The organism is Mucilaginibacter sp. OK098, from assembly GCF_900142915.1.
GTDB lineage: Bacteria > Bacteroidota > Bacteroidia > Sphingobacteriales > Sphingobacteriaceae > Mucilaginibacter.
This window is the reverse complement of sequence record NZ_FRCM01000004.1, coordinates 346,028-403,698: the sequence shown is the minus strand read 5'-3', so window position 1 is coordinate 403,698 and position 57,671 is coordinate 346,028. Positions and strand designations below refer to the sequence as shown.

Genomic DNA, 57,671 nt, shown 5'->3' with positions numbered 1-57,671 from the left:
TTTTAAAAGTTATAAAGTAGCTGGCTTTCGGGAAAATCTTGCGGAACATCCTCGTAGTTGCATCCTGGTTGCTATAATAGGTATCATCCAAATTGTTGTGGCCAACCGTTGTGCCTAAAAAGCCACGGATGCCATGCTGAAAAGTATTGTCATCGCGGTTATGGAAGATCACTTCCGTTGTTAAGCCAATAGAAAACAAATCAGTCCGGGGATCAACATAATAGCCTCCCTGTGCGTTTATTGATTTCCTGAAATCGGCATACGCTCCAAACTCATGACTGTAAGCAGCTTCCACACCAATAAACCTAAAATCTGTTCTGCCTGTTGTTACAAAAGCATTGGCTGAAAACCTGCCACCTACTGCTCCAAAAAATTTATCGCTAAAGTAATTTGGCTTGGTTTTATCATTTGAGCCATTCTGATAATCGCCAAAAACAGCAAAACCGCCATAGGCAACGTTGAAATTATCAAAAACATGGCCGCGGCTTACATTTAATTGCCCGCTTACCAAAAAATCATTATAATTTGTATTGTTATATGCGCCTAACCCTGCGGAAACATAGGTTAAAGATTTGGCCGTATCAAACGAGGTTGGTTTTGGCTGATAAGCTATATCCTGGTGATAAAGCGCAGGTGTATAAACATGCGAGCATGAAGCAAATAATACACCAATACCGAATAACGTTAGTAGATTTTTAATGTTCATATTATAGGCTAAAACGCACTAATATACAATATATTTGGTCGCTTGATAATTATTTGGCTTGCTAAAGAACAATTAGGCTCTTCACAACTTCATCCTCAAAATCCTTTGCAAAGCATAATGCATTTTGCAGGTAATCAAATTCTTCCGGTTGATGGGTTGTTGTGATAACCACAGCTTTCATACCCGCATTTTCCGCTGATTCAGCACCCTTGGGTACATCTTCAAATACTATACAATCGGTTGGTGTTGTGTTTAATAAGGCTGCCGCTTTTAAATAAGTTTCGGGGTGAGGCTTGCTTAAAAATACGTCGTCCGCACTCACAATAGCTTTAAAATAATGCCTGATGTTAAGGTTATCCAACACGAAATCGATATTAAAAGGAATAGCGGCCGAACCTATTGCCATAGGGATCCCCCGCTGATAAGCGTTTTCTAAAAATTCATTCAAGCCGGGTAAAAGCTTTAGATGCGGTAAAAATTCAACCTGGTATTTTTTTTCTTTTTCTAACGATAGGTGATTCATCTCATCCAAAGTAAAACGGTCGGGACCAAACATCCTTACCAGCACTTCGGGGTTTTTTCCATACATCTGCGGTTTTACTTCATCCCAGGTAAAATTACCACCCAGTTCATCATTTAAAAGAGTTTGCCATGCTTTGGTGTGATAGGTCATATCATCAATCATGGTGCCGTTAAGGTCGAAAATAAAGGCCTTCATTTATACAAATTAGCTGACCCTGTTTATATAACAGGCATCGTTTTCGGGCAAAAATAGTATTTAATAATTAGAGATTAGAGGCTGGAGACCAGAGATTAGTTGGGAAAAGTCTGAAAGTCGATAAAGTCCTGAAGACGGAAGATGAAGCACAGATTTTAGCTGATTGTTAAGATTACGCTGATCCGGATAATTCCAACTCACCAATTATCCACCACGTTTTGGCTCTATCGGCTTCGTTATTTTAATCAATAAAAATCAGCGATTACTTTCGGACTTTACTGACTTTACCGACTTTCGGACTAACAAACACTTGCTTTATGGATAATTATGCCTACCTTGGCGCCTTTAATAAATAAAATAATGCAAAAAGAAGGAACAGTAAAATTTTTCAATGAAACAAAAGGTTTTGGATTTATTACACCAAGTGCTGGTGGCCAGGACGTATTTGTTCATTCAACAGGTCTAATCGATGAAATCCGTGAAAATGATAAAGTGGAGTTTGAAGTAGAGAACGGAAGAAAAGGCTTAAATGCGGTAAATGTAAAGGTTATTTAATTATAATATAATCATTAAACGTACAGGCATCCATTGAAAAATGGATGCCTTTTTTTATGCCTCACCCTGCCCTCTCCAAAGGAGAGGGTTCTAAGAATGAGGAAGGTTCAAGTCCTCTCCTTTGGAGAGGATTTAGGTGAGGCATGGAAGAAGCATTTTAAAAAAATAAAAACAAAACGCTGGCATTGTTATTGTATTAATGTAATTATCAAAATTCAAAACTTATGAAAGATCAGACAAAAGTTATAGCAGCACTATTAATAGGCGCAGCAGCAGGCGCGGCATTAGGATTATTGTTGGCCCCTGAAAAAGGCGAGAAAACGAGAGATGATATTGCCGATTATATTAATGATTTGGTTGAGGCCGCCAAAGATAAAGCACAGGCAGCAGGTACCGGGATAAAAGAATATAGCAGCAGTGCTTATGATAAGGCAAGATCAAGATTTAGCGGGGTAGCAGAAAGAGTGTCTGATTATAAGGACGCTGCGGTTGAAACAGCAAGAGAAAAAGCTAACGACTTAAAAGATAAAGCTCAAAGTAAATTTGAAGAAGCTAAATCAAAAGCCAAAAGCGAAGCAAGTGACCTGAATCATTCAGTTCAAAATTCTTAAAAAAGCATAATTTAAAAAAATATTAACAAGGAAAGCTGCCTCAAAAGGGGCAGCTTTCCTTGTTAATACGTAATTGAAAATTTACTGCTGTGCGCTAACTGAGGGAAATTCTGCACTATGCCCTTTGATATAACCATAATAGGAAATTGGGCTGCCGCTTCCTGTTACTGTTAGTGTAGTATAACCCAATGAAGATATATCCAGTTTTAATTCCCGGACCTCCTTCATCCCCCCGGAATTTTTTCCTTTTGGCAGGATAGTGACCTCCTGATGTCCATTTTTACCAGCACTTACGTTGTAGCCAAAATTGGTGCAGGTGAACTCGATCTTCTTCCCGCCGGAATTCATAGTTGCAGTACGCGCACTTACAGGCAGGTTGGCAATCAAGGTGTCCTTTGAAACATCCAGGTCATATCCTGACGCCAGTGAACTGCTGTTCCCTTTTTGAGAAATTACTTTCGTTGCTTCAAAGGTGTATCTGCCACCACTTATTAAATCTTTTACTTCAGCGGCTTTGTTAGCCTCATCATCTTTTAAGGACCTTTGGGCCCTTGTAGTATTCACTCCTAAAAAAACAAGAGCAAATACCACAAATAATTTACTTAAGTTTTTCATAACCATTGATTTAGTACACTTATAAGTCGCACAAATTCCATACCATATTTGGTCTGTTCTTATCATAACGGCTTCAGTTTCGGGCAGGATGCCGAACGGTTTTAGCCTTGTTTTGAAAAATAAAAAAATGACAAACCAGTCCTCTTTCTGCCTGTTGTAAAAATATGCCGGAATGTTCCGGCTGTTAAAATGAAGGAGGAAACGTTATGACCTTAGTGAAATTTAATGAGGGGAAAAACAGGAGCCTTGCCCGCCCAGGCTTTGACGACATTTTTGAATCTATTTTCAACGACACTTTTTTATCAGACCGGATGGTATCACGGGTGCCGGCGGTAAACATCTCTGAGACGGACGGACACTATCACATCGAACTGGCTGCGCCGGGACTAAGGAAGGAAGATTTTAAGGTTGATCTGGACCGGGATATACTAACAATATCTGCGGAAAAACAAACGGAACAAACTGAAAATGATAAAAAGTATAATAAACGGGAATACAGCTATAGCTCGTTCGTCCGCTCTTTTACCCTGCCTGATTCGGTAGATGATGCGAACATTGAAGCGGAATACACTGATGGTGTGCTAAGGATCAATGTTGCAAAAAAAGAGGAGGTTCGGACAGCCAGCCGCCATATAGAGATAAAATAATTATCTGTTAGTAATTGTAACCGGGCGCTTTTTAGCGGCGCCTAATATTTTTTAGGCCATGTTGATCACAAATGATGAAAACGAAGAAGAAGATGACGGGAAACCAGTTCCAAACCTGATTACCGAAGGGCCGCTTTGTGAAAAAGATGAACAGGCCATAGTAATTGAGCGCAACAAACTGCTCCAAAAAGAAGCACTGGAAAAATGGGCGCGCTTAAAAAGGGATGGTCAGGAACTAAATCTTAATCTGTAAAAAAATTAAGCGGTACAAAGAAGCCGCCCCCATATTGGTTATGAGGCGGCTTCTTCTTTGTTTATCGCAGAAACTACTTACTTAGCAATCCATTTATTGTTGCTTTCATCAGCATCCATAAATATGCCGCCGTCAAGAACAACTGAGGTTACTGTTTTAGCAGTTTTAATATCTACGCTGATCTGTTTTTCATTGTGTTCCCAGACTGCCGGTGTTTGATGAACGATAGCGGTAGTGCCATCGCTGTAAGTTACTTTAACATCAAACGGAACCGCAAAGCCTCCTATATTTTGGATGGATAGCAAGTACCCACCCTTAGCTTTGGTTACTTTTTGCAAGTTTAGATCGATATAGTAGTTGGTAAAGAACCAGTTATTAAAGAACCAGTTAAGGTTTTTGCCGGCTCCGCTGCTCATGGAGTTAAAGTAATCCCATGGAATTGGGTGTTTGCCATTCCAGTTGTCCATATAAGTGTGCAGTGCCTTCTTAAACAGATCATCGCCAAGCAGATCTTTTAAGGCAAAATAACTTAATGATGGTTTACCGTACGAGTTGTTGCCAAAACCACCCCTTAATTCGCTGGTAGGGGTAATTATAGGCAGGTCTTCAGCTGTAGACGGATCATGGATCCATTGATCCACACGGAAACCTTTATATAGTTTTTCGGCTTTTTCTTTGCCTACTTCATCTGTTCCTATCAGCAGTTCAAAAGTAGTGGCCCAGCCTTCATCCATAAACGAATAGCGGCTTTCGTTAATTCCCATGTAAAAAGGGAACCAGGTATGCGCTATTTCGTGATCCTGAACAAATTGCGAAAAGGCAATGTCATCGGTATGGCTGTCATTTACCATCATCGGGTATTCCATATCGGCAAATCCCTGGAATGAAGTCATCTTAGGGAACGGATAAGGCACACCCGGCCAGTTATGCGAAAGCCAGCTTAGTGAATGGCGACCTGCTTGTACTGCATGATGAAAATCGGCGGCATTGTCTAAAAATGCAGATTGCATACTGGCGCGCCTGCCTGTTTTATCATCAACAATAGCGCTTGCAGCATCCCAGTCGTAATGGTCACTTACACCCACGGCCATATCGCTGATGTTGTTGGCGGTCCAAGTCCAGGTGTTTAAATCGTTTTGGGCCGTAATATTCTTCTTTGCTAGGTCTTCTTTGGTAGCAACGTGTATGGTTGAGTCGCTGGTGAAGGATTGCTCCAGCCTTTTAACATATTCAGGCTGTAAAACCTTTTTAGGATTTTGTAAAGTTCCGGTTGACCAAACTATGTAGTTTTTGGGCACGGTTACATTCAGGGTATAATCGTTAAAATCGTTATAAAACTCCTGCGCGTCTAAAAATGGTAAAGTATCCCAGCCATTATAATCATCATAAACAGATACACGCGGATAAAAATAAGCCAGGTAGTAGCTGGTTGAATCTATCATACCTTCACGGCCGCTTTCTTTCGAGATCTCAAAATGCCAGGTAACATCAAGTTTTACAGAATCATGCGGCATCAATGGTTTTGGCAAGCCTATCATTTGATTGGTATTAGCTGCTTGTTTGTTATTCCAATTCTTTTTTGTTCCGTTTATAAATATGGAATCAACCTGGATTCCGGGGGTAAGGTAATCATCACTTGCGTTGCCAAAACGGGCAACCCCCGGGCGGTGAATATTAAGGATCAATTTCATGTTCAGCCTTTTTAAGGTATCGGGGCTGTTGTTGAAATAAACAATTTGCTCTACACCTTTTATATTCCTGTCGGGAGGTAAAGCGCTGATTGAAATGGTGTAACGGCCATGATTTTGCCAGTAGTTTTTGCCGGGCTTGCCATCTAATGAGCGGCTCCCTTTGTTAAATGCGTGTTGGATATCACGTGGCATGTACAGGTTTTGTGCCTTTGCCTGGAATAAAACCAGGCTGCAAATAGCACCTGCAATAATTGATTTAAACATTTGAAGTAAGTTTTGTGAGCAAATAAACAGATTTAAGCCAATATTATATGGCGATAAGTAAATAAAAGCGAATTATACTGGGTTAGACGCACAGTTATTAAAATAATTACATTCGCGTTAAAAAAATTAACACTTTACTATTTGCGAAGCGACAAATATTTTTTTAATTTGCGCCTAGTTATTTTAATAGGGGTATTAAATAACTAATTTCTAACCATCTGCCTTTGGGCGGGTGGTTTTTTTTTGCAATGATTACACCGATAGAGAATGATTACACTGATAATGATCAGCGAAATCCTCCCAATAATCGGTGAAATCAAATCTAATCGGTGAAATCATATTTTATAATCATGGCAAAATATAAATTAGGCGACTTTGTGCGCTTTGTGGACGAGAAAATGGAGGGCTTTGTAACCCGCATTATTGACGACCAAATGATAGGTGTTACCGGCGAGGATGATTTCGAGATCCCGGTGCTGGCCAGTAAGGTTACAACTGTACATGGTTATATAGCCGCCGGTACTAAAAAAGATGATATTACTGATGAACAGCCAGTCCAAGCAGGCGAGTTTAAAACAAAAGGTGTTTATATTGGCGTAGTGAACGACCCGAAAGCTAACTCGGTTGTTCATTTTTATTTGGTTAATGATACTTCGTTTCAGTTGCTGGCATCGTTAACAACAGAAAAGACAAATACTTTTAAAGGAGAATACAGCGGGATAGCCGCACCAAATACAGCAACCAAAATTTATTCGGCGCAACTGGCTGATCTGCAGCTTTGGCCTAAATTTACTTTTCACATCCTTTATCATACCAAACAAAATGCAGAACCGCCTGCACCATTGGTGGTTAATGAAAAATATAAGGCAAAGGATTTCTCCGGCTCAAAGAAGCTGATCCCGGTATTGAAAACCCAGGGATGGCTGATCCAGTTGGATGAAGCTGAATTGGTAATTGACGCCCAAAAGCTAAAGGAAAGCTTCTTCCAGTCGCCCGATGAAAAAGCGATTGTTGAAAAACCGGGGAATGAGGTTGACCTGCATATTGAAAAGCTGCGCAACGATCACCAGTTTTTAAACAGCGGTGAGATCTTAAAGATCCAATTGGATCATTTTCACAAAGCGCTTGATGCCGCCATTGTGCACCAGCTTCCGGAAATTATTTTTATCCATGGCGCCGGTAACGGAACTTTAAGACATGAAATCCATAAGCTGTTAGGCAAGCACCAAAAGATCCAAACGTTTATGGATGCCCGTAAAGAGAAATTTGGGTATGGGGCTACCAAGGTAATGTTGAAATAAATACGCCTTTGCAGGCCGAAGGCCTGCAATAGAAGCCCCCGCTGGCTGTGTCCCCACAGCCAGCCAGCTGCCAGGTTGAAAAAGGTTGGCTGTGGGGACACAGCCAGCTAACTGCCAGGTTGAAAATAGTAAATTTTCAAGCCCTGAAAGGGGTAAATCCGTCAGCGCAGGTCGAAGGCCTGCAATAAAAATGTTAGCGCAAACGATTGCGCAGTATACCCCGGGGCGGTAAAGTATTTTTAATTTAGCAGTAACGTAACTGTTCCTTTATGAAAAAAATATTTTACATAGCCCTGCTAATATTTTCCTGTCAAATTTCTTTCGCGCAGCAAATAAAATACATTTCAAAAAATAACGACTGGGATGCCGATTCACTGGGTAACCACCGTGTGGTTTTAACGCTGCAAAATGCCAATACTCCCATTGCAAAAGCTATAATTAACTGGCGGAGAAATGATTATCATTCCGAAACCAAGCAGCTTTTTGTGGTTGATTCTGCTACCAATAAACGGATAATGAATGTGTCTGTAGCTGCCATTACCCGCGAAAGCGCAGCACTATATTTTGAGCCTTCGCAGGGTAATAAAAAGTATTTTGTTTACTACATGCCTTATAAGGTAGACAGGAAATCAAACTATCCTAATGTAAAATACTTAAAGCAACAACAAACAGCAACTGACGATTGGGTGCAGTCTATCACTAATAGCAAAAATATAGAAGGCGCTAAGGTTGAGTCTATCCAATCAGTAACCGCAATGAATAGCTTTTACCCGATGGAGGTAATAGCAACAAAAACCGAGGTAAATAACCTTGTTCAGCAAAATGCAGGTAAAACGTACCTGGTATTTCCGGAAGACAGGCTGAATATTATAAAAATGAAACACGACCTGCCGCAGCGCTGGATAACAAGCGGCGTGAAAAGTGTTTTTACCGGCGAAGCAAAAAGAGGCGAAAATTATAGCTATCAGTTAGGCATCTATCCAACAGCTAAAGATTTAACGGGCGTAAAAATCACTTTCTCTGATCTGAAAAGTAAATCAGGAGCAGTAATCTCATCAAAAGTAATATCATGCCTTAATAACAGCGGTACCGATTACCGGGGCAATGCCTTTACCAAACAGGTTGATATAAATAAAGGCGATGTACAGGCCATGTGGTGCCTGGTTAATATCCCGGCAACGGTTGTTGCCGGCATTTATGAAGGAATGGTAACCATAAGTGCAAAAAATGCGGAGAATACAAAGATCGGGATCAGGATAAAAGTTGAACCTGCAATAGCTGTTCAACGCGGCATTAATGAACCACAAAAAGAAACACGCTTAACCTGGCTCAACTCAACTCTGGCGCAGCAAAACGATGTGATAAAACCTTATATCCCCTTAGTGGTAAAAGATAACAGCATTGCCCTGCTTGGCCGCAAAGTAATACTGGACAAAACAGGTTTTCCTAAAAACATCCAGGCCTATTTTACGCCCGAAATGACTTCCTTTTCAACAAAAGCAAAAGATATTATCAGCGCGCCAATCAGCCTTGTGGCTGAGAACAATAATGGGACTGAAAAATGGCAATCAAAAGGTGTAAAGTTTACCGAAACCCAGCCCGGCACAGTTAAATGGGAGGCTGTTAACACCTCTGCTAATCTGCAAATGAATGTATCAGGCTCAATTGAGTTTGATGGCTTTGCCTTATACACTGTAAAAGTTACCGCTTTGCAGGATGTGGATTTAAAAGACATCAGGATGGAGATCCCTTTTAATAAGGATGCCTCCAGATACATAATGGGGTTGAATTTGAAAGGTGAAAAACGCCCGGAAAGCTACGAATGGAAATGGGATGTGCCGCATAAAAACCAGGATGGCGCATGGATAGGAGATGTAAACGCCGGTTTACAATATTCGCTGCGCGATGAAAACTATGTGCGCCCGCTTAATACCAATTTCTATCTTCAGAAGCCTTTATTGCTGCCAACCTCATGGGGTAATGATAACAAGGGCGGCATAAACATCAGCGAAAAGGATAACCATGTTTTGGTAAATAACTACAGCGGCGCCCGCACGATGAAAAAGGGCGATGTGCTTTATTATAACTTCACGCTGCTGATCACACCGTTCCATCCTATAAATACCGATTTTCAGTGGGCAACCCGTTTTTACCATAAATACAGTGCGCTCGATAGCATTAAGCAAACCGGGGCAACAGTAGTTAACATCCACCATGGAACACCGATAAATCCTTATATCAATTATCCGTTCATCAGGTGGCGCCAAATGAAAAGTTACATTGATTCAGCACATCAGCTGGGGCTAAAGGTGAAGATTTATAACACGGTGCGCGAATTGTCAAACAGCGCTTATGAAACTTTCCCTATGCGGAGTTTGGGGCACGAGATCTATTCGCCGGGCAAGGGCGGTGGTTATTCCTGGTTGCAGGAGCATGTGGCCGATGGCTATATTGCCGCATGGTATGTTCCCGAATATAAAGACGCCGCATTAATAAACAGCGGGATGAGCCGCTGGCACAATTACTATGTGGAAGGCATGAACTGGCTGGTGCAAAATGTGGGCATTGATGGGATTTACCTTGATGATGTAGCCTTCGACCGCATCACCATGAAACGGATCAAACGCGTGCTTACCAAAGACGGGCACCCCGGTATCATCGACCTGCACTCGGCCAATCAATACAACAAAAGCGATGGCTTTAATAACAGCGGTAACCTGTACCTGGAGCATTTTCCATACCTGAACCGCCTTTGGTTTGGCGAATACTTTGATTACGAAAAAAACACACCTGATTTCTTCTTAACAGAAGTTTCGGGCATCCCATTCGGCTTAATGGGCGAGATGCTGCAGGGTGGCGGCAACCCATGGCGCGGAATGGTCTACGGAATGACCAACCGCATGCCCTGGAGCGATAACGCCGATCCGCGCCCGATCTGGAAAGTTTGGGATAATTTTGGCATGCAGGGGACAAAGATGATTGGCTACTGGGTAGAAAGTAATCCCGTAAAAACCAATAACCCAGATGTGCTGGCAACCATCTATAAAAAACCTGGCAAAGCGCTGGTTTCAATAGCAAGCTGGGCAGCAGCTGATGTCAATATTAAACTTACTATAAACTGGAAAGCATTAGGTATTGATCCCGCAAAAGCAACCATTACCGCACCTGCCGTTAATAATTTTCAGCAGGCCGCAAGCTTTAAAGATGGCGATGAAATAAAGGTTGAAAAAGGTAAAGGGTGGCTGATTATAATTAGCGAAAAAAAATAGCCTGATGAAAATAACTAAATTAACAACCGGTATAGCATTAATTGCAATAACATGCCTGGCAATGGGTTTTACCAAAATAACGCGCCATGCCCTGCTTACTGCTAAAAACAACGATAGCGTAATAACCGTGCCGTTAGGTGGCAATGCCTGGCGTGTAGCTAACGACACTGCAGGCGGCACCATTACCAACGATGGTATTGTTGGCTGGACGGACAATAAAGTAAAATTTACAGCTTATTTCCGGGTAGCTGTTAAGGGAAAATTTAAGCTTTGGCTTAACTTAAAAGTACCGGACGGTAAAAGCGTTATAGCCGTTTCTGCGGCAAGATTCTCCAAAAATATAACTGTATCTGGAGCAACAGCTCAGGACTACTATGTTGGCGAATGGAACGCCGCCGACACCGGGTACATTGCAATCGATATAAAAGGAATCAGTAAAACCGGTAAAACTTTTGCCGATGTTAGCAGTGTAAAACTGGGTGGTACCGCTATTAATGCCAAAACCGCCTATGTCCCAAATAACGAAGGCAACTATTTTCATTGGGGGCGAAGGGGGCCATCCGTGCACCTGGCATACGAACTGCCCAATACCAACATAGAATGGTTTTATAACGAAGTAACAGTACCGGTTAGAAACGATGTGTTAGGCTCGTATTTTATGGCAGATGGGTTTAATGTAGGATACTTTGGCATGCAGGTAAATTCGCCAACCGAAAGGCACATTTTGTTTTCGGTATGGAGCCCATTTAATACGGATAACCCCAAAGCCATACCCGACAGCCAGAAGATTGTGATGTTAAAAAAAGGCCCCAATGTGCGTACCGGCGAGTTTGGTAGCGAAGGGTCCGGTGGGCAAAGTTATCTGTTGTATAACTGGAAAGCCGGTAATACTTACAAGTTTTTGGTGCAGGCCAAACCTACTGGTAACAACCACACTACTTATACAACCTGGTTTTTTGCGCCCGAGGTTGGCAAATGGCAGCTGATAGCAAGCTTTAGTCGCCCGCAAACAAATACCTGGTTAAAAGGCCTGCACTCGTTTTTAGAAAACTTTGAACCTGAAAATGGCATAACAACCCGGCGGGTATTATTCAACAACCAGTGGATTGCCGACAACAACGGCCACTGGACCGAAATAAACAAAGCTCATTTCACAAACGATGCCACTGCCATGAAAGGCTATCGTATGGACTATGCCGGCGGTATTGATGGCAACGCTTTTTACCTTAAAAACTGCGGTTTTTTTAACACTTATACCAAACGTGGGATAGAGTTAATAAGGCCAACAGGCGGAAAAACGCCGGATGTAGAATTGGATAAATTATCATAATAGATAGGTTAAACTTACGCAGTTTTTAAAACTTCGTAAGTTTTTCGCAGACTTCTACTTATTCAGCTTATCAACCCGGTCGTAAAACTCATTTTGCAGGGGTATAGTTTTTGTATCGGCCTTTACTTCTTTTAATGCCTTTATAAATGAAGCTATTTCATGGTCGGTTATAAATTTACCAAACGCGGTAGTTGCTTTATCGCCCTCTCCTGCATAATGATTTGGAAAAGACGAATACCACCAGATAGGCGTATAAAGACCGGGTAGGTCAGACCGTTTCTGATCAGCCCCGCTTTCTGTTGCTGCCCTGTCCATCCGCATCAAATCAGGGCGATAATACATCAGCGTTGCAGTTTCACTTTCGCCTGCATGCTCATCACCATCCATTGGCGATTTGTGCATTTTGCGGTATGCCACTTCAAAATCCTTATCGTATTCAGGGCTGTACAGGTAAACTGCATAGTTGTGCCGCTTGTTAAGCAACGATTGCATAAAGAAGTGCAAAAACTCAGGGTTGCCGCCATGCCCGTTCAGGATAACTATTTTATCAAAGCCATTGCGGGCTATTTCATCACAGGTAGCTTCGAGTAATTTATAAATTACATCACTTGGTAAAGAAAAAGTTCCCGGCTGGTGCCTGGCCTCGTTGATCTGGCCGTAAAAGTAATCAGGAAACACAACTGCGTATTCTGATTTTACAGCGTGTGCAGCCCATTCGCGTACGTGGATCAAGTCAGTACCGATAGGGGAGTGCGGGCCATGTTTTTCAAGGATGCCGATAGGAAGGATACAGGTTTTTGATGATTTTTCAAGTGCTTTAGGGAAATCGCTGGCAACAAGCTCATCCCAGCGGGCAGGGATTTCCTGTGCAAAAGCACCGATTGAAAGAAACAGGGCGACAAATAGTGATAAACAGGTTTTCATATCTTTAAAAATTGGTTTATAAATGGAATTATCGCATGAATTTACAAACTTATTTAGGGATATTAGAGGATAGTGGCCCTATGTAACGTGTTTTTGACTATATCACTAAATAACGATAGGCCTAAACACACCATCCGTCATGCCGAATTTATTTCGGCACCCCACAGGACATTCATACGTGCATGGTGTACACTTAGCGTGTGAGCTGCTGAAACAAGTTCAGCATGACGTGTCTTTTATATTAAAGTCAATCATGGTAGAATAGCTTTCTCTACTTCTCCAGTATAAAAGTAACATTCATCCAGTTAGATACCGTTTGGCTATGAATAGTTTCTTTAATCACCCAGCCTTCGTCAAGGTATTTATTTACAAAAGGAATTTCGTAAGCTGAGTGGCGGTTGGTAACCGATTGCTCGTACACATTTATATTTACAGTTATAACTTTTTGTGCCATGATGTTTTTTAGTTAGCTTTCAAAGGTAGATATTTATAAGGCTATTATACCGTTTTGTGAATGTGATTATGCATCAAATATTAAGAAATACTTTATCGCCGGGCATAAATTTAACAGAAGAGCAATGGACTTTTGTTTTAAGTCACTATAAACCCAAAATCACCAAAAGGAACGAAATACTATTAGAAAAAGGAAAGGTTAGTCAATACCTGTATTTTGTAGTTAAAGGCTGTTTACGGATTTTTTTAATTGATGATGACGGGCAGGAAGCTACCCGCTTTTTAATATTTGAAGGAAAATTCGGAACAGCTTTCCCAAGTTTTGTACTGCGGGAACCTTCCGCGGCATCAATCCAGAGCATAGAGCCGTCGGAGTTGTTATTGATAAGCCACAGTGATTATCAAATGCTGATGGATACCGTACCCGGATGGGAACGGATGAATCACCTGGGCCTTCAACAGGATTATATTGATGCCATTGTACGCATTGAAAGCCTGATAACCATGGATGCAAAAGAACGGTACGACATTTTAATGAAAAGAAACCCGAAAATGATCCAGCGATTACCAAGCAAAATTGTAGCGGATTACCTCGGCATCTCACAGGAGACGCTGAGTCGACTAAAGTCGAAGTCCGAAAAGTCAGTAAAGTCCGGAAGTCCGAAAGAAGGAAAATGAACACCGATTGGTTTGCATTTACTGCTGACAAGCTGTTGTCATTACGGTTTGTTATTTTAGCATTAATAAAAAACACTAAATGACCGATCTTGAAATTGCACAACAGCGCCTTTATACACAGCATATTGCAGCACAAACGTTTGCAACGCCTTCAGAGATTGTAAAATACATGGGTGCCATGCAGGCACAAGACTATGCCGGAGCCAAATGGGCGGTTGGCATGCGCCTGCAAAAAAGTAATGATGCTGCCGTTGATAAGGCCATGGCCGATGGCAGCATTATCCGCACGCATGTGCTGCGCCCAACCTGGCACTTTGTTGCGCCGGACGATTTGCGATGGATGCTTGATTTAACCGCGCACCGCATAATTTCTCTCAGCGCTTCACGGGAAAGACAGCTTAAATTAGATGCTTCAATATTTAAGCAAAGCAATGATGCATTGGGAAAAGCGCTGACGGGCGGCAAACAATTAAGTCGGCTTGAAATGATGGATGTGTTGCAACAAGCCGGAGTTGACACCAATGAGGAACGCTTTATTCATTTGCTGATGCGTGCAGAACTAGACCGGGTAATTTGCAGTGGCGCAAGGCTGGGCAAACAATTTTCCTATACACTTTTTGATGACCGGGTACCCCGGGGTAATACCCCATCTCACGAAGAAGCCCTCGCCGAATTAGTGAAGCGGTATTTTATAAGTCGCGGTCCGGCTACCTTGCAGGATTTTGCATGGTGGAGCGGCCTTACTTTAACTGATGCAAAAACCGGGCTTGATGTTATAAAATCAGAATTGACAAATATCCAGGTTAACGGGCATACCTATTGGATGCCAAAAGATCAGCCTGTTATAAATACTAAAGCTCCAATAGCACACCTGTTACCCGCATATGATGAATTTGCCGTTGCTTACAGCGATCGTACAGCAGCGGTTAATCCTAAATATTTGGTACAGGCGCGGCATGTTATTTTTGATCCGTCTATAATAATAAACAACCAGGTTGTTGGCACCTGGAAACGGGCTGTTAAAAAAAATGAGATCGAAATAGTATTAAATCCCTTTGGCAAGCTCAACAAGGTTCAAACAAAGGCAATTGAAATGGCCCAAAAGCGGTATCAGAAATTTATGAAGGACTGAAGAAAAATTGTCCATGCACTTGCGTACTTCATCCATGTTGTAAAATTAAGCGTCATTGCACCTTTGTATTGTCAATACAGACAAACAAACTTTAAGAAAATGACACGTTTAAAAGCAATAAGCCCTGATGAAGCAACAGGCAAAACCAAAGAATTATTTGATGCTATTCAAGGTAAATTAGGGATGGTGCCAAATATGATGCGCACTATGGGGAATTCATCTGCACTGCTTGAAGGTTACCTTAACCTGAGCGGCGCGTTAAGTCATGGTAAATTAGGAGCCAAAACCGGTGAGTTGCTTGCATTGGCCATCTCTCAGAAAAACAATTGCGATTACTGTTTATCAGCCCACTCATTTATTGGTGAAAAACTGGTTCATATCGACACAGACACTTTACAAAACGCCCGCAATGGCAATGCTGCTGACGCGAAAACTGATGCAATATTAAAATTTGCCAATGTATTGGTTAACAAGCAGGGTTTGGTAAACGATGCCGATGTTGATACCATTAAAGCCGCTGGTTTAACCGATGGCGAAATAGGTGAAATCGTTGGCCACGTAGCGCTGAATGTTTTAACCAACTACTTTAACAATACTGCGAATACAAGCATTGATTTTCCGGTTGTCAATGCCGGTCAGCTTGCTTAAGTTATCAATCCAAATCTCATTATACAGTAAAAGTTAGGGAACTTGCCTTAGCTTTTGCTGTATTAGTTAATTTTATAAAAAATATCAGCATGGAAAACCAACGATTCCCTTTACCTCCATTTACTATGGAGACTGCCTTGCAAAAAGTGCAGGCAGCCGAAGATGCCTGGAATACAAAAGACCCCGAAAAGGTGAGCCTGGCCTACACCATTGATACCGAATGGCGCAACCGTACCGATTTTATAAACGGGCGCGAAGAAGTAAAGCAGTTTTTAAAGCGCAAATGGGAAAAAGAGCTGGATTATAAGCTTAAAAAAGAGCTTTGGGGGTTCAAAGAAAACCGGATGGCAGTAAGGTTTGAATATGAATGGCACGATGCGGCCGGCCAATGGTACCGCAGTTATGGTAACGAATTGTGGGAGTTTGATGAAAACGGCTACATGCAAAAAAGATTTGCCAGCATTAATGACCTGGCTATTGCCGAAACAGATCGGAAATTGTTTTAAATTTAAAACCAATGAACTATTCGAAGATTGCTTTTTCAGATGCTTCAAAACGTTTCCAGGAACGATATGGCAGCAGGGCAAGCTATGCCAGGCAGGAGCAGTATAAAATTACTGATGGTTTAACTGAGTACGAAGAGGACTTTATTAGCCACCAGGATAATTTTTATATGGCTACCATTGGAGAAAACGGCTTCCCGTATATTCAATTCAGAGGTGGGCCGAAGGGCTTTTTGAAAGTGCTTGATGAAAAAACTTTGGGATTTATTGATTTTGGAGGTAACAAACAGTACGTAACCATAGGTAACCTGGCAACCAATAATAAAATAGCTTTGTTTTTATTGGACCAGGCCGCCAAAGCCCGTCTTAAAATTTATGCTGAAGCAAAAGTTTTAGAGATAGAGGATAACCAGGAGCTATTTGATAAGCTTAACCTGGAAGGCTATAAATTTAAACCGGAAAGAATAATAGTTTTAAATGTAAAGGCTTATGACTGGAATTGCCCCCAGCACATAACCGAACGATACACACTTGAAGAAATACGGGATGAATTTATGGCGCAGCATGAATATATAAATAAGCTCCGTGAAGAAAATACGCTTTTAAAGGAGAGGTTAGCTGAAGGCCAATAAACAACCAACATCCCGATTTTGGCGTTCAACTAATCTCTAATCTCCAGTCTCTAATCTCTATAACATGCTCAACACTCAAACCGCATTTACTTTAGTCGACCCTCAAACGGGTAACCTGGCATTCAGGTTATTTTCATTTGATGATAATAACAATTTTGATCATCTGCAAAGGCATAATTATTATACAATAGTTTGGGTTACAAAGGGTAGAGGAAAACTGAGGTGGAATTTTTCCGAGTATGATTTTGAGGCCAATACTTTGTTGGCCTTTGCAATTTACCAGCCGTTTATGGTAATTACAGATGAACCGTTTGAAGGCATAGCCCTAAACTTTCACCCCGATTTTTTCTGCATCCATAAGCATGATAAAGAAGTATCATGCCATGGTGTTTTATTCAATAATATTTATGAACCGCCTTTTGTAAGGATAGATGAACATGCTGCCGTCATCTTTAAAATGGTGCTGGAGCAAATAAAAGCCGAGATGCAAAACCCGGCGATGGCCCAATATGAACTGCTGGTATCATACCTCAAAATATTTTTAATAACAGCAGTCCGACTAAAAACTGAGCAACAACCTTCTGAACAAACCATACTTATAGATCGTAAAGAGCCTTTTATCCTTCAAAACCTGAAAGATGCCATTGAAGCTCATTTTAAAAAGAAACACTCGGCAAGTGATTATGCCGATATGCTCAATATATCGGCAAAGGCACTGGCTAAACTCACCAAAACACACTTTAACCGCACCTTAACCGATATGATTGCCGAACGGATTGTGATTGAAGCTAAACGTGAGCTTTACCTAACCAATAAACCGGTAAAAGAAATTGCTTTTGAGTTGGGGTATGATGATGAATATTATTTCAGCAGGTTCTTTAAAAACAATGCTGATGTTTCACCGCAACTCTATCGTGATACTGTTGGGGCAGGGAGAGCAGTAATGGCTTAGCTGTATTAGATTAAAATTTCTGTAATAATTACACCTGGTTTTTTTTAACCAGCTGCCCTTCATTTATATCATTTTCGTTAATAGCCTGGCATAGTTTAAAGCTAACATAAAAAGTTGTTCCGGTTCCGGGTATGCTTTCAAATGTTATTTTTCCGTTCTGTAATTCGGTAAATTCCTTGCATAATAATAACCCTAAACCTACGCCCTTTTCATTTTTTGTTCCTGAAGTCGACTCGGTTTTTAATGAAAAGATATCATTTTGTTGTTCATAAGGAATTCCAAGGCCATTATCCTTTATCATTATCCGGCAATTATTGCCAATGATATCGGCTGATACAATGATTTGCCCTCCCGGATTGGTGAATTTAAGGGCATTATTTATTAAATTCCTTATAATTAGCTGCAACATATCCGTATCGGCAGTAATAAAAATTGAATTTTTTAATTGATCGGTCAGTTGAATGCCTTTTTCAGCAGCTACGGTTTGATGAATATGTAAAGTAGTTTCCAAGCTTTTCTTAAGGTTTAGCTTAACCATGTTTACAACTACGCCCCTCATTTGCGATTTGCTCCAAAGGAGTAAATTTGCAAGCATTTCCTGCGTGTTTTGAGTAGAATTCAGCAGCTCTTTCTGGATAGACGATTTTTCATCCTCATTGAGTTTAAACTCAGAAAGCACCTCCAGGTAGTTTTGTATAGATGCTAAAGGCGACCGCAGATCATGCGCCAGGATAGAAAATAGCTTGTTCATTGTAGCATTTGCATACTCCAGCTCAGTTGCTTTTTGTTCAACTAACTTCCGCTCGGTATAATAGCTTCTCCTGACAGAGGTGGTAACCAAAAAAATAAAAAAAACAATAATAAGATAGGTATAGCCCACATCTATAAAACGACTTGTATTATCAGGATATGTGTTCTTTATTGTGCCGGGGTATATGTATTCAATTGCAAGCAGTGTAATAACTATAACCAGGTTTAATGTGATCCAAAACCAATATTGTTTTTTGGGAACTACGGAAATGGTAAGGAAATAAGAAAGTATAAAAATTAAAAGAGAGGGGCCGTTAATGCCTGAATTATATTTATAGTTTACAATCAGAAGAATATTGCACGTGATCATATATACCACGATGCAGGTATTCCACTTCTTTTTAAACCTGGAGTAATAATAACAAAGAACTGCGATTGCAAACACCGTCACCATTAAAACAACTAATTGCTGGATGCCAAGCAGGGAATTTAAAAAAATATTCAAAAATAAAACAACGGCGGAGGCAAGACAAGTAGCATTAAAGATTCGCGCCTCTAGAGAGAAATCGGGAGGATACCCAAGAATTTTTTTCCAAAAGGATTGCTTCATTTAAATAACTATTAGCTAAGCATTTACAAGTATAATAATTGCTAATTAAAATATTGCGCATTGTGTAACAATATTAATACGTAAAATAAAATTAATGGTTTTTCTATTTTGATATTTATTTACATTATAGACAATCTGTAATTCCTTTTGTAGATTATTCTTTATTATCATTGAAACAAAGAGCCACGCTCAGTTCCCATACATTTCTTATATTTATAGAGTAAATGGGTTATTATGATCAATAAATTTATCCTCTTTCTTGCTTTTGTATGGTTTACTAATGCAGCAATGGGGCAAGAGGTTTATCCTGATAAATCTATCCCATCCAACATTCCAAAGTTATTTGGCAAAGGTGTTTTATCGGATGGGTTGAGCAATCGTGATTTTACTATATCGCCTGCAAATGACGAAATATTCTTTACCCTGCAGCAGCCCCGGTTTTTAAGCAGCACGATACTACAGATGAAAAAAATCGATGGTAAGTGGAGAAAGCCGCTGGTGGCTCCGTTTTCAGGAAAATATCGCGACCTGGAAGCCTTTTTTACGCCAGATGGCAAAAGTATTTACTTCTCTTCAGACAGGCCGGTGAGCGGAACAACGCCTAAAAAGGATTTTGATATCTGGAAGATAAACCGCCTTCCAAATGGTAAATGGGGGACACCAATGCATTTGGATACCATGGTGAATACCGATAAGGACGAGTTTTACCCTAGCGTTGCAAAAAGCGGCAACCTGTATTTTACTGTTGAAGCAGCTTACGGAAAAGGGAAAGAAGATATTGTGATGTGTAGCCCGGTAAAAGATGGCTATAGCAAACCTGTAAGTTTGTCTGAAGCTGTTAATTCACCGAACTATGAGTTTAACCCGTTTATTGACCCTGATGAGCGGTTTATTATGTTTACATCCTTTGGCCGTAAAGATGACCTGGGTGGCGGTGATCTGTATATCAGCCATAAGGATAAGGATGGCAACTGGCTGCCGGCAAGGCACCTGCCAGCGCCAATCAACTCTGCCGGGATTGATTATTGCCCCTATGTTACCAGGGATAAGAAGTACCTTATTTTTACAAGCAACCGGGCTAACCCTGAATTTTCTGATCTGAAAACAAAAACCTATCAGCAATTAAAAAATATATTAGCCAGTCCGGGGAATGGATCTGATGATATTTATTGGGTGAAGTTTGATAGTAACTGGTAATTGTTTAAACTATTTGCTTAATTGCATCTCAAACCTGGTTATGAAAAACCTTACCTTTTGTTTGTTATTATTAAGCTGGATGGGAACCAGTGCTCAGCGAAAAATTAGCTGGCCGCACCATAAAAAAGCGGTGATTGTGCTTACCTATGATGATGCGCTTAATTCGCAACTGGATAAAGCTATCCCGCAGTTAGATGTTCACCACTTTAAAGGCACATTTTTTTTAACCGGCGAACTAAATAGTATAACTATTCCTAAATGGCGGGCAGCTGCAAAGAATGGCCACGAACTTGCAAACCACACCCTTTTTCATCCCTGCTTAAGTGCGACAATGCCCGACAACCCGGCAAATGCTGCTGAAAGGTATTCTATCTATCAAATTATTCGGGAGATCTATACCATGAATAACTTTTTGTACGCGCTTGATGGTAAAGGCGGTCGCACGTATGCTTATCCATGTACTGAAACAGAAGTTGGCGGCAAAAGCTATGTTGATTCGCTCAGGAAATCGGGACTTATAAAATATGCACGGGTGGGTGGGGACGTTGAGGCCGTAGTTACTGATTTTAAAAAGCTTGATCCGTTACGAGTGCCATCCTATGGTTTAGATGAAAATACATCTGCTGTGAAATTGATCGCTTTTGCAAAAAGAGTAGAAAAAAGTGGCGGCATGGGGATCTTTATGTTCCATGGTATCGGCGGCGATTATATAACAACATCAACAGAAGCACATAAAGAACTATTGAATTACCTGGCAAAAAATAGAAAAGACCTCTGGGTTGCTACTTTTCAGCAGGCAATGGATTATATTACGCGGGCAAATAAAGGCAAATAACCCATCTGCTATAAAAATATGGCTAACAAACTTAAACGTATTATAAAAGGCACAGGCTTGGTTTTAGACTATATGTACGACAATGCGCATCGTATAATAACCGGGCTCCCGCGTTTAAACCGGTCGCAAATAACAGGGCATTTATTTTTAGGCAGCCAGTATAACTTATTAGGATTAAAAAAATTGAAAGCATTGGGCGTTACCGCTATTGTAAACATGCGCACGCATAATGATTATAGCGATGCCGAACACGAAGGGATCAAATACCTGCATTTACCCACCGTTGATAATACCCCGCCACCATTGGATGTATTACTAAAAGGCGCTGATTTTATTGATAATGAAATAAAGAACAACGGCATTGTGTATGTGCATTGCCGCCAGGGTTTGGGCCGCGGCCCTACCATGGCTATGGCCTATTTGATTAAAACGGGTTTAACTTTTGAGAATGCTTATGCGATGATAAAAAAGGTACGTGTTTTTATAAACCCAAGGCCGGGGCAGGTAGCAAGGCTGAAGGAGTTGGAGATTTATTACAGGGGAACTTTAAATAAAAAATAATATTAAACATATGCCCCCTACCAAAACCGAAAATATTGATTGGATAAACAACCTCAGGCTGGTTGCTTTATATGCGGTCATCATATTGCATTGCACTTCCTTACTGCTGATGCAATACGGGAAAGTTTCAATGAGCAATTGGCTGGTGGCTGATTTTTTAAACGCAACCGTGCGTTTTGCGGTGCCTGTTTTTGTGATGATAACCGGGGCTTTATTATTACACCGGGAGTATGAAATTGGAAGCTTCCTTAAAAAACGACTGGTAAGGGTAGTGGTTCCATTCCTGTTCTGGAGTTTGATTTATATTGGCTATTCCCTGTATAACGAGGAGATAGTTTTTACCGGTGATGTTTGGGCTAACATTAAAATTGTTTTACACCTGTTAAAAACTGGCAGCTCATACCATTTATGGTACGTATATATGCTGATAGGGCTTTACTTTTTTATACCTATTATCGGCAAATTTGTACGCCATGCTTCCGAAAAAGAGATCCTGTATTTTTTAACAGTTTGGTTTGCCGTTATGCTGATAACGCAGCCTTACCTGCTGCGCTTTAACCCATCAGTTGATATGCATTATTTTGCAGGTTTTGTGGGCTACCTGGTGTTGGGCCATTATTTAGCCTTTAAAGATTTTAATATAAAACACCTGCGGCTTTGGATGATCCTGCTTTTTCTCTTTAGCATTGCGCTTATTACTGTTGGCTCCCGGTGGGTTATGGCAGATCATAGATGGCCGTCTACCATGTTTTTTGAGCCTGTGAGCCCGGCAATTGTTTTGCTTGCTGCAAGCGTGTTTCTTGTTTTTAAGTTATCTGCCCCTAAATTATCACCTGTTATAATCCGCATCCGTGATTTTGCAGGCGGATTTAATTATGGTATTTACCTGGCCCACGCGCTGGTATTATATTTTTTGGAAGATCCTTTTGGCATCAGCTATAAGGTTTGTACACCAATAATAGCAATTCCGCTAACTGCATTGATCTGTTTTATTGTAACATTACCTTTGGTTTGGTTGGTAAGCAAGTTGCCTTTTGTAGGGAAATGGATTTCGGGGTGATTGGCATAAAATAGCCCGGTCTCTGTGTTACTCTGTGCATCTCTTTGCGAACTCCGTAGTAAAAATTAACCACGGAGATACCAGAGAAGGCACGAAGATCACAGAGACCAGGGGACAATATCCTCTCAAATAAAACCCCTGATAATTCGTAATTTTTTTAAGAGATTTGTGCCCTTGCAAACTCTGCTGATTTTATTTTAATGAAGAAACTTACAGAAAGTAATGCAGCCCGGTCTGCAGCAATATTAATCGTTATAACTTTCGTGCTCCGCTGCCTTATTGCAGGCTATACCGGCCTGGGAATTGGCGAATCATATTACTTCAGAGGAGCGCTCAATTTTGATTTAAGCTACTTTGACCAGCCGCCTTTATTTTTTTGGTTGAGCGGTATCAGCGTAAAAATATTCGGATTAAATAATTTCGGCCTCCGGTTTCCGGCGGTATTGCTGTTTGCCGGTACCAGCTGGCTGATGTTTTTGGTCACCCAAAAATTATTCACCGCAAAGGCAGGTTTTTGGGCAGTGGTTGCAATGAATTTAAGCGCAGTGTTTACTGTTGCCATTGCCTGCTGGTTTCAGCCCGATGCGCCGCTGATGTTCTTCTGGATGTTGGCAACATATTATATTGTTCAATTAATGGTGGGTCCGGGCGCCGAAAACTCGGAAGCTACCCGGTACAGCCGTAAGACCTGGCTGTTATGGCTGGCAGTTGGTGTAAGCATGGGCTTTGCCACATTGAGCAAATACCATGTGTTGTTTTTATTTGCCGGGGTATTTATGTTTGTGGTAACCAATAAAAGCCAGCGCCATTGGTTGCGTCATCCGGGGCCATATTTAGCGGTTTTAATTACTGTTATTATGGCCTTCCCTGTATTATGGTGGAATGCCAATAACGGTTGGGTATCGTTCATTTTTCAGGGTTCTCGTGCTGGCGCCAATACGGAACATTTTAAGCTGCATTTTGATTGGTTTTTCCGCAGCATAGGCGGGCAGGCCGCTTTCCTGCTGCCATGGATTTGGTTTCCCATTGTAAGGCAGCTGTATATTTCGTTTAAATTGCGTAAACAATTGCTAGCTTATAGCTTTACATTTTGGATGGCTATATTGCCCATCGTGTTTTTTACCATGGTTACGCTATGGTCAAACTTGCAGTTTCATTTCCATTGGCAGGCGCCTGGTTATATGATGATGTTTATACCACTTGGCTTTGCTATTGATAAAAGTTTAAGCAGTGTTGATAAACGGGCCCGGCTTAATCGCAGATGGATCAATTTTTCAGTGTACTTTACTATTATAACCATTGGTGTGCTTGGAACGCATATGGTGACCGGTTTTTGGCAATGGTACGGGCCAAAATGGATTGTATACCAACTTCATAAGGATAATAACGATCCTACTATACAAGGGGTTGATTACACCGACATAAAAACCCGTTTTGATAAAGAGGGCTGGACAAACAACCCCAACATATTTACCGGTACCCCGCGATGGTGGCTAACCGGCAAGGTAGACTGGGCGCTTAAAGGGACAAAAGATATCACCGTATTTAACAGCGACCCGCGCAACCTGGCTTTTATGGTTGAACCCCAAAAGTTAATAGGTAAGGATGCCATTATAATAAGCGACCAGGAACAACAGGATGTTAATGCTGATGCCAAACCATTTTTTGATAGCGTAACCCAATTGCCGGATATCAATATAATCCGCAGTGGCAGGGTAGAGTATAAGCTACAGGTTTTTTATGGGAAAAACTTTCATGTGCCTGCCGGTAAACGTATGGACTTGCCATTGTACAGGCAACTAATCGGCTTGCCGCCGTTTGGGAAATAAAGAAGTACTAATTGAATAGACACTAATTACACGAATGGATTCGAATTTCACGAATTAAATAGGCACTCGTTGGCGCGAATTGAGTTGAATTTTATGAATTAATAAGGACAGGAGAATTAACTTGGCACCAAGTAAAAAACACAATTACACTAATCAATATCCCTAATTATACAAATGAATTTATTGAATATAAGTGATCAACAAACAGACATCCCCGCTATCCAAAATTCGTGTAATTCGAATCCATTCGTGAAATTCGTGTTCACTCAACAAACAGACATCCCCGGCATCCAAAATTCGTGTAATTCGAATCCATTCGTGAAATTAGTGTTCATTAAATTCGTGCTCATTCTGTTTCTTTTCTTTCCATTTTTTCTATCAGCACAAAACATTAGTATCATCCCGCTGCCAAAATCAATTGTAAAAACTAACGGGCTGTTTCAGTTAAACAGCAATACCATTATTGGGATGAACAGCAACTCATTGCTGCCGCAAGCCCATTATCTGCAAAAAGAGCTGCAAAAAACAACCGGGATGTTTATTGAAGTTGATCCGAATGAGGTAAAAGCACTGATAGATCTGCAGCTGGTCAAAAGAGATGAGTTACCCGGTTCATACACTTTAAAGATCGAACCAAATAAAATAATTATTACTTCATCCGGAAATGAGGGGATCTTTTACGGGCTGGTTTCATTGCTTCAAATGTTAAAAACGCAGCCGGTTGGCGCTATTGTTAATATACCTGCCTGTGAAATAAATGATGCGCCAAGATTTCAATGGCGCGGTTTTATGCTGGATGAATCGCGCCATTTTTTCGGTAAAGAAAAGGTTAAGCAACTGCTTGACTGGATGACCTTTTACAAGCTGAATAAATTTCACTGGCACCTTACGGATGTTGATGGCTGGCGGATAGAAATAAAAAAGTACCCTAAACTAACTTCAATTGGCGGGATAGGTAATAAAACCGACTCACTGGCCGAAGCTAAGTATTATACCCAGGCAGATATTAAAGAGATTGTAGCCTATGCAGCAGACCGCTTTATAACGGTTATCCCCGAAATTGATATGCCTGGCCATGCAACAGCAGCCAACAGAGCCTATCCTGAATATAGCGGTGGCAGCATCAATAAATATCCCAACTTTACCTTCGACCCGGCTAACGAAATGACCTACCAGTTTTTGGCTGATATTCTAAAGGAAACCAATTCGCTGTTTCCTGCCGGGATGATTCATTTGGGAGGCGATGAGGTGGCTTTGGGGATCCAGGCCTGGGCAGGCAAACCCGCTATTATGGACATGATGGCGAAAAACAGGTTCACCTCACTTGCCGACCTTGAACATTACTTTTTTCGCCGCATGGCCGATACGGTTATAGGTATGAATGACAAGATCCTTTGCTGGGATGAAGCAGCTGAAACAGATTTACCTGCCGATAAAACCATTGTGTTTTGGTGGCGGCAAAATGTGCCATCGCAGTTACAACTGGCGCTTCAGAAAAAATACCAGGTTGTACTTTGCCCAAGGCTCCCTTTGTATTTTGATTTTGTGCAGGATAAGAGCCATGTTTCAGGGCGCAAATGGGTCGGCACATTTAACAGCGTAAGCAGTGTTTATAATTTTCCTTACAAGGAATTTCCGGCCGATCAATTACAGTCGGGCCAGATCCTTGGCATCCAGGCAAACATCTGGACTGAACTGGTGGGTTCGGAGAAACGACTGGATTTTATGATCTTCCCACGCATGGCGGCCCTTTCAGAAGCCGCATGGACAGATTCAGCTAACAAGGATGAAAACTCATTTAATGAAAGATTACGTTCTGACTTTGTGCTGTATGATAAGGCTGGGATCTATTATTTTAATCCTTTTGACCTTTCAATGCATCCTGAAGCTATTGATTTTGCACCAAAAATTATAAAGCCGTCAATTCGGGAAAAACATCATAAACGCGGGCACAAATCAAAGTTGAATGGGCGGCACACAAAAGGTAATCACACTAAAGCTAAACAGCATCATCCAAAAGCTTCCGGTAAGCGAAAAACAAAGCATCACTAAACAGCTGTATGTAAATTTTTGCGTAGTATTTTCACTAATCTCATTAAGTATTGAAGCTTATTAGCATTACTTTTAACAGCGTAAAACAAGTAATCTCTATTAAGCAATATCATTTTGAAAAGCACTCGCCCTACTTCTAAAAGATCCTGGACCGGAACACTATTTGCCATTATTTTAATACTGCTTGCATTTGTTAACAATGCTTATAGCCAGGCTGAAGTTGAGCCCTGGGGTAATATAACGGGCATTCGTAAACAAGGGCAGCTTTTTAATTTTGAATCGAGCATAAAAGTGGTTAGTACTAACAGGAAACACGTAGCTATTACAGCTAAGGAAAAGCAAAGTCCGCACTATAAACGGGTTGCAGATGATGAACAGGAGGTGACCACCTGGATTGATAGTCTGTTTTTTAAAGAGAACGTTAAGGATGATGGTGCAGGAAAAATAAGGGTAACCATTCAGCTAACTTCACATAAAGACACTACATTACAAGGTGTTTATTTCTGCATCTCTTTACCCAATGAATATTTAAACGCCGATCTCCGTTATTCAAATGGCGATAAACAGGACCTGGATCATTTTGTTAAAGCCGCGGAAGCTGAATACGACGACAACGCAAAGGGGATTGAGTTTGAAACAACTCAACGCAAATTAAGTGTAAAGCCTGATGAGCGGTCGCTGATTATGGTGAGGACGGATTCTGCTCATAATAAATTGCTGTTGTACATCCCCATAAAACTTGGTGGTGTAAAAAATGGCGAGGTAGTTGAAAAAGAATTTAATATTAAGGTATCGGGGGATCTTGATAAAACTCCCGTTAACCTTACTTTAAATACCGCTCGGCAGGGTAGGGCGTTTGAAGGGCTTGGCGGTAATTTTCGCTTGCAAAACCCTGAAATGGATCCGCAGGTTATTGATTATTGCCTGCAAAACCTGCGCATAGCCTGGAGCAGGGTTGAAATGCCCTGGCGGTTTTGGCAACCCAATAAGGACGTTGACCCAACTGCTACTGCGGATTCCGGCAAAGTAAACCCGGCTGTTAAAAAGGCGATGGAGATGGCACACAGGCTGGATAGTTTGGGCATCCCGATCATTCTTTCGGCCTGGTTTCCGCCAAATTGGGCAGCTGAAGGTAAACTTAACTTTCGCCCGGTTAAAGGCGTTTGGGGCAATAAGCTCAATAAGGATAACATGGATGCCATTTATAAATCAATTGCTGATTATATCATCTACCTGAAAACTAAATACGGTACCGAAGTAAAGCTGTTCTCGTTTAATGAGTCGGATTTGGGCATCAATGTACGGGTAACCGCGCAGGAGCATAATGATTTTATTAAAGGATGCGGCGCTTATTTTGCGGCACACGGCATTAAAACAAAAATGCTGCTTGGCGATAATTCCGACGCCAATACCTATAAATTTATTGATCCGGCACTGAATGATCCGGATGCGAAGCAATATATAGGGGCGATTTCTTTTCACTCATGGCGGGGCTGGGATAATGCAACATTGCAGAAATGGGCCGATGCCGCTACAAAGCTGAACGTTCCGCTGCTTGTTGGCGAAGGAAGTATTGATGCGGCGGCCTATAGCTATCCTGATATTTTCCAGGAGCAAACCTATGCCTTGCAGGAAATAAACTTATATACCCGACTGCTCGCAATTTGTCAGCCGGCATCCATATTGCAATGGCAATTAACAGCCGATTATTCACCATTAATCGGTGGCGATATTTTTGGAAATGACGAGCCACTGCACCCCGGGCAACGGTTTTGGAACCTTAAGCAATTATCAATAACCCCAAAGGGTTTATTTGCTATGCCTATAACCAGTGATAAGCCTGATGTATCATGCGCTGCTTTAGGTGATAATGCTAAGGGTGCGTATGCTATTCATTTGGTAAATAACGGCACTGAGCGTAGCGTAACCTTAACTGGTTTACCTGCCGGTGTTAAACAAATGAACATATACATCACCAGCAAAAAATTGAATATGAAGCAAGGGCGCCCGTTACAGGTAAATAATGGAGGCGTAAGCTTTAAATTGCCTGCTACTTGTTATGCAACATTGATAAGTCAGTAAGCAATTTGGGTGGTGTCTCAGTTTGAAATTTGAATGATGAACCATAGAAAAGAGGAAAGTACTTTCGAAGAAAAGTGAAAGAAATGAATTAGTGTATGACTAAAAATAAAGCGAGATTTGAAAAGGCAAGGTAAGCAACCTATTATTTATTATTTCATATGGATATACAAGAACAAATCGAAGAGTATATTTCCAGCCAATCTGAATCAAAGCGCAGCGACATGCGAGAGTTGCACCGCATCATTCTGGAAGTAATGCCAGCATGTAAATTATGGTTCTTGGATGGTAAAAACAGTGAAAATAAAACTGTTTCTAATCCTAATATAGGATATGGACTTTATACCATGAAATATACTGATGGAAAAACCAGGGAGTTTTATCAAATTGGTATGAGCGCAAACAAAACAGGAATCTCTATCTATATCCTTGGTATTGAGGATAAGACATATTTAGCCCAAACGTATGGAAAAGAACTAGGTAAGGCGAGCGTGACCGGGTATTGCATTAGGTTCAATAATCTAAAAGATATAAACATTAGCATACTGGAAGCGGCAATACGATATGGGGTTAAGGTTACGAGTGAAAATTAAATTTCAAATGGAGACACTACCGCTTTGCCATGCTGAGATATGAACCCTCGGGAAAGTCTGAAGGAGAAATAACAAGGATATAAAGATTTACGAAGTTTTAAAAACTTCGTAAATCTAACGGCGTTGAAACTTGTCATGGGTAGCACGAGCGAAGAATGGCAAAGGGAATGTTTTATTAATTTTTTATGGATTCTCTACGCTGGTATCCTGCGCCAGTACTGCGTCATCAGGTGTTTTACCCAAATCATTATCCAGGGTGTACAGGGCATCAGCATTAGCCTTTGCACCGCCTGCTTTTTTGATCTTAGCCAGCAGGTCAAGCGCCATGGTTTCTTCTTCTGTTTGCTCTTTTACAAACCATTGTATAAAGTTCCAGGTTGCCCAGTCTTTCTCCTGCAGGCTCAAGTCAACAATCTTATAGATCTTTGCAGTGTTTTCTACTTCCGATTTAAATACCTTTTCAAAGCAATCGTTCACGCTTGCCGGATCAGGTCCTGGTTCCGGGATTGTTGTAACTACTACTTTTCCACCTCTTTTTAAAATGTATTCCAGGAATTTCATCATGTGATTGCGTTCCTCATTCGAGTGGCGAAAGAGGAAGTTGGCAATACCTTCATAGCCTTTATCGCTGGCCCACGCAGCATAACTGAGATAGATCTGTGCATTATGCGCTTCATTAGTCATCTGATCGTTCAATGCTTTTGCAAGCGGATCGGAAAGTCTGTTAGTGTTCATAATAGAATTATTTAAACACTAAACTAATAGCACAGGAAAATGTTTCTTATATCTTGAAAGCGTGTAACAAATAATTGCACACTATCCCTGGACATAAAAATAGGGGTGACCTATTTAAAAGCGGAAATATGGTTGTTTTTTATGCTCAGGACAAATGATTTACCTACGCTTATTTTTATGCTCCTGTTTACAAGCATAGCTTTTATGGCTTCATCATTTTTTAATGCCTCATACAGATCACGCGCAACAGCTGATCCGCTGATGTTATTGGTTACTTTGCCGTTCTCCAAAGCAATATTGAAGGTGTAGCCCGATTTTCCACGGTCGCCTGCCGATTCAAAATCAGTAATGTTTAATTTAAACTGCTGTTCTTCGTTAAGGCTTCTTTTTAAATGCAAACGAATAACCGGGATATACCTTTTCCAGGTAGTTAAGTATTTTCTTTCTTCCATGTAAGTGGGTAAAGGTATCAAATTTATATGCGAATTTGTAGAACAGCGCAGATTAATCGTACCCTTACTTATTTTGAAGTAAATTAAAACAAGCATATGGCACAATTTGTATAGTAAATTGGCACGTCTGCACCCGCTGTGGGCAGTTTAAGACCCTTAAATTTGTTTGTATTCAATGAAAACACGATGGCAAACAAAAACTTAAGAACCTGCGAAAAAGGCCATGAATATTACAAAAGCAGCGATTGCCCCACATGCCCCGTTTGTGAGCAGGAACGCAAACCGGCCGATGGTTTCCTTTCATTACTGGGAGCACCAGCAAGGCGGGCTTTGGAGAACAAAGGAATAAAAACTGTAAAACAGCTTTCAGAATTTACCAAAGCTGATATTTTAAAGCTGCATGGGATGGGGCCGGCTTCCATGCCCAAATTGCAGGCTGCATTAGCTGCCGAAGGATTATCATTTAAGAACAAAGGGAAATAAAACCCCCATCAAACCAATTAAATTATGTTTAAAAACACAAAAGCATTCAGTGGTTTCTCAGTAAACGACATGCAAAAAGCAAAAGAGTTTTATAACGGGATACTCGGGATTGAGGTTTCTGAAAACGATATGGGAATAATGACACTTAAAATAGCAGGGGGGACAAATATAGTAGTTTACCCTAAACCCAATCATGAACCTGCAACCTTCACTATCTTAAATTTTGCCATAGCTGATATTGATAAAGCCGTGGATGAGCTTATAAAAGCAGGTGTGAAATTTGAGCAATATGATTTTGGAGAAATAAAAACCGATGAAAAAGGAATTATGCGCGGTAACGGCTACGGCCCGGATATTGCCTGGTTTAAAGATCCGGCAGGGAATATTTTATCAGTGCTGAAGGAAAGTTGATTAGGTGAAGACCACTGGCTCTTTAGGATTTCTCCAATGCAATTAAGTTAAGGGCACCATAAACATATAGCCCCTCTAAATCTCCTCCGCTGATTAGCGGAGAGACTTTAGCTTCGCCCGCGTTTATTTTTTCAAGTCCTCCCAACCGGGCTACCGTGTACCCACATCTTTTTATAAAACCCCAGAGGGGTTCAATATTGGTAGAGAAATGTCAAAAAATATTTTTTGTGCCGTAGGTACAACACTTATTCCGCCTTTTGGTTGGTTAAAGAAAATCCGTGGTAAAATAGTCCAATAGGTTTCGCACCTACGGAGCGAAAATTTATTATTTTCTATTTTTCTACCAATATTTTGCTCCTAGCGGAGCAGCCTTTCTTGATAATTAATTGAAATAAAAGATGTGGGTACACGGTAGCCAACCGGGGAGGATTTAGGTGGGGCTATTGGACGTTGCTGTGTGGTTAGTTATAGCCAACGTTCTCTTAACTTAATAGAATTCAGGAGACCCTGCGAGGACGAAAGAGCGAAAACCTTAAATCAATAAATAAAAGGAATTATTCTTTTAACCTTTTGCATGTAGCTAAGGTATTGATCGCCAAACTCGCCGGTCAGTGCCTTTTCTTCCACAAGCATGCGATAGTTAAGTACAATAGATATGGGTATGACGATAATTATAAAGGAAAGCCAGTTATTTAATAAAACGGCTAAACCTGCTATTATGAGCATTAGGCCTAAATAGCTTGGGTGCCTTACTAATTTATACATGCCATTTGTTTTCAAAACATGTGAGTTAGAGATGGCAACATCAACCGTGAACATGCTGCCTAATTGAATTATAGTTATCCACCTGGTAATAAAGCCAGCTATTACTATAATAATACCTGCAGGCAGGGTTATGGTTGAATTTATTGCTCCCAATGCCTGCCTTTTGGTAATCAGGGGGCCAATTATTATACATGCTGTTATAATTATCCATAAAAATGGTAATGACCTACCATCATTTGAGGCTTTGACCCCCGACTTTTTTGATCTTTTTAAAATAAGCAGTAATAGCTCTGATACGCCGAAAATTATCCCCAAGTAATTGAAATAAAGCATAATATAATAATAAGCTAATATTGTGAGATTGCCAAATTAGTTGAGCCGACTAAATTGTTCTTTTCTGAATTTAGTTGCATTAAAATTATTATAAAGGTATATAAGCTTGATCAGTGGAAACAATATACAACACCATAGGTATTACCTTTTTATTGTTACGGAAAAGCCGCCATTCCTGATACATAGCAAATGATTTTAAAAACTTGCCGGTAATAGCTCAAGATCTTCAGTAAACAGGGCTTTATCGCCTTTGATCATAAAAGCTTTAGTTATATGAAGCTGCAGGTGCTCTTTTCCGGGTGCGTTTAGTTTGATGTGCTTTTTAAAATGGATCAGCACCCTGTCTCCTTTTTCAATCATCGATATGTTTTGTTGCGTACCTGAAACCTTTTCTAAGCTAACCGTTTTAACATCTCCCGGTAATGACTTGCCTGAAGCAGTAATATTAAAAGCATCCGGAATTATTTTTACCAGGAAATCCGAATGATTTACAATAAATAGCTCTGCATGTAGTGTATCCTGCTGATAGTAGTTTTTCAAACGAAAATTAAAACCGGAAACAGCAATTTCCTGATCGCTTAAAAATGCAAATGGGGGGTGCGGTATTTGCTTTAAGGTTTCAAGATACTTTTTTTGTCTTTCGTTAAAGCCATTAGTGGTGTTAAAGGAGTAACCAATTACAGGTGTTATATATTTTTTAAGGTAAGCCAGGTACTCATTTTTTTCCGCGGTGGCCTTTAGGGATAAAATTGATGTACTATCGCTGCCTGTTGCTTTATAAGTTATGGAAAAATTATAGGCTGGCTTAAAACTCCCATGCTTCCCGGTAATTTGGTAAAGCTTATAATTATTATAGGGGTTGAATTTTAACGTTAAGGAGGTGTCATTTCCCCGCTTTAATAAAAAAGGCGTGAATGCTGATGTGGGTAATGAATGTGAACCATCAATTGTATTTATGGCAATTTCCTGTATTTCCAGATCTTTTGATTCTGTATTTGAAAATTTGAGTTGTGCGTTTAACTCTCCCTGTTTTATAACTCCTGTAAGGGCAGCTCCTAAATTTAATGCGCCAGTGTTTATAATATCGGCATTATAGGCTAATTCATTTGCATTACTTAGTGGCTTTTTATTATTGTTTGTGCAGCTATAAAATAAAGTGGCAGTAAAAATGATTAACAGGGATAGCTTCATATTGTGGATTTGTGCTGTATTGGTTTAAAAAGGGTTTTATTAAAAGAATACTCCGTGTCTCTCTGTGTCTTCTTTGCGCCCTTCGCGGTTTAAAATTAACCACAGAGGACGCAAAGAAGGCACAGAGATCACAAAGACCGAGTTTTATTTTAAGACTTTAAGTTTAATATTTTTGACATAACCTCGGAAATTAATATTATCAATAACCTGTAACTGACCAGATTGAATAAGCATGCGGAGGCGCCTGGATCAACACGCGACCGTCAGCAGCTACTGTTTGGATCCAGCTTGATGCCCCGGTATATTCTTTGATCTGTTGATTTGCCCAATTGGATGTTACCCATTGTTGCTGCCAGTAATCGGTTCCGTTAAAGTATACAATTACACCTGGTGCAGCGCCGTAGCCATTTCTCCTGTCGATGTATTGATCGGTAGCGGAATATAAATTGGTAGTTGTGCCACCTGCTAATGTTCTGTGGATCCAGATCAAATTGTTCATCCTGCTTTTAGTAAGCCAGGTTTCATAGTCATTGTAAAACACGCAGGGATAGCCTTCATGGGTCATAATATAGGCATAGGCCGAGTATTTATCGCCAATAATATCCGTATCATGATTAGATACAAAGGTTACGGATTTTGCGCCGTTCCTTTTCAACAGCATATCATCATTAAGATGGGTAAGGTCATGGCTGTCAAACGCTGAATGCATGGCATAAAAACAAGCGAAATCAAAGGCAGAAGAAGTACCCCCGGTAGCATTTACCCAGTTTTGTAAATTTGCCGCATTGCCATCCCAGTCTTCGCCTACGGCAAAACCACCAACGCTGTTTACATAGTTTTGAACAACCCATGCGCCATAGCCCAACACGTAATCAAAACGCCACCCATCATAATGCATGGTGTTTTTATAATAGCGGGACATACTGTAGCTGGCGTTATAAACCCAGTTAGAAACGTTAGCCTGTGCATGGCACAGATCGGGAAAGCCTCCGAATGAGCCTTCGTCTGATGCATGAATATTATTTGGATGGAAATCGCTATAGCTTCTGAGGAATTTACCCGAAAGCGGGGTAAATGAAGTATATGTATTTGTACCGGTGTAAGGATTTGCCTCCAGTGCGCCGCCACTGCAATGGTTCAATACCATATCTGCATATACCTGTATATTGTGGGTATGCGCGTTTGCTATTAATGTATTAAGATCGGTTAAATTACCAAACCTGGTAGTTACAGACCCCATTTGATTATAGGTGCCAAAATCAAAGTAATCAAAAGGATCATACCCCATGCTTGATCCGCCGCTTTGCCCTTTTGTTGCAGGAGGAAGCCATATGGCAGAGATGCCTGCTGCATCCCATGCTGCTATTTTGCCGTTCACTGTGCTCCACCAGGATGTACCTGTAGGTGTATTCCAATAAAATGCCTGCATTAATACGCCACCGCCGGGGCCAGAGGCTGCAAACGAAGAAGTGTTATTGATCTTAAGGTTTACCGCGGGTGCGGTTGCTTTCACATCAGTTTTTTTACATTGTGAAAAGGTTAGCAATACCATGAACAGGAGTGCCTGACTTAGCCTGTAGAATTGTTTTTTCATAATTTTGGTTTTAAATAATATTTACAATTGGTTTTATTGTCTTTCTCATTATTTCGGGAACGTTCCCGGAATGCGATGCAAAAGCATTGGTCGTAATTACTTATTTTAATAAACCTGTTTTAAATAAACTAAGCAGGATTTATAAAAACATGACAAAAGCATGCAAATAAGTAAGTTTTATTATTTAAGTGGCGGTTAAGCCAAATCAATTTTTAATTTAAACAGAACAGGGTATAAGTGTTGTAATTGGTTTAGCAATTGGCGTAAGCTATGAACGGAAACTAAGTTACAGGAATGATTAATAATTGCAAATTAATTTTTAGTAAATGTTTTTAATATTTATCAACTATGCTTTTGATAAACTTTTTCTTTTAAGGAAATTTTTAATTTATAAGAATTGCACGTTAATTAAGTTTGAATTTTACCGGGCATTTTAATCTAAACGATCTTTATTCTTAAATGGACACGTACCTAATACACTAACTTGTTTTTACTTACAGTTAATTTACTTTACGGTAACGTTCCCGGAAATCTGACTGGAATTTGCCCGGAATAAAATTTAAGGGAGAAGTGATATGCTGATTTTCTGCGTGATTTTGAATTTTTGATCAGAATTGTTTAGATGAATCTATAAGCTCAACCACTAAATGTTATATGGTTTATCAAAGGGTATTGGCCAATTTTATAATTTCACTTACGCGCCTTGCGTCCGTTACATCATTGCTGTATTCATCGCCAACGGTATCACCCATAATAATATGCTCATTTTTATACTTCATTTTGCTCTGCACATGTACCCTTGCAGATGAATGTACTTCAGTAGCCCCTGTAAAACGTACCAGGTCGGCAACGTTTGATTCGCTTACCCCGCTACCGGGCATTATCGAGATCCGGCTTGCCGCTTTGCTTATTAGCCGGGCAATATTATATGCACCTTCCATTGCGGTACTTTTACCACCCGAGGTTAAAATACGTTCACACCCCAGCTCTATAATATCTTCCATACTCTGATAAAGGTCGGCGCACATATCAAAGGCACGATGAAAAGTTACGCCTAAGCCCCATTGTTTTGCAAGTGTTATCATTTCTCCGCAGCGGGCTTTATCAATAGTGCCATCATCATTAAGCATCCCAATTACAACGCCATCACAACCGGCCTCAATACAATACCTTATATCGGCCATCATTATGTTAAACTCAAGGTCGCTGTATAAAAAATCGCCGCCACGGGGTCTTATCAAAACATATAACTTAATGTGGAGCAGCTTGCGGGCCATTAATATTTCCCCGTAGCTGGGGGTAGTTCCGCCTTCAAACAAATTTTCACAAAGCTCCACACGTGAAGCCCCGCCATTTTGCGCCGCCAATGCCGAGGTCACCGAATTTGCGCAAACTTCGAGTGAAACAGGGTAGCCTAAAATTGACGGTTCATTGCTATTCATAGTTCGTTGTTAATAGTTCATAGGCAGGCGGGCTATAAACTTTTAATTATTAGACGGTTAGATATTTTATAATGATTTTTTAACGGATATTGGTGCAAATAGTTTTAGTTATGGTTAATAATCGGTCGCTCTTTGGATAAGAACTATAAACCTTTGCCATAAACCATTTCACAACTCAATAAAAACTTTTACCCGGTACCAGCAGATCCTGTTTTTCAGCATTACAAACCGCAAATGAAAAACCTTTTTGAATGGCATATGCGCCATATTCTCCTTTTTTATTAATAGCCAGGAAACCAACCTGGATGTTCTTAGCAGTATCCGGTTTCTTTTTTATAATGCGCTTTACAGCCTCTTTACAGGCATCTTCCGGCGAATATCCCTGGCGCATCAGCTCAACAACCAAAAAGCTGCCCACGTTACGGATCACTTCTTCGCCAACACCGGTTGATGTTGCACCACCCACTTCGTTATCAACGTACAGGCCTGCACCAATTATCGGGCTGTCGCCAACACGTCCGCGCAATTTAAATGCCATACCGCTGGTAGTGCAGGCGCCGGATATATTGCCTTTGGCATCAATGGCCAGCATGCCAATAGTATCATGGTTATATTTATTGCCGGGAGCGTGCTGCTTGTTCTCAATATTCATTACCGGCGAGTACTTGGCTGTTTTAAGCCATTCCTTCCACGCCTTTTCTGATTCGGGAGTAAGTAGTTTTTCTCTTTTAAAACCTTGTTCAATCGCAAATTGGGTAGCGCCTTCGCCAACCAGCATTACATGAGGTGTTTTTTCCATTACTAACCGGGCAACAGATATTGGGTGTGCAATATCCTCAATAGCCGCTACAGAACCGCAATTACCAAATTCGTCCATTATGCAGGCATCAAGAGAAACGTGTCCGTCGCGATCAGGATAACCGGCCCTTCCAACAGTATGATTATTCATATCTGCCTCCGGGATCCTCACCCCGGCTTCAACAGCATCCAAAGCGCGGCCGCCTTTTTCAAGCGTTTTCCAGGCTTCTTTATTGGCTACTATTCCGAAATCCCAGGTAGAAATAACAACGGGAACACCAGAGTATGGAGCTGAAATAGCTGCCCTAGCAATTTTAGAAGTTGACAAAGCCGCCAGCGAAGCGCCGGCAGCCGATATTTTTATAAACTTACGGCGGTTATACATAGCCGCTAATATAGAAATTAGGTTTAATAACTCTAAATGTATCTTTATTGATACAAATGGGTTTTATAGGCTAAATCCAGAGCTTGTTTAAATTTGGAGGTTCTATGGCGACTAGGTGGATGCCCTTCTTTTATCGCTTGCTTAACGGAGGCGTAGCCCAATGGCATTAAGTTAAGCTTTTTTACCCTCCTTACGCGCAGCGAAGGGAGGGTGGTCCAGCGAAGCGTCGACCGGGTGGGTAAATATGCGGGCGATATTAACGCAAATGCATTGGCGCTAATGCATGGCGGTGTCAACTCACCCCGACATCGCTTCTCAGTCACCCCTCTCTGCTGCGCAAAGAGGGGAAAGGAAATAGGCTCTTAGTTATAAGAGTTTTTAAACCTTTTTACTTCTGGCTCTTGGTTTTTATAAACAAGCCAATAATTAATGAAATAATAAGCCCGGTAACAAACTGTCCCACTATTGCCATCATTACCTGCGCACCCGTGGTAAACTGCTTGCTTACCATCACGGAATCCTGGTTTATTTGCTGCTGCGACTCTCCATTGGCAGCCATGGCTTTTTGGGCATCCTTCACCATAAATTCCGCATAGCCGGGATTTATCAGTTGGCAATAAAGAAAGCTAAAGATGGCAACTATAACCGCAATTGTTATAGCAACCAATAAGCCGGTTTTAACTGCCTGCCCGTAAGTAAGCATGCCGGTAAGTTTTTTTGTGTTTTGCATAGCCATGTAAATGCCAATTGCCTGGATGGGTATTGATAAAAGCCCGCCGATTCCCCTTATGTTCTCAGCCTGCATTCCCCAGCCATTTTTTTCATTTAGCCAAACCACCAGGGAGAAAAAGCCAAATAGAAAAACGGAACTTATTAAGCCCGTTACTAACCCGAATTTTAATGTTGATTTCATATTGTTATTGTTTAGATTGATCAGGGCAAAACTGGAGGAAGTTTACCTCATAAACAAAATTTTTAAGGTGGAAAAAGGGTGGATTTTGTTGCTGAATGAACCTAATCAACTCAATCCAACTTAATCAACTCCTTCTTACAATAAACAATAGCTTCCCTGCGGTTTTGTAAACCAAGCTTCGTATAAATATTATTGATATGGGTTTTAATGGTGCTTACTTCCACAAAATTTATTGAGGCAATTTCCTTATTGCTTTTTCCTTCGGCAATCATTTGTAATATGGCCGACTCTTTGGAGGTTAAGGTTAACAGCAGGTTTTCTGCAGGATCTTTTTTTTGATCAGTGCGCTTATATTTTGAAATGAAAAATCCTGCTATTAAAAACAGAACTGCCACTGCGGTTATGTAGTAATCAAATTTAAAGTATTTATAAACCAGCAGGATGTTTGAAACCTGGAAAAGAATAATTGCCAGGGCAGCTGCAATGCCAATTTTAATGCTGATTTTAAGTGTTGGATAGGTCATTAACTGATTTAAAACTTAGCCGCGCTATTCAAAATCCTGCTGACAATTATGGCAATGCCAGTTTTTTTGACTGTGAAAAGGATTTGCTAAATTCATGATGGTATTTAAAAGTCCGTCATCTTTACCTTCGGTAATATTGCTCACATTTGTTGAAGCGCAAAAAGGGCAAACTACGTAGGTATTGTTTTCATCGTCAATTTCAAAATGATCGTTTTCATGCAGATCGCCTTCGGTTGCTAAAATTTCACGGCACCGCTCAACGTCTTTTTCAAATACTTTAAGCTTTACGCCGCCCATAGCCTGGTTATATATGGGGTTGCCCATAACTATATTTTCATCGGCAATAAAACAGGGGATGCCATTAGCTTCAAGCCTGCTGCGGATAATGTGCGCAAGCATGGGATCGTAATAGGATTCAAACGTTATTATTTTATCGTCGTCGATGCTCATTTTATGCAAAATAATAAATTTTGCATAAAGATACCGGGTTTTTCTTTAATTTGGATGGCATGAATCGCATCGACAGAGTTTCGGCCATATTAATTCAACTACAATCGCGCAGGGTGGTTAAAGCCAGCGATATAGCCGAACGGTTTGGTATAAGCTTACGTACTGTTTACCGTGATGTAAAAACGCTTGAGGAAGCCGGGATCCCGATAATAGGTGAGGCTGGGGTAGGATATTCTATTGTTGATGGTTACCGCCTGCCGCCTGTAATGTTTACAAAAGAAGAAGCCACCGCCTTTTTAACTGCCGAAAAATTTGTTGAAAAACTTACTGATGCCTCAACTACTGAGCACCATAAATCGGCCATGTATAAGATCAGGGCGATATTAAAAACAGCTGAGAAAAATTTACTGGAAGATATTGACAGCAGTATTGAAGTGCTCAGGAGCCGCGGTCAGCTGAAGGTTGATAATAAAGATCATATTCAGACCTTACTCAACAGCATCGCCCAAAAAAGTGTATTGCATATGAATTACTTTGCAATCCATAGCCAGGAACATACAATAAGGGATGTTGAACCCATCGGTATTTTTTATAAAGCCGGCTACTGGCACCTGATAGCCTATTGCCAGTTACGGAATGCTTACCGGGATTTCCGGGTAGACAGGATTAACCGGATTGAATGCAGCGGCAGGGCTTTCACCAGCAAACACCCAACTCTAAAAGCTTACATTGCCCAAACCGCCAAAGAGCAGGAACTGGATATGGTAATAATACGGGTTGATAAAGCGATTTACAGGCACCTGGAATATCAGAAATATTATAGCGGTTTTGTTTCTGAAAAAACTGTAGGCGGCCAAATAGAAATGACCTTCCTCACCACATCAATAGAAGGCTTTGCCCGATGGTTCATGATGTTTGGCGACCAGGCCGAAATTATAAGCCCCGACAGTTTAAAAGAACAGGTAGGGAACATTGCCGCAGCAATTGCTCAAAAAAATCTTCAATTAACAAATTCCTACTGACATAGGGCTGTCATTCGCCATTGTTTTATTTGTGCAAGCAAACTAAAACAATGGAAATTAAAACAATCATTTTTTGGGTATTGATAATAGCTTATGCAATACCCGGCTTTATCTTCGGCTTTAAAAAACTAAGCGGACAAAAAGTTTCTATTGAGCATTTTAAACGCTGGGGCTACCCCTTATGGTTTATGCATTTTCTGGGTTTTATTGAAATAGCCTGTGGTCTCCTGCTATTATTTAATGCTACAAGGATGTATGGTATTGTAATATACGCTATACTAATAATAGGAGCCATTTATACCCACCTTAAAAATAACGATCCTCGAAAGTATGTGATGACCCCGGTTTATGTGGGGCTGCATTTATTAGCTATATTTTTATTTACCTTTTGGATTTAAAATAGATCAGCATGAAAAAAATCGATTTTAAAAAAGAGCTTCAGGATCTTTATAAAGTTTCTGCGAGTAAGATTGAAGTGGTAACTGCTCCCCAATTAAACTACCTGATGATAGATGGGTGTGGTGATCCTAATAGTTCACAACTATTTCAAAATGCGGTGGAAGCTTTATTCAGCCTTTCATATACTATTAAATTTATGCTTAAAAAAGGCATTCAACAAATTGATTACGGTGTAATGCCACTTGAAGGCCTATGGTTTAGTGATAACATTAACAATTTTTCAATGGAAAATAAAGCTGCATGGAAATGGACCTTAATGATTATGCAGCCTAAATTTGTTACCGCCTCAATTGTAAGCATGGCAGTAGAACAAGCAAGCAAAAAGAAAGATATGCCAATGCTGAACGATATAAGCTTTGGAACAATGGATGAAGGTTTATGCGCCCAGGTACTTCACTCGGGTCCTTATAATAACGAACCAGCAACTATTGCCCGCTTGCATGCTTTTATAAAAGATAATGACTATAGCTTTAATGGAAACCACAGGGAAATATATTTGAATGACATGCGCAGGACGGCCCCTGAAAAATTGAGAACCATTATCAGGCAACCTATAATTAAATTGTAACTAAATAATATTTAACTGTAAACTGTTATGCGATACTGGATAGTAGTAGTTTCAAAAGATCATATTGCCCGTGGTGTTGCCGGTGGCTTTATGCAGGCCAATCACGGCAAAGAAGGACCTTTAAAACGGATGGCTGTAAACGATTGGGTGATGTTTTATTCGCCCAAACAAACATTTGCCGGCAATGAGCCTTTACAGGCATTTACCGCAATCGGTCAGGTGGCTGATGAGCAGATCTATCAGCATAAAATGGCTGATAATTTTATCCCATACCGCCGGAATATAAAATACGAGGAAAGCAAGGAAACTCCCATAGCTCCATTGATAGCGGATCTTGATTTTATTAAAAATAAAAGCTCATGGGGCTATCAGTTTCGCTTTGGTTTCTTCGAGATCCCGGAAGGCGATTTCAAACTAATCAGAAGTAAAATGGTTGATTAAGTTGATTGGGTGAGTGGTTGATTGAGTTAAAACAATCGCCGCCCTTAAAGAAACTTAATCAACCCAATCAACATAATCTAACTTAATCAACTTAAAAAATGAGTACACTAACATTAAAAACAACCATCAACTTTAAGGCGCCGATTGCCGAGGTTTGGAAAGGGCTAACCGATGCCGCTATGGTAAAAGAATATTTTTTCGGTACCGATTTAAAGTCCGATTGGAAGGTTGGAAGCCCCATTACTTTCAGCGGTGAATGGGAGGGACATAAATACGAAGACGGTGGAATTATTCTTGACATTGATGCGCCGAACTTATTAAAGTACACTTATTGGAGCAGCATGTCGGGCACCGAAAATAAGCCTGAAAATTATAATAATATCACTTATGAATTAGGTGAAACCGATGGCAAAACCACTTTGGTAATAACACAGGATGGTGTTAAAAACCAGGAAGCAATGGATCATTCTGAGCAAAACTGGAAATCTGTTTTTGACGGATTGAAGAAAATTATAGAGAAATAGTTGATTATGTAATTATTTAATTGATCTTTATAAACAATTCATTAAAAATATTTTATGAATCGATATAACTTATAGTAATGATAACCAAAACAGAAATATCCAACCAAAATCAATTTTATCTAACCGGGATTTCGGTAAGAACAACCAACCAAAACGGACAATCGCAAATTGATATTGGCGGCCTTTGGACAAGGTTCACGACCGAAAACCTGATTCAACATATTAAGGATAAAACATCTGACGATATGTATTGTGTTTATACCGAATATGAAACAGACCATACAGGTCCCTATACCGCTGTTCTTGGTTGTAAGGTTAGTTCATTGGATGATATTCCAGACGGCTTTACCGGGATAACCATACCTGCTGATAAATACCAGGTTTATTATTTGGAAGGCCAGTTCCCTGCAAATATCGGTGAGGCGTGGCAACAGATCTGGGCAAGCGATATTGATAGGAAATATACAGCTGATTATGATTTTTATAAAGCAGATCCAAAAAGCTTTGAAGAAACAGAAGCGAGGATTTATTTGGCAGTTAAATAATCATCATGTCATTGCGAGCGCAGCGCGGCAACCGTGAACTTTACAGAGCGGCTAGAACGGTGTAGAACTTGCGTAGCGTAAATGCACGGTCCGCGATTGCTTGGTACCTCGCAATGACAAAAATGAATTTAACTTAAACGAATTATCTGATAAAGCTCAGTCGTTTACCGGCCTCACCTTCATGTAAGCTTCCGTCAGTCCACACAACATTGCCTGATACAATGGTATAGGCAATTTTTGATTTAAAGGTAGTTCCTTCAAACGGGCTCCATTTACATTTGTATAAAATGTTATCCTTGTTAACTTTCCATGGGGCATTTAGATCGGCCAGCACAAGGTCGGCCCAATAACCTTCCCGGATAAAACCGCGTTTTTCTATCTGGAAACATACTGCAACATTGTGCGCCATTTTTTCGGCAATTTGTTCCAGGCTGATCTTACCCTGGTGATATAATTCAAGCATAGCGGGCAACGCATGTTGCACCAATGGTCCGCCGGATGGTGCTTGAAGGTAAGGCAATGATTTTTCTTCCAGTGTGTGCGGGGCGTGGTCGGTTGCTATTATATCAATACGCCCGTTTAGTACGGCTTTTAAAATGCCATCGCGGTCGTGCGCTGTTTTTACAGCCGGGTTCCATTTTATAAGGTTGCCCTTGGTTTCGTAATCCTTGTCGGTAAACCAAAGGTGATGGATACAGGCCTCGGCGGTTATCCTTTTATCTTTTAACGGGATGGAATTGTCAAACAGGTAAGTTTCTTTTTCTGTAGAGATATGTAAAATATGCAATCGTGTATTGTGCTTTTTCGCAAGGTCAACCGCCATTGACGAGGACAGGTAACAGGCTTCGGCGCTCCTGATCTTGGGATGCAGTTTTACCGGGATATTCTCGCCCAATAATTGTTTGTAATGCTCAAGATTGCTTTTTATAGTGGCTTCATCCTCGCAGTGCGTAGCAACCAGCATTGGTGATTGTGCAAAGATGCGCTCAAGTGTATTAGGATCATCCACCAGCATATTACCGGTTGATGAGCCCATAAAAACCTTAATGCCGCAAACATTGGCAGTATCTGTTTTTAATACCTCATCAATATTATCATTTGAGGCGCCCATGAAGAAAGAGTAATTAGCCAGCGAAGTGCGTGCACCTATATCATATTTATCCTGCAGTAATTGCTGCGTAAGCGTATTTGGTACAGTATTGGGCATCTCCATAAACGAAGTGATCCCACCCGCAACAGCCGCTCTTGATTCAGAGTGAATATTTGCTTTGTGGGTCAGGCCCGGTTCACGGAAATGCACCTGGTCGTCAATGCAACCTGGGAAGAGATGCAGGCCTTCGGCATTTATCTCTTTATCGGCAGCAGCGTCAATATGCTTATCAATTCGGTCAATAAAACCATCTTTTACCAAAACATCAGCAACAAACTGCCGATTTTCATTAACTATTGTTGCTGATTTTATAAGGATTGAGCTCATAACGCAAAGATAGGTATAAGTCAGAAAGTCCGGAAGTCGGAAAGTCCGAAAGAAAGAATTGTACTAAAACATTCCGCAATCGGCATTCCGACTTCCGCATTTGAACCATGATTAAAAGATTTTAGGATTACTTGATCCTTAATTGCAACAAACATCTCAATAATCCATTAATCAGCTGAATCCTGGTTCAGACATTAAATCCGAAATCGAAAATCCGACATCCGAAATCAAAAATCACTTTCTTCCCCAAAAATAGTTAAGCCCGAAAGAGATATTATCATTAAGGCCTGCGTGGAAGGTGCTGTTTTTAGTTTGATAATCGAGGTTATAAGCTGCACCGCCAAAGCCAAGATTAACACCAAGTTTTGGCGTAGGGAAAAACACAAAGTTAGGAGTAACGCCAAGACTAAACGTGCCGTATTTAAAGTAAGTGGTATTGTTTAAAGTACTTATGCCAAATTCAGGGAAAAAGCCAAATTTATCAGATATCATGGCGTAATAGCGGGCGTGCACACCTATGCCAACCACGTCGTTATGATAATTATCACTCGAAATATAATTGTTAGCCGGAGTTGTATATGAATGATAATTTGATGTTTCGGTACCCGCTGTACGTGAGTAAACCGGTTGGACGCCGATTGACCACTTATCGCTTATGAAAAAACCAAACTCGGGCCTGATGCTAAATGAAGAGATCTTGCTGGTCGTGTAAATAGTGTAACCATCGTTATAATTGTAAGTATTTGATGATCCGTACGTGCTGTAATCATAGCTCAGGCTGCCGCCAAGGTAATATTCGCCTTTGTGACCTGTTTGAGCTGATACTGTGCCTATGCAGGCGAAAAATAAAATAGATAATGCGAGTAATTTTTGTTTCATGTTATAAAATTTGATGCAAGGTAAGTTGTTATGTTAATTAATACGCAATGAATAGATGAATAGCTACAATGTGCCGACGAAAAAGATTTTTGGGAAGTCCGAAAGTCGGGAAAGTCCGAAAGACCGAAAGAAAAAGTAATCTTGATGCAAATTAACAGGAATGTCATTCCGCATTCAACCCTCTGAATTCCGCAATTAAACTTTCGGACTTTACTGACTTTCCCGACTTTCGGACTATAAACCCTATCTTTGCCCGATGGGTGTATCTTTCGAAGAATTTAAATTTAACCGGCAAATTTTAAATGCAATTGCCGATGCCGGTTATACGGAGGCTACGCCTATCCAGCAAAAAGCTATTCCGCCGATATTGAACGGGCAGGATGTAATGGGCATTGCGCAAACCGGTACGGGTAAAACTGCGGCCTATGTTTTGCCGATCCTTATGAAGCTTAAATATGCCCAGGGGGATAATGCCCGTGCACTGATCATATCACCAACGCGCGAGCTGGCTATGCAGATAGAGGAAAATGTAAAAGCCTTTGCTGCCAATACTGACCTGCGTGTTGTTGTTTTATATGGCGGCCTTGGCCCCAAAACTCAAATAGAGCAAATAAATAAAGGAGTTGATATTATTGTGGCTACCCCCGGCCGCTTTATGGACATTTATCTTGCCGGCCACATTGTTACCAAAACATTACAGGTTTTGGTGCTGGATGAAGCCGACAAAATGATGGACATGGGCTTTATGCCACAGATAAACCGCATTTTGGAAGTGGTACCCGTAAAGCGGCAAAACCTGCTTTTTTCGGCCACCATGTCAGACAAGATCCATGAGCTTTCCAATAATTTCCTGGAGTTTCCTACTATTATCGAGGTAACACCGCAGGCTACTCCGGCGCAAACGGTAAACCAGCACTTATACTTTGTGCCGAATGTTAAAACCAAAATAAACCTGCTCAGAAAGCTGCTTGATGTTGAAGATGATATAAAAAAGCTGATCATCTTTTGTAAAACCAGGTTAGCCGCAGAGGATGTATATAAGTTTTTACTCCGCAAGTTTGGCGAAAAAGAAGTTAAGGTATTGCATGCCAATAAAGGGCAAAACACCCGCATAAATGCCATTAATGCTTTTAAAGCCGATGAAGTGAAAATACTTGTGGCCACGGATGTAGCGTCACGCGGTATTGACGTGAGCGATGTGAGCCATGTGATAAATTTTGATGTGCCGGTTGTTATTGAAGACTATGTGCACCGAATTGGTAGAACTGGACGCGCTTACCAATCAGGCGAGGCGATCACTTTTTGCAGCCCGAATGAAGAATATTATATCCGCAAAATTGAGAAGTTGATAAAACAAACCATTCCGGTAACTGATATTCCCGTTGATGTGTTTATTGAGGCAACTCCTTATGAGGAAAAACAGGAGCAGGCCAAAGAGGTTGACATGCAAAAGCGAAAAGAAGACCCTGACTTTAAAGGTGCTTTTCATGAAAAGAAAACCCTGAACCAGCATAAAAAGTTTGATGCAGCCAAAGCGAAAGCATCAGGCAGGCCAGCCGCAAAAAGAACTAAATCGCCAAAATCATACAGGAAAAAACATTAATACAATATGAAGCTTAGGATTACCCCCCTGAATTTTGCAAGCGCATTTCTTTTAGTTGTAGCTGTTTATAGCTGGGTATATGGTGTTCAAATTTCGGGTACGCATTTTAAAACAATGAGCACGGCAGTAGGGTGGATCTTTATCCTGTTTGCAGTTGTAGTGTCATTTATGGATATAATGTTCCGTAATTTCTTCCCGGCCACTAAAAAATTATGGATAGTAGAGCTAAGCTTTATAACTTTGGCGGCTATTATATTTTTACTTGTTAAATAATTTATAAATGAAGACTGCTGAAATAAAGCTTACTATACAACTTGATGATGACAATGTTCCCGAAAATATTATGTGGGAATCAACAGATGCGCAAAACAAGGAGGCATTGCCTGTAAAATCAATAATGCTGGCCCTTTGGGATCAGAACTATAAAAATACATTGCGTATTGATCTTTGGACAAAGGATATGCCTGTTGACGAGATGAAACGCTTTTTTTACGAAACCCTGCAAACCATGGGCGATAGCTTTTTACGCGCAACTGGCGAAACAAATATTGTAGAAGACCTGCGTGATTATTGTGCCCACTTTGCCGATAAAATGGAAATAAAAAAATAAAATGCGCCTTAATGTATTAACCTCGTTTATTGGCTTTGTAATAATCATTGCAGGTACCTATTGCCCAATTTTACGTCCGTTCCATTTGTATAATATTGATGCTTTTGGCGCTAATAAGCCTTATGGTATGGTGCTGCTGCTTGTTGCAACCGTGGGCATCCTGGGAACCGTGTTTAATCAACCCAAAATAACCAGGATGGCTGCATTATTTTCGTTAGGGCTGGTGATTTTGTTTTATGTGCTGGCCTGGTTAAAGGTTCATACCTCGTTCAGTTTTATCCCTTTTCATTCAATCGATGCATTTTTAACAAGGCAAATAAAGTTCAAATGGGGTTGGTACTTGTTGTTTGGCGGGGCTTTACTGGCATTAGGCGGTGTTGTTTTTGGCAGAAAGAGGAGCTTTGAAAATAATTTTGAGTCTGGATCAAAACAAAATTAACTCAGATTGTTTAATCATTTCAATTGCTTGTTACTCAAATAAGTATATTTAAAAATATTTTTTTTAACATATTTGTATCTCTTAAAACAACCTACATGTTAAGATTTTCTTTTCGCCAGCAAGTATTCGCTGGCTTTGCTGTGTCTGTAATATTGGTGTTAGCGGTTGGGATATTATCCTACAAAAGTATTAGTCAACTTGAAAACGACTCCAATAGGGTTGAACATACCCAAAAAGTAATAAAAGCCTCAACCAATTTGCTGCAGTTAATGATTGATGCCGAAACAGGCATGCGCGGATTTGTAGCAACTAATAAACCTGCTTTTCTTGATCCTTATAACGCTGCTTTGCCGAATATCAAAGGTGATATAGAACAGCTTAGAGAGCAAATTGCAGACAACCCATTGCAGGTAAGAAGGATTGATTCATTGGCAACGCTGGTTAGTGCCCAGCTTAATATTTTAAAGACAAATATTGAGGTTAGGCAGGTCCAGGGACTGGATTATATGGTTAATAATAATATGCTGGTTAACGGTAAGCAAAATATGGATGAGATCCGTTCGCTGATTGACCATATGAAGAATACTGAGAATAACCTGCTAACTGTACGGAAATCAAGCTCACAGGCTGCTTCATCAAAAGCCATTGATACCATTGTGATTGGCTCTATTGTGTTTTTGGTTATAATAGTTGTACTGTTTATTTATATCCAGGGTACTTTTGAAAGGCAGAAAAAGATTGAGCAGGAGATAAAAGTAGCTAATAGCGAGCTTGAAGTTGTACTTGATGAAAACAAAGCTAAAAACTGGCTGCTAACCGGGACCGGATCAATTAATGAAAGGATGCAGGGGCAGCAAAGTGAAAGAGAGCTGGCAGGCAACGTACTTACCGAGATTTGTAATTATACCAAAGCGTTAACAGGCACATTTTACTTATTTAACGAGGAGGAGCAGATTCTTGAACTTTATGCATCCTATGCATTTAATAGCCCGGATGCTTTAAAAAAAACTGTTAAAGTATCAGAGGGATGGTTGGGGCAGGTAGCACATGATGAAAAGGCGGCGGTTGTAAAAGGTAAATTAAATGATAAGCTTGAATTGGGGTCGTCACTAATTCACCAGGAGATAATAGAAAGCTTTATTGTGCCTTTCTTTTTTGATAAAAAGCTAAAGGGGGTTATTGAAATTGCATTTGCCAATGAGCTTGATAAAAACAGCAGCAACTACATTTTAGCAGTGGCTAATGATATTGGTATTGCGGTTAATACGGCGCAGGCGCGCACCATACTGCACGAGCTGCTATTGCAAGTGCAGCAGCAGGCAGAGGAGCTTGAAGCCCAGCAGGAAGAGATGCGGGTTACCAATGAAGAGTTGTTAAGTAAAACTGAAATGCTGCAGGCATCAGAAGAAGAGATGCGGGTACAACAGGAGGAGCTGCGCACAACCAACGCCGAGCTGGAAGAAAAGGCAAGCCTGCTTGAAGAAAAAAACCAGGCTATTGAAGAAGCCCGCAGAGCAATAAATATAAAGGTTGGCGAGTTGGAAACCACCGGGAAATACAAATCGGAGTTTTTAGCAAATATGAGCCATGAGCTGCGCACACCATTAAACAGTATACTGGTATTAGCCCGAATTTTAAAGGATAATAAGCCGGCAAATCTTTCGGAAGATCAGATTAAATATGCCAGCGTAATATTTAATGCCGGGAATGACCTGCTTACCCTGATCAATGATATTCTTGATCTTTCAAAGATCGAATCGGGTAAGCTTGATATGCAGAATGATAATGTTAAAGTTGCCGATATTTTGCATGACATGGAAATGTTGTTTGCCGAAGTTGCCCGCAATAAGAAAATAAATTATACCATTACCACCAGTAAACATTTACCAAAGAGCATATTTACCGATAAAGTAAGGGTTGAACAGGTACTGAAAAACCTGCTTTCAAATGCTTTTAAGTTTACCCCAGAGAGTGGTTCAATTGCTGTAAATGTGGTTCCGGGGGATGAAGAAAAAACGATAAGCTTTTGTATAAAAGATTCGGGAATAGGCATACCGCATGATAAGCAAAAAATAATATTTGAAGCATTTCAGCAAGCGGATGGATCAACCAGCCGCAGATTTGGAGGTACAGGCCTGGGCTTATCAATAAGCCGTGAACTTGTTACTCTGCTTGGTGGTAAAATTACCGTAACCAGTGAGCATGGCGGAGGAAGTGAATTTATACTAACCATACCTTTAAAAGCCCTGGCAGTAACACAGCCTGATGAAATAACATCGCCAACGGTTGAAACATTTGCTCCTGAAATGCAATTTTTAAAACCTGCAAGGCCGGTTGTTAAAGTTACTGACAAAGAACCGCTGGTTGTAATTGTTGAGGACGATAAGAACTTCGCCGATATTCTTCATGATTATTCACGCGATCATGGTTATAAGTCAATAATGGTTTACGAAGGCACAAATGCGGTTGAGGTTATAAAAGAAAATCAGCCTGATGCGGTGATACTTGATATTATGCTGCCGGGTAAGGATGGATGGCAAATATTAAAGGAGTTAAAACAGGATGAGCAAACCATGCATATCCCCGTTCACCTGATGTCGGCAGGAGAAGCAGCGGCTAATCGTGTTCGCCGGGAAGGCGCAATAAGCTTCCTTAAAAAGCCAATTGATACCGGCACACTCGATAAATTATTTATCGATATAATGCAGCAAAACGGAACTAAATTTACCCAAATATTATTGGTTGAAGATAATAAAACGCAAAGCCAGGCGCTGAATGACATGATGCAGAGCCAGGGCATTACGGTTGACCAGGCCTTTGACGGCGAATCTGCATTCAGGATGCTTCATGAAAAGGAATATCAATGTGTAATACTTGATCTTAACCTGCCGGATATTTCAGGGCTCGACTTTTTAGATAAGATAAAGGAGATTGACCGGTTTAAGGCGCTGCCAGTAATTATTAATACGGCAATGGAACTTGATAAAGCCTCGGTTAGCAGGCTCATGCATTACGCCAATGCCATGGTGGTTAAAACCACAAAATCTGCCGATAGGCTTATTGATGAGGTTAACCTGTTTTTAAATAAGGTACGTGAGTTGGCAGATCAGTCGGCCGATATAGTTTCTATACCAAAAAACAAGATGATTACGCAGGGCAAGGATGTTATTAAAGGCAAAAAAGTATTGATTGTTGACGACGATATGCGCAATATTTTTGCCTTGAGCAGCGCACTCCAGAGCTATGATATGATTGTGGAAATTGCCAGTGACGGACAGGAAGCCATTGATAAGCTGGAAGTTATTAAAGATATTGATTTGGTGCTGATGGATATTATGATGCCGGTAATGGATGGTTACGAAGCAACAAGATATATAAGAAAACAAAACAAATGGGCCAAGCTGCCTGTAATAGCTTTAACTGCCAAAGCAATGATGGACGACCGTGAAAAATGTATAGCTGCCGGAGCCAATGATTATATAACAAAGCCGGTTGATATGGATAGGTTGGTTTCATTAATGCAGCTTTGGCTGGGGAGCTAAATATGAATGTTTCTTCACAAGGATTAACAGCTGAGCAGATTACAGAACTTATTGACCTGGTAAAAAAAGTTCACGGATTTGATTTTTCAGAGTATTCAAAAGCATCCCTAAAAAGAAGGCTTAGCAGGATAATGATGATTAAAAAGCTGGAATATTACGACCTGAAACATACACTGGTAAATAGTCCTGATTTTTTTCAGAATTTTTTAGAAGAGATTACAGTGAACGTTACTGAAATGTTTCGCGACCCTTCATTTTATAAAGCGCTTAATAACCAGGTCGTTCCATATCTTTCAACTTATCAGCATATAAAAATATGGTCGGCGGGGTGTTCATCTGGCGAAGAAGTTTACTCGCTGGCAATATTACTGGACCAGGCCGGGCTTAAAAATAAATCATTTATATATGGCACAGATGTAAATACGGTTGTTTTAAAAGAGGCACGTATGGGTATTTACAGTTACCGTAATATAAAAAGCTATGCCGAAAATTATCAGTTATCAGGTTTAAAAGGATCGCTTACAGATCATTTTACCACCATGTATGATGCAGCCACAGTTCACAGCGAACTAAAGACCAATACTTTATTTTCTGTTCATAATTTAATATCCGATACGGTTTTTAATGAGTTTCAGTTAATTAGCTGCCGCAACGTTTTTATATATTTTGAAATGCAGCTGCAGGAAAAAATACTGGAACTTTTTTATAAAAGTTTATGCCCGCACGGTTTCTTATGTCTTGGCAGTAAAGAAACCATCAGGTCTGATTCTTTTAAAAAGAAATTTAAGGCGGTTAACCTAAAGGAAAATATTTACCAAAAAATTGGATATTGATAAAAACATAGCTGATCGCTGGCATAACTCTGAAATACTGTTGTTAGGCGGCTCTGCGGGCTCATTCAAGCTGTTGTTTCATATTGTGAAAATTTTACCTCCTTCTCTGGATAAAGTGGTGATCATTATTATGCACCGGAAAAGAAATTTTCAAAGTTCAATTGAAAAACTGTTTGCCGAAAATAGCAGTATGCCAATAAGGGAAATTAGCGATAAGGACAAAATAAATAAAAATACGATTTATATAGCCCCGGCAAATTATCACGTTTTAATTGAAAAAGATCATTCATTTGCCCTGGATGTATCTGACGCCCTCTGGTATTCAAAGCCATCAATTGATATTACATTTGAAAGTGCAGCAGAGATCTATAATGATCGTTGTACGGCGATATTGTTTTCCGGGGCAAATGAGGATGGCGCCCAGGGTTTGCTTAAATTAAAAAACACCGGCTCATTAACCATTGCGCAACATCCTGATGATGCGGAGATGCCTGAAATGCCTAAAAAGGCCATAAGTATTAACGCAACTGATTATGTTTTAAAGAGTAACGAGATTTTTGTACTTTTGCAGAATTAATAAATTTACCCCCATTTACCTTAGATGATCCCCATTAATATTCTGATTGTTGACGACAGGGAAGAAAATATTATAGCGCTTAGAGCATTGCTTGAACGCGACGATATAAAAATATTTTCCACAACATCCCCAAATGAAGGCTTGAAATTGGCCTGGGAAAATCAGATCTCCATTGCTTTGGTTGATGTTCAAATGCCTGAAATGAATGGGTTTGAATTTGTTGAAATGCTGAAATCAAATGCACGTACCAGGGATATTCTTGTAATTTTTGTTACCGCAATATCAAAAGAAACGAAATATGCAGTAAGGGGTTTAGGTACGGGAGCTGTTGATTACCTGTATAAGCCGCTTGATCCTTATATTACTTCGGCAAAAGTAGACTCATTTATACAACTGGCCCGTTACCAGGCAGATATTAAGAAGAAAAACCTGGAACTTGAAAACTTTGCTGTTATTGTAAAGAACTCAGCTGATATTATCTGTGTGGTTGATGCGCATGACTTTAGGATTCAAACAATTAATCCGGCATCCGAAAAAATTATCGGCTCAAAACCGGCAACGTTAATTGGTAAAAGCATTATTGATTTTGCGGTTGAACATCAAAGGTCGGCTTTCAGGATAAAACTGGGTGAAATTATAAAAGATAATATAAGTACTTCTGTATTTGAGTTTCAGTTTAACACTTTTAGCAAAAGGATAATTTGGGCCGAATGCCGTGTTGCATATCAAAATAAAGCGCTGTTTTTTAATATAAGTGACGTATCTGCCCAAAAGAGCTACCAAAACCAGCTTATCAAATCAAAAGAAAATGCTGAATATGGTAAAAAGGTAAAAGAAATCTTTTTGGCTAACATGAGCCACGAGCTGCGCACTCCTATTAACGGCATTATAGGCTTAACTGCTCTTTTACATAAAACAGAGCTTAATGAGCAGCAAAACGGTATGATCAATCTGCTGGAAGTATCATCACAATCATTACTGGGCGTAATTAATGATGTGCTTGATATTTCAAAAATGGAGGCTGGTAAATTTAGCATCGTACGTTCGCCAAATAACCTGCACGACCTGGTAAAGTCTGTATACGGGTTACTTAAATTTAAAGCGGACGAAAGTAATATTGAATTTTTATTGGAAATAGCTCCGGATGTTCCGGTGAATATAATGGTCGATTCTTTGCGCTTAAACCAGATCTTAATGAATCTGTTAAGCAATGCCATTAAATTTACCGAACGTGGGTATGTGATATTAAAAATATCGGTACTTGAAAAAGATGCAAACCAGGTAAAATTACAATTCATTATTGAAGACAGCGGAATTGGGATCTCTCCAGACAGGCTTACAAATGTTTTTGAAGCATTTGAACAAGCCGATGATAGTACAGCCTCCAAATATGGAGGAACCGGTTTAGGCCTTGCCATTGTTAAAAAACTGGTTGAATTAAAGGGCGGAGAAATTACTGTTAAGAGTGAAACAGGTAAAGGTAGTGCGTTTACTTTTGTTAACCTTTACATGTTGGCTGCTAAACCGAAGGAAAAAGCTGTTATTGAGGATGTGAAACCACCCGTGGAACTGTTTGAAAATATAAGCGTTTTAGTTGCCGAGGATAACGTGGTTAACCAATTTATGCTATCAAAAATGCTTAAAGATTGGAGTATGGATGTTGATATTGTTGATAATGGACGCAAGGTACTTGATAAGTTACAGGCTAAAAACTACGACCTGATATTAATGGATACGCACATGCCTGAATTGAATGGTTATGAAACAGCAAGAAGCATCCGCATTAATTTTGAAGAGCCAAAGCGGAGTATCCCTATCATTTCATTATCAGCCGCAGCATTTGATTATGAGCAGCAGGAAGCTATCGCAGCCGGGATGAATGACTTATTATCAAAACCCTTTCAGCCACATGAGCTGCATGGAAAAATAAAAAGCTTATTAGCTCCAAAAGAACTGGTTAAAAGTTAAGTGTGGTTTGCCCTACACCCAGCACTTTGGCTTCGTGTTCAAGCAACCATTTTTTACGCCATATTCCGCAGCCAAAACCAGTAAGGCTGCCGTCAGACCCAATAACCCGGTGACAGGGGACAACTATTAATAAATGGTTTTTGCCATTGGCTGATGCAATTGCCCTTATGCCCAATGGATTATTCATTAATTTTGATTGCTGCATATAACTTATGGTTTTGCCATAAGCTATTTTAGTTAGCTGGCCCCAAACCTGCTGCTGAAATGCTGAACCCTGTTGCTTAACGGGTAAGTCGAAATCTTTTCTTTTACCTGCAAAATATTCATCAAGCTGCTGTATGGCAGTTTGTAATAAAGGTGTTTCAGGTGGCAATACTTCATGCTCCTCGTCAAGCGCATAAACAGAAGTTATTAATTCATCTTCCTCAGTTATGCATATAATACCAATGGGGGATTTATAATAAGCAACAGGCATTGTTTAATTAGTGAGTTAGTGATTTATAAATTGTAAAGGTCATGATTTTTTCGCCAAATCAACTAATGACCAGTGACAAATGACCAATGAAAAAATTATCTTTGCCCCATGCAACTCTTCAATCAAACCATATATCTTTTAAAAAAGGAAATTGTATTGGAGTGGCGTTCAAAATACGCTTTTAATGGAGTTTTGCTCTACGTGGTTTCAACTGTGTTTATTTGCTATATCTCCTTTAACCTAAACCCGGGTTTTACCGGTACCAAAGGTTATCCGATAGTTTGGAATGTTTTATTCTGGATAATTATACTTTTTGCCTCGGTTAATGCCATTGCCAAAAGCTTTATGCAGGAGAGTAAGAGCCGCTTGCTGTATTATTACTCTATCGCAAGTCCTGAGGCAATCATCCTTTCAAAAACCATTTATAATATTTTATTAATGTCGTTGTTAAGTGGTTTGGCGCTGCCAATTTATATGATTTTTTTTAATAACACCATTGGCGATCCGCTCTATTATTTTTTAACAGTTTTGCTGGGCAGCATTAGCTTTTCTACTGTTTTTACCATGATTTCGGCCATTGCCTCAAAGGCGGGTAATAACGGTACGCTGATGGCCATATTAAGCTTCCCTGTAATTATCCCCGTTATTTTAGTGCTCATCAAGCTTAGCAAAAGCGCTATGGATGGCATTGACAGAAGTTTAAGCTATGGCAATATTGGTGTGCTTTTAGCTATCAATGTAATTGTAATTACCACCTCGCTTATTTTGTTTCCCTTTCTATGGCGCGATTAACATAGACACTTCGGCATTGCTTCACTCTTTCCCCTTTTTTTGCTAACAACTTTCACTTCACAAGGAGTTACGTCCTGATAGGATAAATTTTATCTTTTATTTGGATTAAGTCTAAATAAACTACTATTTTTGCTGACAAATAGATATTAGATGCAAACAAAAACTTTTACTTTATCAATTATACTTTTTTTGATAGCCGGAACCTTATTTGCGCAAAGAACAGCGCCGGTAACTTCTGAAGATTCATTAAATAATAACATTTCAAAAAGCTCAACCACCATAGGTGGTTATGGTAATGCGTTTTACCAACGGGATAAGAATTTGGGTACTTCAAGGCTGGATTTAGAACGATTTGTAATTTTTACCGGACATAAGTTCAATAATAAAATTTCTATTTTTTCTGAGCTTGAAGTTGAGGATGCAAAAGTTAGCGGTGGCGAAAGCGGCGGTGAGGTTGCTATTGAGCAAGCCTATCTTAAATTTAATTTAAACGCCAATCAGTATATAGTTGCAGGTTTGTTTATACCACGGATAGGGATCCTGAACGAAAACCACCTGCCTAACACCTTTAACGGTAATGAACGTAATTATGTAGAAACATTTATCCTTCCGGCAACCTGGCGCGAATTAGGTATCGGTCTTTATGGTAGTTTAAATGGTTTGCCCTTAAACTATTCGGTAGGGTTGGTAAATGGCGTAAGCTCGGGGATGTTTAATCATGGCACCGGGATTAGAGATGGCAGATTTGAGGGGCGTAACGCAACCGGGAACAACCTGGCGGTAACTGCTTCAATACAATATTACCAGGGAGATTTTAAAGCCCAGTTAGCAGGGTATTATGGCGGTACGGTAGGGGTGAGCAAACGCAAAGCGGATAGCCTTAATTTAAGCTCGGGCATATTTGGTACACCTTTAGCTATTGGCGAAGGCGATATTCAATATGCAAGAAACGGGTTCTTTTTTAAGGCTTTGGGTGCGATAGTAGCTATCCCC

59 protein-coding genes (2 of these 59 running past the window's edge) are annotated in these 57,671 nt (G+C 40.3%); 39 read left to right on the top strand and 20 right to left on the bottom strand.

The window, feature by feature from the left end:
* Together BUE31_RS15300 and BUE31_RS15295 are read right to left on the bottom strand one after the other, a co-directional pair.
* Nucleotides 1–706 carry the 5' portion of a hypothetical protein gene (locus BUE31_RS15300; protein ID WP_073404672.1) on the bottom strand. Its footprint begins 62 nt before the window's first position, so the window shows 706 of its 768 coding nt (coding positions 1–706); it begins with the start codon at nt 704–706; its stop codon lies off the left edge, out of view.
* Nucleotides 707–767: 61 nt separating this feature from the next.
* Entirely contained in the window at nt 768–1,424 is a 657-nt protein-coding gene (locus BUE31_RS15295) for an HAD family hydrolase (RefSeq protein ID WP_073404671.1), read from the bottom strand.
* A 360-nt stretch (nt 1,425–1,784) separates the two neighbouring features.
* Here BUE31_RS15295 and BUE31_RS15290 point away from each other — a divergent pair, with 360 nt between their 5' ends.
* The gene (locus tag BUE31_RS15290) at nt 1,785–1,979 is read left to right on the top strand and encodes a cold-shock protein (RefSeq protein ID WP_073404972.1); all 195 of its coding nucleotides are present in this window, start codon (nt 1,785–1,787) and stop codon (nt 1,977–1,979) included.
* Nucleotides 1,980–2,203: 224 nt separating this feature from the next.
* Complete coding sequence (locus BUE31_RS15285) at nt 2,204–2,590, top strand: YtxH domain-containing protein (protein ID WP_073404670.1); 387 nt, start codon at nt 2,204–2,206, stop codon at nt 2,588–2,590.
* 81 nt (nt 2,591–2,671) lie between these two features.
* Here BUE31_RS15285 and BUE31_RS15280 read toward each other — a convergent pair whose 3' ends face one another.
* Nucleotides 2,672–3,205: a DUF4251 domain-containing protein gene (locus BUE31_RS15280; protein ID WP_159440693.1), complete on the bottom strand. Its 534-nt coding sequence runs from the start codon at nt 3,203–3,205 to the stop codon at nt 2,672–2,674.
* 206 nt (nt 3,206–3,411) lie between these two features.
* On the opposite strand from BUE31_RS15280, the gene BUE31_RS15275 reads away from it, so the two are divergent.
* Both BUE31_RS15275 and BUE31_RS15270 read left to right on the top strand, forming a co-directional pair.
* Nucleotides 3,412–3,852 (top strand): Hsp20/alpha crystallin family protein, encoded by a 441-nt coding sequence (locus BUE31_RS15275; RefSeq protein WP_073404668.1) that lies wholly within the window; start codon nt 3,412–3,414, stop codon nt 3,850–3,852.
* Between the two features lie 58 nt (nt 3,853–3,910).
* Nucleotides 3,911–4,105 carry a hypothetical protein gene (locus BUE31_RS15270; RefSeq protein WP_073404667.1) on the top strand — a complete coding sequence of 65 codons (195 nt, stop codon included), beginning with the start codon at nt 3,911–3,913 and terminating at the stop codon, nt 4,103–4,105.
* Nucleotides 4,106–4,182: 77 nt separating this feature from the next.
* Here the strand turns inward: BUE31_RS15270 and BUE31_RS15265 are convergent, their stop codons facing one another.
* A complete protein-coding gene (locus BUE31_RS15265; protein ID WP_073404666.1) occupies nt 4,183–6,060 on the bottom strand; it encodes a M1 family metallopeptidase in 1,878 nt (625 codons plus the stop codon).
* Nucleotides 6,061–6,410: 350 nt separating this feature from the next.
* On the opposite strand from BUE31_RS15265, the gene BUE31_RS15260 reads away from it, so the two are divergent.
* The 3 genes from BUE31_RS15260 (at nt 6,411) to BUE31_RS15250 (ending at nt 11,960) form a co-directional block, all read left to right on the top strand.
* A complete protein-coding gene (locus BUE31_RS15260) occupies nt 6,411–7,361 on the top strand; it encodes a Smr/MutS family protein (RefSeq protein WP_073404665.1) in 951 nt (316 codons plus the stop codon).
* Nucleotides 7,362–7,630: 269 nt separating this feature from the next.
* Nucleotides 7,631–10,630 carry a glycoside hydrolase domain-containing protein gene (locus BUE31_RS15255; protein ID WP_073404664.1) on the top strand — a complete coding sequence of 1,000 codons (3,000 nt, stop codon included), beginning with the start codon at nt 7,631–7,633 and terminating at the stop codon, nt 10,628–10,630.
* A 4-nt stretch (nt 10,631–10,634) separates the two neighbouring features.
* Nucleotides 10,635–11,960 (top strand): DUF3472 domain-containing protein, encoded by a 1,326-nt coding sequence (locus tag BUE31_RS15250; RefSeq protein WP_143167134.1) that lies wholly within the window; start codon nt 10,635–10,637, stop codon nt 11,958–11,960.
* Between the two features lie 54 nt (nt 11,961–12,014).
* On the opposite strand, the gene BUE31_RS15245 is transcribed toward BUE31_RS15250, so the two are convergent.
* Together BUE31_RS15245 and BUE31_RS15240 are read right to left on the bottom strand one after the other, a co-directional pair.
* Entirely contained in the window at nt 12,015–12,884 is an 870-nt protein-coding gene (locus BUE31_RS15245) for a creatininase family protein (protein WP_073404663.1), read from the bottom strand.
* A gap of 271 nt (nt 12,885–13,155) precedes the next feature.
* A complete protein-coding gene (locus BUE31_RS15240) occupies nt 13,156–13,338 on the bottom strand; it encodes a hypothetical protein (protein WP_073404662.1) in 183 nt (60 codons plus the stop codon).
* Nucleotides 13,339–13,406: 68 nt separating this feature from the next.
* Here BUE31_RS15240 and BUE31_RS15235 point away from each other — a divergent pair, with 68 nt between their 5' ends.
* From BUE31_RS15235 to BUE31_RS15210, 6 genes are all read left to right on the top strand, one after another.
* Complete coding sequence (locus tag BUE31_RS15235; RefSeq protein WP_073404661.1) at nt 13,407–14,015, top strand: Crp/Fnr family transcriptional regulator; 609 nt, start codon at nt 13,407–13,409, stop codon at nt 14,013–14,015.
* Nucleotides 14,016–14,094: 79 nt separating this feature from the next.
* Nucleotides 14,095–15,147: a winged helix DNA-binding domain-containing protein gene (locus BUE31_RS15230; protein ID WP_073404660.1), complete on the top strand. Its 1,053-nt coding sequence runs from the start codon at nt 14,095–14,097 to the stop codon at nt 15,145–15,147.
* A gap of 99 nt (nt 15,148–15,246) precedes the next feature.
* Nucleotides 15,247–15,795, top strand: coding sequence for a carboxymuconolactone decarboxylase family protein (locus tag BUE31_RS15225; RefSeq protein WP_073404659.1), 549 nt, complete (start codon nt 15,247–15,249; stop codon nt 15,793–15,795).
* A gap of 89 nt (nt 15,796–15,884) precedes the next feature.
* Nucleotides 15,885–16,301: a nuclear transport factor 2 family protein gene (locus tag BUE31_RS15220; RefSeq protein ID WP_073404658.1), complete on the top strand. Its 417-nt coding sequence runs from the start codon at nt 15,885–15,887 to the stop codon at nt 16,299–16,301.
* A gap of 11 nt (nt 16,302–16,312) precedes the next feature.
* Nucleotides 16,313–16,930, top strand: coding sequence for a pyridoxamine 5'-phosphate oxidase family protein (locus tag BUE31_RS15215; RefSeq protein ID WP_073404657.1), 618 nt, complete (start codon nt 16,313–16,315; stop codon nt 16,928–16,930).
* Between the two features lie 64 nt (nt 16,931–16,994).
* Nucleotides 16,995–17,882, top strand: coding sequence for a helix-turn-helix domain-containing protein (locus tag BUE31_RS15210; RefSeq protein ID WP_073404656.1), 888 nt, complete (start codon nt 16,995–16,997; stop codon nt 17,880–17,882).
* Between the two features lie 28 nt (nt 17,883–17,910).
* On the opposite strand, the gene BUE31_RS15205 is transcribed toward BUE31_RS15210, so the two are convergent.
* Entirely contained in the window at nt 17,911–19,242 is a 1,332-nt protein-coding gene (locus BUE31_RS15205; protein ID WP_083619970.1) for a sensor histidine kinase, read from the bottom strand.
* A gap of 234 nt (nt 19,243–19,476) precedes the next feature.
* Between BUE31_RS15205 and BUE31_RS15200 the strand changes: the two genes are divergently transcribed.
* The 8 genes from BUE31_RS15200 (at nt 19,477) to BUE31_RS15165 (ending at nt 29,448) form a co-directional block, all read left to right on the top strand.
* Complete coding sequence (locus BUE31_RS15200) at nt 19,477–20,439, top strand: TolB-like translocation protein (RefSeq protein WP_083619967.1); 963 nt, start codon at nt 19,477–19,479, stop codon at nt 20,437–20,439.
* 40 nt (nt 20,440–20,479) lie between these two features.
* Complete coding sequence (locus BUE31_RS15195) at nt 20,480–21,274, top strand: polysaccharide deacetylase family protein (protein ID WP_073404654.1); 795 nt, start codon at nt 20,480–20,482, stop codon at nt 21,272–21,274.
* A gap of 18 nt (nt 21,275–21,292) precedes the next feature.
* On the top strand, nt 21,293–21,835 hold the full coding sequence (locus tag BUE31_RS15190; RefSeq protein ID WP_073404653.1) for a dual specificity protein phosphatase family protein: 543 nt from the start codon (nt 21,293–21,295) through the stop codon (nt 21,833–21,835).
* 10 nt (nt 21,836–21,845) lie between these two features.
* Nucleotides 21,846–22,895: an acyltransferase gene (locus tag BUE31_RS15185; RefSeq protein WP_073404652.1), complete on the top strand. Its 1,050-nt coding sequence runs from the start codon at nt 21,846–21,848 to the stop codon at nt 22,893–22,895.
* A 200-nt stretch (nt 22,896–23,095) separates the two neighbouring features.
* On the top strand, nt 23,096–24,724 hold the full coding sequence (locus BUE31_RS15180; RefSeq protein ID WP_073404651.1) for an ArnT family glycosyltransferase: 1,629 nt from the start codon (nt 23,096–23,098) through the stop codon (nt 24,722–24,724).
* A 342-nt stretch (nt 24,725–25,066) separates the two neighbouring features.
* Nucleotides 25,067–26,776 carry a beta-N-acetylhexosaminidase gene (locus BUE31_RS15175; protein WP_073404650.1) on the top strand — a complete coding sequence of 570 codons (1,710 nt, stop codon included), beginning with the start codon at nt 25,067–25,069 and terminating at the stop codon, nt 26,774–26,776.
* Between the two features lie 114 nt (nt 26,777–26,890).
* The gene (locus BUE31_RS15170; RefSeq protein WP_083619960.1) at nt 26,891–28,858 is read left to right on the top strand and encodes a glycoside hydrolase family 30 protein; all 1,968 of its coding nucleotides are present in this window, start codon (nt 26,891–26,893) and stop codon (nt 28,856–28,858) included.
* 158 nt (nt 28,859–29,016) lie between these two features.
* Nucleotides 29,017–29,448, top strand: a complete 432-nt coding sequence (locus BUE31_RS15165) for a DUF1801 domain-containing protein (protein WP_073404648.1) — start codon at nt 29,017–29,019, stop codon at nt 29,446–29,448.
* 183 nt (nt 29,449–29,631) lie between these two features.
* Here BUE31_RS15165 and BUE31_RS15160 read toward each other — a convergent pair whose 3' ends face one another.
* Together BUE31_RS15160 and BUE31_RS15155 are read right to left on the bottom strand one after the other, a co-directional pair.
* Nucleotides 29,632–30,183 carry a ferritin gene (locus tag BUE31_RS15160; RefSeq protein ID WP_073404647.1) on the bottom strand — a complete coding sequence of 184 codons (552 nt, stop codon included), beginning with the start codon at nt 30,181–30,183 and terminating at the stop codon, nt 29,632–29,634.
* A 110-nt stretch (nt 30,184–30,293) separates the two neighbouring features.
* Entirely contained in the window at nt 30,294–30,635 is a 342-nt protein-coding gene (locus BUE31_RS15155; RefSeq protein ID WP_073404969.1) for a hypothetical protein, read from the bottom strand.
* Nucleotides 30,636–30,821: 186 nt separating this feature from the next.
* Between BUE31_RS15155 and BUE31_RS15150 the strand changes: the two genes are divergently transcribed.
* Both BUE31_RS15150 and BUE31_RS15145 read left to right on the top strand, forming a co-directional pair.
* On the top strand, nt 30,822–31,118 hold the full coding sequence (locus tag BUE31_RS15150) for an RNA polymerase alpha subunit C-terminal domain-containing protein (RefSeq protein ID WP_073404646.1): 297 nt from the start codon (nt 30,822–30,824) through the stop codon (nt 31,116–31,118).
* Nucleotides 31,119–31,142: 24 nt separating this feature from the next.
* Nucleotides 31,143–31,529: a VOC family protein gene (locus BUE31_RS15145; RefSeq protein WP_073404645.1), complete on the top strand. Its 387-nt coding sequence runs from the start codon at nt 31,143–31,145 to the stop codon at nt 31,527–31,529.
* A gap of 537 nt (nt 31,530–32,066) precedes the next feature.
* Here the strand turns inward: BUE31_RS15145 and BUE31_RS15140 are convergent.
* From BUE31_RS15140 to BUE31_RS15105, 8 genes are all read right to left on the bottom strand, one after another.
* A complete protein-coding gene (locus BUE31_RS15140; RefSeq protein WP_234997837.1) occupies nt 32,067–32,609 on the bottom strand; it encodes a methyltransferase family protein in 543 nt (180 codons plus the stop codon).
* Nucleotides 32,610–32,822: 213 nt separating this feature from the next.
* Nucleotides 32,823–33,818 carry a hypothetical protein gene (locus tag BUE31_RS15135; RefSeq protein WP_073404643.1) on the bottom strand — a complete coding sequence of 332 codons (996 nt, stop codon included), beginning with the start codon at nt 33,816–33,818 and terminating at the stop codon, nt 32,823–32,825.
* Between the two features lie 199 nt (nt 33,819–34,017).
* Nucleotides 34,018–35,412 (bottom strand): alpha-amylase, encoded by a 1,395-nt coding sequence (locus BUE31_RS15130; protein ID WP_073404642.1) that lies wholly within the window; start codon nt 35,410–35,412, stop codon nt 34,018–34,020.
* Nucleotides 35,413–36,074: 662 nt separating this feature from the next.
* Nucleotides 36,075–36,854 carry a copper homeostasis protein CutC gene (locus BUE31_RS15125; protein ID WP_073404641.1) on the bottom strand — a complete coding sequence of 260 codons (780 nt, stop codon included), beginning with the start codon at nt 36,852–36,854 and terminating at the stop codon, nt 36,075–36,077.
* A 175-nt stretch (nt 36,855–37,029) separates the two neighbouring features.
* A complete protein-coding gene (locus BUE31_RS15120; protein ID WP_073404640.1) occupies nt 37,030–38,037 on the bottom strand; it encodes a N(4)-(beta-N-acetylglucosaminyl)-L-asparaginase in 1,008 nt (335 codons plus the stop codon).
* 388 nt (nt 38,038–38,425) lie between these two features.
* On the bottom strand, nt 38,426–38,950 hold the full coding sequence (locus BUE31_RS15115) for a DUF4199 domain-containing protein (protein WP_073404639.1): 525 nt from the start codon (nt 38,948–38,950) through the stop codon (nt 38,426–38,428).
* Between the two features lie 110 nt (nt 38,951–39,060).
* The gene (locus BUE31_RS15110; RefSeq protein ID WP_073404638.1) at nt 39,061–39,474 is read right to left on the bottom strand and encodes a response regulator transcription factor; all 414 of its coding nucleotides are present in this window, start codon (nt 39,472–39,474) and stop codon (nt 39,061–39,063) included.
* Between the two features lie 24 nt (nt 39,475–39,498).
* On the bottom strand, nt 39,499–39,924 hold the full coding sequence (locus BUE31_RS15105) for a putative signal transducing protein (RefSeq protein WP_073404637.1): 426 nt from the start codon (nt 39,922–39,924) through the stop codon (nt 39,499–39,501).
* A 59-nt stretch (nt 39,925–39,983) separates the two neighbouring features.
* On the opposite strand from BUE31_RS15105, the gene BUE31_RS15100 reads away from it, so the two are divergent.
* The 6 genes from BUE31_RS15100 to BUE31_RS15075 all read left to right on the top strand — a co-directional run bounded on the left by BUE31_RS15100 (nt 39,984) and on the right by BUE31_RS15075 (nt 43,483).
* Nucleotides 39,984–40,946, top strand: a complete 963-nt coding sequence (locus tag BUE31_RS15100; RefSeq protein ID WP_073404636.1) for a helix-turn-helix transcriptional regulator — start codon at nt 39,984–39,986, stop codon at nt 40,944–40,946.
* 50 nt (nt 40,947–40,996) lie between these two features.
* Entirely contained in the window at nt 40,997–41,344 is a 348-nt protein-coding gene (locus BUE31_RS15095) for a DoxX family protein (protein ID WP_073404635.1), read from the top strand.
* Between the two features lie 11 nt (nt 41,345–41,355).
* Nucleotides 41,356–41,973, top strand: a complete 618-nt coding sequence (locus BUE31_RS15090; RefSeq protein WP_073404634.1) for a GyrI-like domain-containing protein — start codon at nt 41,356–41,358, stop codon at nt 41,971–41,973.
* A 27-nt stretch (nt 41,974–42,000) separates the two neighbouring features.
* A complete protein-coding gene (locus BUE31_RS15085; RefSeq protein ID WP_073404633.1) occupies nt 42,001–42,414 on the top strand; it encodes an EVE domain-containing protein in 414 nt (137 codons plus the stop codon).
* 98 nt (nt 42,415–42,512) lie between these two features.
* The gene (locus tag BUE31_RS15080) at nt 42,513–42,938 is read left to right on the top strand and encodes an SRPBCC family protein (RefSeq protein WP_073404632.1); all 426 of its coding nucleotides are present in this window, start codon (nt 42,513–42,515) and stop codon (nt 42,936–42,938) included.
* Between the two features lie 77 nt (nt 42,939–43,015).
* Nucleotides 43,016–43,483, top strand: coding sequence for a GyrI-like domain-containing protein (locus BUE31_RS15075; RefSeq protein WP_073404631.1), 468 nt, complete (start codon nt 43,016–43,018; stop codon nt 43,481–43,483).
* Nucleotides 43,484–43,625: 142 nt separating this feature from the next.
* Here the strand turns inward: BUE31_RS15075 and BUE31_RS15070 are convergent, their stop codons facing one another.
* Together BUE31_RS15070 and BUE31_RS15065 are read right to left on the bottom strand one after the other, a co-directional pair.
* Nucleotides 43,626–44,960 carry a dihydroorotase gene (locus BUE31_RS15070; protein WP_073404630.1) on the bottom strand — a complete coding sequence of 445 codons (1,335 nt, stop codon included), beginning with the start codon at nt 44,958–44,960 and terminating at the stop codon, nt 43,626–43,628.
* 234 nt (nt 44,961–45,194) lie between these two features.
* Nucleotides 45,195–45,839, bottom strand: coding sequence for a hypothetical protein (locus tag BUE31_RS15065; RefSeq protein ID WP_073404629.1), 645 nt, complete (start codon nt 45,837–45,839; stop codon nt 45,195–45,197).
* 256 nt (nt 45,840–46,095) lie between these two features.
* Between BUE31_RS15065 and BUE31_RS15060 the strand changes: the two genes are divergently transcribed.
* The 8 genes from BUE31_RS15060 to BUE31_RS15025 all read left to right on the top strand — a co-directional run bounded on the left by BUE31_RS15060 (nt 46,096) and on the right by BUE31_RS15025 (nt 55,411).
* Nucleotides 46,096–47,442: a DEAD/DEAH box helicase gene (locus BUE31_RS15060; RefSeq protein ID WP_073404628.1), complete on the top strand. Its 1,347-nt coding sequence runs from the start codon at nt 46,096–46,098 to the stop codon at nt 47,440–47,442.
* 6 nt (nt 47,443–47,448) lie between these two features.
* Nucleotides 47,449–47,715 (top strand): hypothetical protein, encoded by a 267-nt coding sequence (locus BUE31_RS15055; RefSeq protein WP_073404627.1) that lies wholly within the window; start codon nt 47,449–47,451, stop codon nt 47,713–47,715.
* A 7-nt stretch (nt 47,716–47,722) separates the two neighbouring features.
* Nucleotides 47,723–48,052, top strand: a complete 330-nt coding sequence (gldC, locus tag BUE31_RS15050) for a gliding motility protein GldC (RefSeq protein ID WP_073404626.1) — start codon at nt 47,723–47,725, stop codon at nt 48,050–48,052.
* A 1-nt stretch (nt 48,053) separates the two neighbouring features.
* The gene (locus tag BUE31_RS15045) at nt 48,054–48,491 is read left to right on the top strand and encodes a hypothetical protein (RefSeq protein ID WP_073404625.1); all 438 of its coding nucleotides are present in this window, start codon (nt 48,054–48,056) and stop codon (nt 48,489–48,491) included.
* A 95-nt stretch (nt 48,492–48,586) separates the two neighbouring features.
* Nucleotides 48,587–52,033 (top strand): response regulator, encoded by a 3,447-nt coding sequence (locus BUE31_RS15040; protein WP_073404624.1) that lies wholly within the window; start codon nt 48,587–48,589, stop codon nt 52,031–52,033.
* A 2-nt stretch (nt 52,034–52,035) separates the two neighbouring features.
* A complete protein-coding gene (locus BUE31_RS15035; protein WP_073404623.1) occupies nt 52,036–52,866 on the top strand; it encodes a CheR family methyltransferase in 831 nt (276 codons plus the stop codon).
* Nucleotides 52,856–53,443, top strand: a complete 588-nt coding sequence (locus BUE31_RS15030) for a chemotaxis protein CheB (RefSeq protein WP_159440691.1) — start codon at nt 52,856–52,858, stop codon at nt 53,441–53,443. The genes BUE31_RS15035 and BUE31_RS15030 overlap by 11 nt, the downstream gene beginning before the upstream one ends.
* Before the next feature lie 24 nt (nt 53,444–53,467).
* A complete protein-coding gene (locus tag BUE31_RS15025) occupies nt 53,468–55,411 on the top strand; it encodes a hybrid sensor histidine kinase/response regulator (protein WP_073404622.1) in 1,944 nt (647 codons plus the stop codon).
* Here BUE31_RS15025 and BUE31_RS15020 read toward each other — a convergent pair.
* Complete coding sequence (locus tag BUE31_RS15020) at nt 55,401–55,886, bottom strand: methylated-DNA--[protein]-cysteine S-methyltransferase (protein WP_073404621.1); 486 nt, start codon at nt 55,884–55,886, stop codon at nt 55,401–55,403. The two genes, BUE31_RS15025 and BUE31_RS15020, sit on opposite strands and share 11 nt — an antisense overlap.
* 108 nt (nt 55,887–55,994) lie before the next feature.
* Between BUE31_RS15020 and BUE31_RS15015 the strand changes: the two genes are divergently transcribed.
* Nucleotides 55,995–56,678: a heme exporter protein CcmB gene (locus BUE31_RS15015; protein WP_073404620.1), complete on the top strand. Its 684-nt coding sequence runs from the start codon at nt 55,995–55,997 to the stop codon at nt 56,676–56,678.
* A gap of 150 nt (nt 56,679–56,828) precedes the next feature.
* Nucleotides 56,829–57,671: the 5' portion of a hypothetical protein gene (locus tag BUE31_RS15010; protein ID WP_073404619.1), read on the top strand. 381 nt of this gene lie beyond the right edge of the window; 843 of the gene's 1,224 nt are visible here — the first part of the coding sequence; it begins with the start codon at nt 56,829–56,831; its stop codon lies off the right edge, out of view.

What these genes read in the sequence shown, in the direction of transcription:
- BUE31_RS15295 (WP_073404671.1), bottom strand. Translation starts at nt 1,424, where the DNA reads ATGAAGGCCTTTATTTTCGACCTTAACGGCACCATGATTGATGATATG.
- BUE31_RS15290 (WP_073404972.1), top strand. Translation starts at nt 1,785, where the DNA reads ATGCAAAAAGAAGGAACAGTAAAATTTTTCAATGAAACAAAAGGTTTT.
- BUE31_RS15285 (WP_073404670.1), top strand. Translation starts at nt 2,204, where the DNA reads ATGAAAGATCAGACAAAAGTTATAGCAGCACTATTAATAGGCGCAGCA.
- BUE31_RS15280 (WP_159440693.1), bottom strand. Translation starts at nt 3,205, where the DNA reads ATGAAAAACTTAAGTAAATTATTTGTGGTATTTGCTCTTGTTTTTTTA.
- BUE31_RS15275 (WP_073404668.1), top strand. Translation starts at nt 3,412, where the DNA reads ATGACCTTAGTGAAATTTAATGAGGGGAAAAACAGGAGCCTTGCCCGC.
- BUE31_RS15270 (WP_073404667.1), top strand. Translation starts at nt 3,911, where the DNA reads ATGTTGATCACAAATGATGAAAACGAAGAAGAAGATGACGGGAAACCA.
- BUE31_RS15265 (WP_073404666.1), bottom strand. Translation starts at nt 6,060, where the DNA reads ATGTTTAAATCAATTATTGCAGGTGCTATTTGCAGCCTGGTTTTATTC.
- BUE31_RS15260 (WP_073404665.1), top strand. Translation starts at nt 6,411, where the DNA reads ATGGCAAAATATAAATTAGGCGACTTTGTGCGCTTTGTGGACGAGAAA.
- BUE31_RS15255 (WP_073404664.1), top strand. Translation starts at nt 7,631, where the DNA reads ATGAAAAAAATATTTTACATAGCCCTGCTAATATTTTCCTGTCAAATT.
- BUE31_RS15250 (WP_143167134.1), top strand. Translation starts at nt 10,635, where the DNA reads ATGAAAATAACTAAATTAACAACCGGTATAGCATTAATTGCAATAACA.
- BUE31_RS15245 (WP_073404663.1), bottom strand. Translation starts at nt 12,884, where the DNA reads ATGAAAACCTGTTTATCACTATTTGTCGCCCTGTTTCTTTCAATCGGT.
- BUE31_RS15240 (WP_073404662.1), bottom strand. Translation starts at nt 13,338, where the DNA reads ATGGCACAAAAAGTTATAACTGTAAATATAAATGTGTACGAGCAATCG.
- BUE31_RS15235 (WP_073404661.1), top strand. Translation starts at nt 13,407, where the DNA reads ATGCATCAAATATTAAGAAATACTTTATCGCCGGGCATAAATTTAACA.
- BUE31_RS15230 (WP_073404660.1), top strand. Translation starts at nt 14,095, where the DNA reads ATGACCGATCTTGAAATTGCACAACAGCGCCTTTATACACAGCATATT.
- BUE31_RS15225 (WP_073404659.1), top strand. Translation starts at nt 15,247, where the DNA reads ATGACACGTTTAAAAGCAATAAGCCCTGATGAAGCAACAGGCAAAACC.
- BUE31_RS15220 (WP_073404658.1), top strand. Translation starts at nt 15,885, where the DNA reads ATGGAAAACCAACGATTCCCTTTACCTCCATTTACTATGGAGACTGCC.
- BUE31_RS15215 (WP_073404657.1), top strand. Translation starts at nt 16,313, where the DNA reads ATGAACTATTCGAAGATTGCTTTTTCAGATGCTTCAAAACGTTTCCAG.
- BUE31_RS15210 (WP_073404656.1), top strand. Translation starts at nt 16,995, where the DNA reads ATGCTCAACACTCAAACCGCATTTACTTTAGTCGACCCTCAAACGGGT.
- BUE31_RS15205 (WP_083619970.1), bottom strand. Translation starts at nt 19,242, where the DNA reads ATGAAGCAATCCTTTTGGAAAAAAATTCTTGGGTATCCTCCCGATTTC.
- BUE31_RS15200 (WP_083619967.1), top strand. Translation starts at nt 19,477, where the DNA reads ATGATCAATAAATTTATCCTCTTTCTTGCTTTTGTATGGTTTACTAAT.
- BUE31_RS15195 (WP_073404654.1), top strand. Translation starts at nt 20,480, where the DNA reads ATGAAAAACCTTACCTTTTGTTTGTTATTATTAAGCTGGATGGGAACC.
- BUE31_RS15190 (WP_073404653.1), top strand. Translation starts at nt 21,293, where the DNA reads ATGGCTAACAAACTTAAACGTATTATAAAAGGCACAGGCTTGGTTTTA.
- BUE31_RS15185 (WP_073404652.1), top strand. Translation starts at nt 21,846, where the DNA reads ATGCCCCCTACCAAAACCGAAAATATTGATTGGATAAACAACCTCAGG.
- BUE31_RS15180 (WP_073404651.1), top strand. Translation starts at nt 23,096, where the DNA reads ATGAAGAAACTTACAGAAAGTAATGCAGCCCGGTCTGCAGCAATATTA.
- BUE31_RS15165 (WP_073404648.1), top strand. Translation starts at nt 29,017, where the DNA reads ATGGATATACAAGAACAAATCGAAGAGTATATTTCCAGCCAATCTGAA.
- BUE31_RS15160 (WP_073404647.1), bottom strand. Translation starts at nt 30,183, where the DNA reads ATGAACACTAACAGACTTTCCGATCCGCTTGCAAAAGCATTGAACGAT.
- BUE31_RS15155 (WP_073404969.1), bottom strand. Translation starts at nt 30,635, where the DNA reads ATGGAAGAAAGAAAATACTTAACTACCTGGAAAAGGTATATCCCGGTT.
- BUE31_RS15150 (WP_073404646.1), top strand. Translation starts at nt 30,822, where the DNA reads ATGGCAAACAAAAACTTAAGAACCTGCGAAAAAGGCCATGAATATTAC.
- BUE31_RS15145 (WP_073404645.1), top strand. Translation starts at nt 31,143, where the DNA reads ATGTTTAAAAACACAAAAGCATTCAGTGGTTTCTCAGTAAACGACATG.
- BUE31_RS15135 (WP_073404643.1), bottom strand. Translation starts at nt 33,818, where the DNA reads ATGAAGCTATCCCTGTTAATCATTTTTACTGCCACTTTATTTTATAGC.
- BUE31_RS15130 (WP_073404642.1), bottom strand. Translation starts at nt 35,412, where the DNA reads ATGAAAAAACAATTCTACAGGCTAAGTCAGGCACTCCTGTTCATGGTA.
- BUE31_RS15125 (WP_073404641.1), bottom strand. Translation starts at nt 36,854, where the DNA reads ATGAATAGCAATGAACCGTCAATTTTAGGCTACCCTGTTTCACTCGAA.
- BUE31_RS15120 (WP_073404640.1), bottom strand. Translation starts at nt 38,037, where the DNA reads ATGTATAACCGCCGTAAGTTTATAAAAATATCGGCTGCCGGCGCTTCG.
- BUE31_RS15115 (WP_073404639.1), bottom strand. Translation starts at nt 38,950, where the DNA reads ATGAAATCAACATTAAAATTCGGGTTAGTAACGGGCTTAATAAGTTCC.
- BUE31_RS15110 (WP_073404638.1), bottom strand. Translation starts at nt 39,474, where the DNA reads ATGACCTATCCAACACTTAAAATCAGCATTAAAATTGGCATTGCAGCT.
- BUE31_RS15105 (WP_073404637.1), bottom strand. Translation starts at nt 39,924, where the DNA reads ATGAGCATCGACGACGATAAAATAATAACGTTTGAATCCTATTACGAT.
- BUE31_RS15100 (WP_073404636.1), top strand. Translation starts at nt 39,984, where the DNA reads ATGAATCGCATCGACAGAGTTTCGGCCATATTAATTCAACTACAATCG.
- BUE31_RS15095 (WP_073404635.1), top strand. Translation starts at nt 40,997, where the DNA reads ATGGAAATTAAAACAATCATTTTTTGGGTATTGATAATAGCTTATGCA.
- BUE31_RS15090 (WP_073404634.1), top strand. Translation starts at nt 41,356, where the DNA reads ATGAAAAAAATCGATTTTAAAAAAGAGCTTCAGGATCTTTATAAAGTT.
- BUE31_RS15085 (WP_073404633.1), top strand. Translation starts at nt 42,001, where the DNA reads ATGCGATACTGGATAGTAGTAGTTTCAAAAGATCATATTGCCCGTGGT.
- BUE31_RS15080 (WP_073404632.1), top strand. Translation starts at nt 42,513, where the DNA reads ATGAGTACACTAACATTAAAAACAACCATCAACTTTAAGGCGCCGATT.
- BUE31_RS15075 (WP_073404631.1), top strand. Translation starts at nt 43,016, where the DNA reads ATGATAACCAAAACAGAAATATCCAACCAAAATCAATTTTATCTAACC.
- BUE31_RS15070 (WP_073404630.1), bottom strand. Translation starts at nt 44,960, where the DNA reads ATGAGCTCAATCCTTATAAAATCAGCAACAATAGTTAATGAAAATCGG.
- BUE31_RS15065 (WP_073404629.1), bottom strand. Translation starts at nt 45,839, where the DNA reads ATGAAACAAAAATTACTCGCATTATCTATTTTATTTTTCGCCTGCATA.
- BUE31_RS15060 (WP_073404628.1), top strand. Translation starts at nt 46,096, where the DNA reads ATGGGTGTATCTTTCGAAGAATTTAAATTTAACCGGCAAATTTTAAAT.
- BUE31_RS15055 (WP_073404627.1), top strand. Translation starts at nt 47,449, where the DNA reads ATGAAGCTTAGGATTACCCCCCTGAATTTTGCAAGCGCATTTCTTTTA.
- gldC (WP_073404626.1), top strand. Translation starts at nt 47,723, where the DNA reads ATGAAGACTGCTGAAATAAAGCTTACTATACAACTTGATGATGACAAT.
- BUE31_RS15045 (WP_073404625.1), top strand. Translation starts at nt 48,054, where the DNA reads ATGCGCCTTAATGTATTAACCTCGTTTATTGGCTTTGTAATAATCATT.
- BUE31_RS15040 (WP_073404624.1), top strand. Translation starts at nt 48,587, where the DNA reads ATGTTAAGATTTTCTTTTCGCCAGCAAGTATTCGCTGGCTTTGCTGTG.
- BUE31_RS15035 (WP_073404623.1), top strand. Translation starts at nt 52,036, where the DNA reads ATGAATGTTTCTTCACAAGGATTAACAGCTGAGCAGATTACAGAACTT.
- BUE31_RS15025 (WP_073404622.1), top strand. Translation starts at nt 53,468, where the DNA reads ATGATCCCCATTAATATTCTGATTGTTGACGACAGGGAAGAAAATATT.
- BUE31_RS15020 (WP_073404621.1), bottom strand. Translation starts at nt 55,886, where the DNA reads ATGCCTGTTGCTTATTATAAATCCCCCATTGGTATTATATGCATAACT.
- BUE31_RS15015 (WP_073404620.1), top strand. Translation starts at nt 55,995, where the DNA reads ATGCAACTCTTCAATCAAACCATATATCTTTTAAAAAAGGAAATTGTA.